Source organism: Kitasatospora sp. NPDC023120, assembly GCF_055560835.1.
This window is the reverse complement of record NZ_JBVHHY010000036.1, coordinates 1-57671: the sequence shown is the minus strand read 5'-3', so window position 1 is coordinate 57671 and position 57671 is coordinate 1. Positions and strand designations below refer to the sequence as shown.

Genomic DNA, 57671 nt, shown 5'->3' with positions numbered 1-57671 from the left:
TGCGTTCCTGTCGTGATCCGAAGTCGACGAGTACCGCGATGTCGCCGTCACCTTCGACGCCGATGACCCGACCGAGGCCGTACCCGTCATGGGTGACCCGGTCGCCGAGGGTGAAGTGCTTGGGCGGCGCTTCCACCCGGGGCTTGAAGGGGCTGGTGGGCAGGGGGCGGCGACCTGCTGCAAATTTCGTCATTCCGGCCAGTATGGCGCCTGGAACCGCGTTCGCGGGACTCCCCAGCGCATACGAGCTCGGGCCTGACCGGAATGCCGCGCCCGGCGTCCAGTGCGGCCCCTTGAACGGCGCCGGTGGGCGGATGGTGCGCCGCCTTCGCGGGGCTGTCCACCGCGAGGGCAGGCGTTCCCCACCACAGGAACCGCCTTCCCCCGGAAGCCGTCGGTCCCGACGGCGGGCGGCTGGGTACTCAAGAGGCTTGCTCTCCAGGCGTGTTCACGGTCCTCCCGGCCCGGACCGGCCGCTCGGAGCGAAGGCTCCCGCAGAACCGGGGGTGAAACATCCTGCCGCAGCGGGCTGCGGCCTGCTACAGTCGTCTTAGTTGCAGTAGTGGTTCCCATGAACTTTGTGTGCGCCTGCTGATGTATTGCGGGCGCATTTTTTGTTCCCCGGCTTTTCCCCGGCGGGCGCTCCATGCGGTGACTCGAAGCGCGCGCTGTGCGTGCTTCGGACAGTCCCTTGAAGGAGATTTTTAATGGCTAATGGCACTGTGAAGTGGTTCAACTCGGAGAAGGGCTTCGGCTTCATCGAGCAGGAGGGTGGCGGCCCGGACGTCTTCGCCCACTACTCGAACATCAACGCCAACGGCTTCCGTGAGCTGCTCGAGGGCCAGAAGGTCGAGTTCGACGTCACGCAGGGCCAGAAGGGCCCGCAGGCCGAGAACATTCGCCCGCTGTAGTTCTTCTGCCACGCACCCGCCTGGCAGCGAGGGGCCCGCACCGCGCACAAGTGCCCGGTGCGGGCCCCTCGGTCATCGCGCCACGGCGCACCCCTCCGGCCGTTCGGGCCCCTGGCTCCGCCACCGGCGGCCATCCCCACGCGAGACGCACAGCGCCGCGTCCGGATCGGCGCCCCGCCGTGACAGCTCACGGTTCGAGGTTCTTCGCTCTCGCCCTCCGTGGCGAGCGCCGATCGTAGATGACGTGCCGAACGGTTTCACCGTCCACGCTCCGCCCGTCACACTTCTGGCCCGTTCCCTTGCGGTCTCCGCTCGGCGCCCCGCGCCATGGAGCCTTCCTCGTGACGTGCCACCCCGAGGAAGGTCTTCCGTATGGCCCGCTCCAGTCGCTCCTCCTACCACGACACCGACTTCCGCTCCGCGGCCGGCTCCCGCTCCGGTGGCGGCTCCTTCTACGGCGACCGGCCCGCCGGAGGCCGACGCCCCTCCGGCCGGAGTGCCCCTCGGGGCGCCTCCGCGCAGGGCGAGTTCGCGATGCCGGTGAGCATCACCCCGGCACTGCCGGCCGTCGAGTCCTTCGACGAGCTGGACATGCCGAAGGCGCTGCTGTCGGTGCTGACCCGCCAGGGCGTCACCGCGCCGTTCCCGATCCAGGCTGCAACGCTGCCGAACTCGCTGGCCGGCCGTGACCTCCTCGGACGGGGCCGGACCGGCTCCGGCAAGACCATCGCGTTCGGCCTCGCCGTGCTGGCGCGCACCGCCGGGCAGCGGGCCGAGCCACGTCACCCGCTGGCCGTGGTGCTGGTCCCCACCCGCGAGCTCGCGCAGCAGGTCACCGAGGCACTCACCCCCTACGCCCACGCGGTGCGCCTGCGGATGGCGACCGTGGTGGGCGGGACGTCGATGAGTCGCCAGGCATGGATGCTGAACCGCGGGGCGGAGGTCGTGGTGGCCACCCCGGGCCGGCTGAAAGACCTGATCCAGCGCGGTGACTGCCGGCTGGACCGGGTCGGTATCACGGTGCTCGACGAGGCCGACCAGATGGCCGACATGGGCTTCCTGCCCCACGTCACCGAGCTCCTCGACCAGGTCGCCGAAGGCGGCCAGACCATGCTGTTCTCCGCCACCCTGGACCGCAACGTCGACCGCCTGGTGCGGCGCTTCCTCAAGGACCCGGTCACCCACTCGGTGGACCCGTCCGCGGGAGCGGTCAGCACCATGGAGCACCACGTGCTGCACGTGCAGAACTTCGACAAGAACGCCACGATCGCCCACATCGCGTCCCGCGACGGCAGGGTGATCATGTTCATCGACACCAAGCACGGCGCGGACCGCCTGGCGGAGGACCTGCTCGCAAATGGCGTGAAGGCCGCGGCCCTGCACGGCGGCAAGTCCCAGCCGCAGCGCACCCGCACCCTGGAGCAGTTTCGCACCGGCGAGGTGACCGCGTTGATCGCGACCAACGTCGCCGCCCGCGGCATCCACGTCGACGGGCTCGACCTGGTCGTCAACGTGGACCCGCCGGGCGACCACAAGGACTACCTCCACCGGGGCGGCCGCACCGCCCGGGCCGGCGAGTCCGGCACCGTCGTCACGCTGGTGCTGCCCAACCAGCGTCGCGGGATGGCCCGCATGATGACAACGGCCGCCATCACCCCCGTCACCACCAGGGTCAGCGCCGGCGACGAGGACCTGGCCCGCATCACCGGCGCCCGCGTGCCCACGGGCATCCCCACCGTGATCCCCGACCCCGTCGTCGAGCGGCCGCGCCGCAGCCCGTCCACGAGTCGCGGCCGCCGCCCCGCCTACGCCGTCGGCGACACCCGAGCCGCCACCGGCCGCGACGACCAGGGCTCCTCCGGCCGCCGCCGGACGCCCAGGCGCGCCGCCCGCGTCGCGTAGCACCGCCGGGCCCGGCTCGCGGCGCGGACCGGGCCCGCACAGTTCGCCTGGTCGGCCACACCGCTCCAGAAGCCCTGCCTGGCAGCCCGCAAGGACTACGTGCGGGAGACGGTGTTCTGGGACGCAGGGACCGCCCGGCTGCTGCCCCGGCTGGTCAAGGGACGCACCCGCGGCCCGGTGTTCGTCACCACCGCCGCCCGGGCCCGGGGAGGTGCTCTCCGCCCGCGGCGTGTGGAGGCCGGAACCGTCAGGTCGCCGGCCGCCTGCTCGTCGAGGCCGACCCCGGGGTCTGCCGGATCGCACTCGACCCGGCAGACGGCGAAACCCTCTCAGGTTGATCATCTCGCCAGGCGATTACGGGAGTTGGTGGTTCGAAGCGGCCCGCAGCGCCGGTCGCCTGGGGGGGGCAGCGTCCGCCGTCGCGTCCTCTCCGACCGCTGCGCGGCCCCTGTGCGTGATTCTGTGGCTGCGAAGGTGGCGGTGTCTCACCACCTTTCGGCCGCAGGCCTTTCCGCGGGTGGGTCGGTACGTGTGCTTCGCGATCTGCGCGAGATCGTCCTCCTGGGCATGGAGCCTGCCGATCGCGTGGGCAACACGTTTCGCCCGTCGATTTGTCGCGCGCGGGGCCGGTGGGCCCGGGTCGGGTAGGGGGCGCCTCGGCTGTGGTGCCCGCGGTGGGCGGTCGGGTCCATTGCCGTCGCGGCCGCGGCTTCGCCGCGAGGTAGCGCTGGGTGGATGTGGCATGTACGCTGCGTGTCGCTGGTTGAGCACCATGCGGGCCCGGTTGCCGCTCCGTGGGGGGAGTCGCGTCCGGGCCCGGCCGCCGGCCAGAGGCCCGGTTGGACTCGTGGGGGAGTCTCAGCCGGGCCCGTCGGCAGGGTGATGGTGGGATGCCCGTCCTGGCGTGGATTCAGACAGGGGTGGACCGGCGTGCCTGCGCAGCAGCGCCGAGCGGTCGTCCTCGCCGACCGTACCGAGGCCGGCCGGGTCACCTCGCCTCGATCTGCTCGCTCGCCGGTTCACGACGCCGGTGAACCACCGCGCGCCCGGTCGCGTCTCGCGTGCGTCGTCAGAGGGACAGGACGCGGACGGCGTTCTCCTTGAGGATCAGGGGGCGGACGTCATTGTGGCTCTGCTCGTGGGGCTGACCGGCGCGGCCGTCAGTCGACTGGCGCTGACCCGCTCCCGCCCCGTCGGCTGACCGCAGCGAATGGGACAGCACCCTGGGAGAGTCCCCGGGTTGTCGAACCCGCGAATTCTTCGACTCGCCTGCGGACGCCGGTCGCCGGCCACCTCCCAGACTTACGCGTCCAAGCCGTCCCCTCGGCCTGTGGCCCATGTCACATACGGTTCCTGTCAGCAATCGGGGAGCTGTTCCGCTCAATCACCAGGAACCAGCGAATCGACGGGAGCAACTCATGAAGCACCGCATCATCGTCCTCGGCGCCGGCTATGCCGGGGCCTACACGGCCGGGAACCTGGCCCGTCGGCTGTCCCCGGCGGACGTCGAGATCACCGTGGTCAACGCTGTACCGGACTTCGTCGAGCGGATGCGCCTGCACCAGTTGGCGGCCGGCCGAGACATCGAGGCTCCGAAGCTTGCCGGCGTGTTCGCGGGCACGGGGATCCGACTGCGCGTGGCCCGGGTCACCGCCGTCGACCCCGAGCGCCGGGTCGTCGCCGTGGCCGATGTCGACGGCGGCGCCGAGCTCGGCTACGACACGCTGGTCTACGCGCTCGGCAGCCACGGCGACGTCGACGGCGTCCCCGGCGCGGCCGAGCATGCCTTCGACGTCGCCGCCCGGCCCTCGGCGCTGCGGCTGCGCGAGCGCTTGGACAGCCTGGACAGGCGAGGTGGCGGGGGGAGTGTGGTGGTCGTCGGCGAGGGGCTGACCGGCATCGAGACCGCCACCGAGATCGCCGAATCCCGCCCCGAGCTGTCGGTGACGCTCATCGCCCGCCGTGAATTGGGCGCCCGGCTCTCCGCAGGGGCCCGCGGCCGCCTGCGCCGGGCCTGCGACCGGCTGGGCGTCACCGTCCTGGAGCGCACCGTGGTCGAGGCCGTCGAAGCGACGCGGGTGCTGTGCGCCGACGGCGCCGTCCTGGCGTCCGACGCGACCGTGTGGACGGCCGGGTTCGCGGTCGACCCCATCGCCGCCGCCGGCGGGCTGGAGGTCACCGGGGACGGTCGGATCGTCGTCGACCGCACCATGCGGTCGGTGTCACACCTGAACGTCTACGCCATCGGCGACAGCGCCCACGCCATCGGTGACAACGGCCGGCCGCTGCCGATGTCCTGCGCCACGGCCGCCTGCACCAGCCAGCAGGCCATCCCCGCGATCGTGGGATGCCTGACCGGCCGCAAGATCGCGAAAACCAAGCTGGTCTACACGTACAACCACATCAGCCTCGGGCAGCGGGACGCGATCTGGCAGGGGGTCGACCACGAAGGACAGCCGAAGCCGAAGCACATGGGCGGCCGGAAGTCCGCGCGGCTCAAGGTGCGTCTCGTCGCGCTCTCCCGGTGGGCGACCTCGCACCCGACCCTCGGCATGCCCAAGCGCAGGCACCGCCTGGCCGCCGTGCCGGACGCGACCGCCGAAAACGCCGTCACGTCCGGCACGATGACGGTCGCGTAGCCGCCTAGGGTGATCCACGTGGACAGCACCGCCACTGATCGCTTCGACACCAGCCGGTTCGAGGCCGGCCGCAACCGGCTGGCCTCGCTGGCGTACCGTCTCCTCGGCTCAGCCGCCGACGCCGAGGACGCCGTGCAGGATGCGTTCGTCCACTGGCAGGCCGCCGACCGGAAGTTGATCAAGGTGCCGGAGGCGTGGCTGACCAAGGTCGTCACCAACCTGTGCCTGGACCGGCTCCGCTCGGCGCAGGCCCGCCGTGAACGCGCCGTCGGCGCCTGGCTGCCCGAACCGCTCCTCGACGGCGACCCCATGCTCGGCCCTGCCGACACCTTCGAGCAGCGCGAATCCGTCTCCCTGGCCGTGCTGACCCTCATGGAGCGCCTGTCACCGCCCGAGCGGGCCGTCTACGTCCTGCGCGAAGCGTTCTCCTACAGCCACGCCGAGATCGCCGAGATCCTCGACATCACCGAATCCGCGAGCCAGCAGCACCTCCACCGGGCCCGGCTCCGCATCACCACCGCGCGCCGCGGCGGCGGCGAAGCCGACCCGGCCTCCGCCCGCAGGATCGTCGAGGAGTTCCTCGCCGCCGCCTCGTCCGGCCGCACCGAACGGCTGGTGGCACTGCTCACCGACGACGCGACCGCGATCTCCGACGGCGCTGGCCTGACCGAGAAGCTGCTGCAGTACGACACCGCGCAGCGCATCGCCGCCATCGCACGGGCCGGCTTCAAACCCACAGCCGCGAAGCGGCGACTCGCCGGCGGCACGTCCGCCGTCCACTACGCGCTCGTCAACGGCGCCCCCGCCATCCTGTTCGTGCCCGGCGACCAGGTGGTCGGCGCCGTGACGTTCGACATCACGGGCGGCAGGATCGCGACCGTGCGCGGCATCGCCGCCCCCAGCCGCCTAGCCCGCCTCAACGACGCCTGGCGGCAGCACGAACCGGACACGCCGCTCATCTCCCAGTGGTGACCCGACGCCGACCGCGGCCAGGCTTCGACCGAACGTCATCGCAACCGGTGAACGCCGCGAGCGTGCAAGCGCGTCAGGCTGGTGCCGCATCGGCAGTGTCCGTCCTGCCGGGGAGGAGGGCTGTCCTCCGGTCGACCGACCGTAGCGCCGAGCCTGCACCCGTGAAGTGATCTGCGCCACATGCTGTCACGGTCGTCGACAGCGCGGTGTCTTGAGGCCGAACTTCCCTGGAGACGGAGGAAATGCCATGGCTGACAGCACCGACGTGGTCGTGATCGGGGCGGCGGGTACGCTCGGCGCCGTCGCCATGATGCTCGTCGGCAATCCCCTGTCAGGAACGTCGACCGCCCCCGAGATGCTGCCCGGCTGGTCCGGCATGCTCGGTCAGCTGCTGCCGTCCGGGGCGGGTGTCCAGTTGCTGCGCTCCACCGCCTTCTTCGACGGCGCCGGCACCACCCGCTCCGTCATCGTTCTCGTGACCTGGCTCATGCTCGGCGCAGTCCTGTGTCTGGCCGGCGGCCTGCGGGTGCGCCGTGCCGCGAACGCTCACACGCCACCGCTCGGCGGGTCCTGGCAGCTGCCGGGAGGCGAGTGGAATTGAATGCGCTGCTCAGGGGCGCGTGGCGATGATCGCCTCGGTATCGGTGACGCCGATCTCGCGGATCGCCTGGAGATCGCGATCTCCGGCCGTGGCGCGTTCCGCCGCTTCAAAGACGTGCTGGCGCACCGTGACGACGAGCTGCGCCGGTTCCACCTGTTCACCGAGGAACGGCGGCGCGGCCGGGCGCGGGCCTGGCTCGCCCAGAACGGCTACCGCCCGATGGCCCGCCCGTGACCGCGCAGCCGCGCTGTGGGGAGGAGACGATCGGAGGCTCCGGAAAGCGCGGAGCATTCCACAATTGGAGCGTGAGTGAGGTTCCCCCGAGGTGCGGAAGGTTGCCGGGCAGGGCCTGATTGGTCGTGAGAAGGGAGCCTCTGCCATGGCTGCACCGATGAAGTATCCGCCCGAGTTGCGGCAGGGAGCTGTTGCCGCGTACCGGGCTGCCGATCCGAAGCCCGTGATCCGTCAGATGGCCCGGGACCTGGGCGTGCACCACGAGGCCCTGCGCAACTGGTGCGTCGCGTCCCGCAGAACTTCACGCCGATCGGTGGGTTCTGCTGGGGCATCAGTCGGCTTCTCCGGGGACGATGCGGCGCGAGCCCGGCCAAGCCTGGACGTCGGGGACGCTGTAGATGGTGATGCGGGAGGTCGGACGGACGAACGGCGGGCCCTGCATGGGCTTGCAGCGTGTCCTAGGTGGTGAGTTGGAGGAGCCGCTTGAAGCAGGTGAGTGCAGCGGCGAGGCCGAGGACGTCCGATGCCTTTGCGCGCGATGCGCGGTTCGGCGGGTCGAGAAGGGTGATCGGGTCGGTTCGGTCAGAGCCGGCCCAGTGCTTCCGCCGGCTTTCTGGGGCGGATGTCGGTCCAGTGCTCCTCGATGTAGTCGACGCAGGACTGCCGGGTGTCCTCGGGGTGGGTGATCCGCCAGCCTGCGGGCACCTCCATGAAGGAGGGCCACAGCGAGTGCTGGTTCTCGCTGTTGACCAGGACCAGGAAGCGGACGTCGGGGTCGTCGAAGGGGTTCTGCACGGCGGGGGGTTCCTTTCGGCCCGGGGCGCGGTGGGTTCAGGGGGCACCGCCGACCCGTCTCGGAGAAGAACTGACGCCAGCCTGCCGCCTGTCGGGGCCGACCGCCACGCCTTTAAGCCGGGGCGAAACAACGCAGGCAGGTCGGGGTGCGGTCGGTCGGGGAGGCGGCCGGAGCCTACTTCGGGAGAGATGTCCAGGGGCAGTTTTCTGCACCTGAAGACTGCAGTCCACTCTCCTGTCCCGCCATACCGGCGGGGCTAGGGTCGAGCTGATCATGACTAGAACGCACAGGAACCGCAGGCGTCGAAGGCGGCGGCGGGCATCCGGGAAATCCGGAACTGGCCGATCCCTTTGTGGCCGAAATATGCTCCGGTTCTGATGGTGTTGGAGGTGACCGAAGTCAACTGCGGTACCCAGTTGGTCGGTTGACCGATCCTGTGGCGGCATGGAACCATGTACTTGTCAACTGGTAGACGAATCAAGTCTTCACCCTTGGGTTACTCGAATGTGAAGACCGGGTGGACATCGGTAGCCCCTCTGGCGTTGGAGCAGGGGGGCTGTTTCGGGATGGGGCGACCTGCTGGAATCCCGCTATCTCTCATCACCTATGGCTGTGACCTGTTGTTGCCTTCGCCATGCGTGTGACATATGGTGCGAAGGTGCTTTGAGGGTCGCATGCGACCTGTCAGAGCGCGTGATTGTTTCTGCTATGCAGCAGAAAGGTTAATTCGCAGAAGGTCTCGGCAAAGCGCGAACTTTTCATTTGTTGGACACGGGGGTGGGAGTGTGACGCGCCTTATTCTATCGCCTGCGAGTCTCGCCAAGACGCGAATCATGGATGAGCCAGAGGAGTTGGTGGAAGCGCTCCTCGCGCTGGAATTGCTGGGCGCCGGCAGAGGTGGTCCGGAATTCGCGCCCTGGCGGGCGCATGCCGTTGCCGCACCCGGCTCCCGTGCTCTGTCCAAACTGGCGTCGACGCTGCGTCCCCTCCCGGACATCTACGACCTCGTCCGGCGTGTGGACGGCCTGGATGGCGTCGCCGGGCGCAGACCGAACGGTTCCGCCGCGCGCATCGCCAGGGAGGTCGGCGAGTTCTCGCGGCACGCGGTCGCCCCGTACTGGCAGCGCATCGGCGGTCGGCTCGCCATCGACCGAGCGGCCCGCGGCCAGATCATGCTCAGCGGCGGCATGGACAAGGTGCTCAGCACCCTGCACCCCACCGTCCACTGGGCGTCGCCCGTCCTCGAGGTTCCCGGTCCGGACGGCGAACTGAGGCTCGGCGACAACGGGTTGCTCCTGGCGCCCTCGCTGTTCCTCCACTCGCGGCCCCCCGTGCTCCTGCACGATCTGTCCGGGGTCGGCATGCCGGTGCTCGTCTACCCGATCCCGGTCAAGCAGAAGTGGATGGCGGCCATGTGGAGCGACGGTCCGGCCCAGGGCAACGCGCTCGGCGCGCTGCTGGGCCGGACCCGGGCGGAGGTGCTGCGGGCCCTCACGGACAGTTGCAGCACGACGGAGCTGGGCGCCCGGGTGGGCATCTCCGTGGCGGCCGCCAGTCAGCATGCGACCATCCTGCGGAGCGCCGGGTTGGTGACCACCCTCAGGTCGTTCAACACCGTGACGCACACTCTCACCCCGCTGGGCAACGCCCTCCTCCACGAGGAGCTCATCGCCTGAGCGGTGCGCCGACGGGCGTGGCGCGGCTGCGCCCGTCGGCGTGTACGGGGTCGGCTGGGGAGTGGGCCGGCCCCGGCTGCCCTGCGGGGCTACGCCAGGCTGAGCGTCACGTTGATGCAGACGCCCACCACCACGATGGCCAGCAAAACCCAGGGCCACAGCGGACGTTCTTTTTGGGGCTGCCATCCAGACATCGCGTTTCCTGTTCGCCGTGAGGGGTGGAAGGAAGGGGTGTGGCGGTTGGTCTCCCGCCGCACAGCGAGGCTAGCCCTCGGGGAGCGGCGCCCGCAGTCAGGTTCCCTGCCGTCTCGGGGTGCAGTTCTCTGCACCCCGACGCCCGTCCGGCCGGGCGTGGCAGGTCCGGCCGGCGGCCGTCCGCCGGCCCCGGCCAACTCCTCGAACATCATTCGACCAGCGCTATTCGGCCCCTGTGAAAAGACGTAGCGAGGCCCGCCGGGGTGATCTTAGATAAAGAAGTGTGCTCAGGGTGACGGGGAGTTCCCCCGAGCATTCACGGACAAGTCAGCATGCCGGTTCCCGCATGGTGGGCCGGCATTTCCTCAGATCACCGTTGTCGCCGAGGCGAAAACTGAACGGCCGCGCTGGCGGTAATGGGGGAAGGTCTAAATGGTGGTCACCAAAACTGCAGAAACCCGCCGGATTTCCGTCTTCGACACCACGCTCCGCGACGGCGAGCAGGCTCCTGGAAACGCCATGACGGCGGAGCAGAAGCTCGACGTGGCGCTGGCGATCCAGAGCCTTGGCGTCGACGTCATCGAGACCGGGTTCCCGGCGGCCTCGCCGACGGACTTCAAGGCGACCCGGATGATGTCCGAGCAGCTGAGGAAGGAGGTCCGGCTCGCCTCGTTCTGCCGCTCGGTACCCGGCGACGTGGAGACGGCGGTCGAGGCCGGCGGCACCGAGCGGCACCAGATCCAGCTCCTGGTCACCGGGAGCGACCTGCACCTGGAGCACAAGCGCGGCATCACCAGGGAGCAGGCGTACTCCGAGGTCCGCGCCGCCATCAAGGCCGCCAAGGAGCTCGGCGTCACCGACATCTCGGTCGGCGTCGAGGACGCCAGCCGGGGCGAGCACGACCTGCTGCGCGGCTACTGCGAGATCGTCATGGAATCGGGCGCCTCGACGATCGCGCTCGGCGAGACCTCCGGTTGCATGGTGCCCGCCGAGTTCGGCGACCTCACCCACGCCGTACGCCAGTGGGTCCCCGCCGGCACCGTGCTGTCCGTCCACTGCCACGACGACTTCGGCCTCGCCGTCGCCAACACCCTCGCGGGCCTCGAAGCCGGTGCCGACGAGATGCAGGTGACGCTCGGCGGGATCGGCGAGCGCGCGGGCAACGCCGCCCTGGAGGAGCTCGCCGCCGTTCTGCTGTACAAGGCGGAGCACTACGGTTTCACCACCACGATCAGGACCGAGCGGCTGCACGCGGCCTACCAGGTGCTGACCCGGGCCATCTCGATGGAGACGCCGCGGAACAAGGCGATCTTCGGTCAGTACTCCTTCGCCACCCAGGCGGGGATCCACCAGGCCGGCATGCTGGCGCGCCCGGAGACGTACGAGTACCTGGAGCCCACCCGGGTGGGTCGGGAGCGCTCGCTGCTCGTCGGCCGTCACTCCGGCCGCGGCATCCTGGCGCACCTGCTGGAGCAGCTCGACGTGCCCGCCACCCCCGAGCTGCTGGACGAGCTGTACCACGACTACATCGCCAGCCGCACCGGCGGCGAGTGCGACGAACTGGACGTGGTCCGCGCCAGCCTGGCCGAGCGGTTCGCCCAGTCGACCGGGGCCGCCGCGTGACGACCCCGGCCACCCTCGCCGAGAAGCTGTGGGACAGTCATGTCGTGCACCGGGCGGACGGCGAGCCCGACCTGCTCTTCATCGACCTGCACCTGACCCACGAGGCCACCTCCCCGCAGGCCTTCGACGGCCTGCGGCTGGCGGGACGCACCGTGCGGCACCCGGAGCTGACCGTGGCGCTGGAGGACCACAACGTCCCCACCGACTCCATGGTCATCGAGGACCCGGTCAGCCGCCTCCAGATCGACACCCTGCGGCGCAACTGCGAGACCTACGGCGTGGAGCTCTACCAGCTCGGCCACCGCCGCCAGGGCATCGTGCACGTGGTCGGCCCGCAGCTCGGGCTCGTGCAGCCGGGCATGGCGATCGTCTGCGGGGACAGCCACACCTCCACGCACGGCGCCTTCGGGGCGCTCGCATTCGGCATCGGCACCAGCGACGTCGAGCACGTCCTGGCCACCCAGTGCCTGGCCATCAGCCGGCCCAGGACCATGGTGGTGGAGTTCACCGGCGAGCTGCCCGCGGGTGTGGGCGCCAAGGACCTCATCCTGGCGCTGATCGCGCGGATCGGCGCCAACGGTGCCCAGGGGCACGTCATCGAGTACCGCGGTGCCGCGGTCCGGGCGCTGTCCATGGAAGCCCGGATGACGCTGTGCAACATGAGCATCGAGGCGGGCGCCCGGGCCGGCCTGGTCGCTCCCGACGAGACCACCTTCGCCTACCTCAGGGAGCGCCCGCACGCGCCGAAGGGCGCCGACTGGGACGCGGCCGTGGCCCACTGGCGGACGCTGCGCACCGACGAAGGCGCCTCCTTCGACAAGACCGTCGAACTGGACGTGTCGGGCCTGAGCCCGCTGGTGACCTGGGGCACCAACCCCAGCCAGGCGGTGCCGCTGAGCGCACGCGTGCCGGCCCCCGAGTCCTTCGCCGACGGGGCCGAGCGGGCGGCGGCCGAGCGGGCCCTGGAGTACATGGACCTCAAGCCGGGCACGCCGCTGCGCGACGTCCCCGTCGACGTGGTCTTCCTCGGGTCCTGCACCAACGGCCGGATCGAGGACCTGCGGGCCGCCGCCGGGGTGCTGCGCGGCCGCAAGGTGGCCGGCTCCACCCGGCTGCTCGTCGTCCCCGGCTCCGTGCAGGTGCGCGAACAGGCCGAACAGGAAGGCCTGGACAAGGTGTTCCTCGACGCGGGCGCCGAGTGGCGGCTGCCGGGCTGCTCGATGTGCCTGGGCATGAACACCGACCGTCTCACCGGGCCGCAGCGCTCGGCTTCCACCTCCAACCGCAACTACGAGGGTCGGCAGGGCGCCACCGCCCGTACCCACCTGGTGTCGCCGGTGGTCGCCGCCGCGACCGCGGTGGCCGGCCGTCTGTCGGCTCCCGCCGACCTGGGATGAGAGAGGCCCATGCAACCCCTGATCACGCACACCGGGCGGGCGGTGGCCCTGCGCCGCGATGACGTCGACACCGACCAGATCGTCCCGGCCGAGTACTGCAAGCGCGTCGTCAAGAGCGGCTACGCGGACGCGCTGTTCGCCCGATGGCGACAGGAGCCCGACTTCGTCCTCGACCGCCCGGCGCACTCCGGCGCGAGCGTCCTGCTGGCCGGTCGCAACTTCGGCATCGGCAGCTCGCGGGAGCACGCGGTGTGGGCCCTGAAGGACGGCGGCTTCGTCGCGGTCGTGGCCTCCGGCTTCGGAGACATCTTCCGGCGCAACGCGATGAACAACGGGCTGATCCCGGTCGACCAGCCCGTGGAGGTGGTCCAGGAGCTGATGTCCGAGGCCGAGCGGGACCCGTCTTTCACGGTCACCGTCGACCTCCAGGAGCTGCGGCTGCGCGCCGGCGACCGCAGCTGGGACTTCGAGGCCGAGCAGCGGGCCCGCGAACTGCTGCTGCAGGGCCTGGACACCATCGAGCTGACCCTGCGGCGCGGCGACCTGATCGACGCGTACGAACGGCGCCGCCCGTCCTGGCTGCCGACCGTGCCCCGTGGCTCGGGGGCCGAGCTCGCCGCAGGGGCGGCAGGGTGACCGCCGCTCCTGCCCCGTCCCCCACCACGGCACGCCACCCGCTCGGCGCGGAGCGCGTGCGTCAGATGCCCGATGGCGGCCTGGTCGGGCTACTTCTGGCGGCCGGCAGCGAGGGCGTGGTGAACCTCGCGGCCGGCACCCCGGGGTGGCCCGTCACCCCGCCCGAGCTGGTCAAGCACGCCGTCCACGCCCTCCAGGAGGGCGTCAATCAGTACGAGGACCCGGCCGGGAACGCTCGGCTGCGCGAGTGGATCGCGTGCTCCCTGCCGGGCCACCCCGACCCCGTCACCGAGCTGACGGTCACCGCGGGCGCCAGTGAGGCGCTCGGGGTGGCCCTGCTGGCCTGCGTCGACCCCGGCGACGAGGTCGTCGTCCTCGAGCCGTTCTACGAGAACTTCCTCAGCGCCATCGCGCTGGCCGGAGGCGTACCGCGGTTCGTGTCGGCCGACGGCCCGGACTGGGCCGTCGACCCGGGCGCGCTGGCCGCCGCCTTCGGCCCGCGGACCCGGGCGATAGTCATCAACAGCCCGGCCAACCCGACCGGGCGGTTGCTGACCGCCGAGGAACTGGGCCTGATCGCCGAACTGTGCGAGAAGTGGGACGTGGTCGCCGTCTCCGACGAGGTCTACGCCCCGTACGTCTACGACGGCGAGCCGCACCGCTCGGCCGCCGAGGTGCCCGGTCTGGCCGACCGGAGCATCGTGCTGGGCAGCTTCTCCAAGAGCCACGCCGTCAGCGGGTGGCGGCTGGGCTACCTGCGGGCCCCCGAGCCCTGGACCCGGCTGCTGCGGCAGGTGCACATCGCCACCACCGGCGGCGCCGCGGCGCCCCTGCAGTACGCCGTCGCCCACGGCGGGCCCGCCCTGCAGGACGGCTGGGACCCGGCCGAGTCGATGCGGCCGCTGCGCGACCGCGCCGTCCGGATGCTCACCGAGGCGGGTTTCGACTGCGCCGCGCCCCGCGGCGGCGTTTACGTGATGGCCGGGACCCACGGCCTCACCGAGGAGCCGAGCCCCCGGTTCGTCCGCGACCTGGTCGAGCGGACCGGGGTGCTGCTGTGCCCGGCCACCCCGTTCTTCGCCGACCCGGGGCGCGGCGACCGGTACGTCCGCGTGGCCTTCAACCGCCCCGAGTCCACCCTGCTCGAAGCCCACCGGCGCCTGACCGCCCGACCCTAGGACGATCCCGTGCAGAAGATCATCGTGATACCCGGCGACGGCATCGGTCCCGAGGTGACCGAGGAGGCCGTCACCACCCTCCAAGCCCTCGGTGCCGACCTGGAGTTCACCTTCCTCGACCGGATCAACGCCGACCGCTACCTGCGGGAGGGGGTGTCGCTCACCGACGACGAGCTGGAGCTGGTCCGGGCCTGCGGCACGGTGCTGTTCGGCGCCGTCGGCGACCCGCGGGTGACCACCCCGGACTACGCCCGCGGGGTGTTGCTCAGGCTCCGTACGGAGCTGGACCTGTTCGTCAACTACCGTCCGGCGGTACTGCTGGACGACCGGCTCAGCCCGCTGCGCGACGAGTCCCGCCGCGGCATCGACTGCGTGGTGGTGCGCGAGAACACCGAGGGCCTCTATAGCGGGGTCGGCGGCAGCCTGCGCGCCGGCACCGCCGACGAGGTCGCCGTCGACCAGGAGATGAGCACCCACCTGGGGGTGTCGCGGGTCGTCGAGTACGCCTACGGCATCGCCCGCCGGGCGGTGTGCATGGTCGACAAGTCCAACGCGGTGCCGTTCGGCGGCCGGTTGTGGCAACGGGTGTGGCGGTCGGCCAAGGAGCGCCACCCCGAGGTGGCCTCCTCCCACCTGTACGTGGACGCCGCGGCGATGAAGCTGGTCAACGACCCGACGTCGTTCGACGTGATCGTCGCCAACAACACCTACGGCGACATCCTCAGCGACCTCACGGCCGAACTCGCCGGCGGCTTGGGCACCGCGGCCTCGGCGAACATCAACCCGCAGACCGGGGTGGGCCTCTACGAGCCGGTGCACGGCAGCGCTCCCGACATCGTCGGCACGGGGCTGGCCAACCCCGCGGGCGCCGTGCTGAGCGCTGCGCTGCTGCTGCGCGACCGCGGGCTGAAGAGCGAGGCCGAGGCCCTGGAGCGGGCGGTGCGCCGGACCATCGCGGAGCACCGCTGCACCCCGGACCTCGGCGGCAGCTTGACCACCCGTCAGGCGGGCGAGGCCATCCGGGCGGCGCTGGACTGATGTCCGGCGCCGTGCGGGCCCGCCCCGACGGACCGAAGGCAAACGGTTAGATCCGGAATCAGGAGGAACGCGTTCCCATGACCGCATCGATCACCTTGGACACCGAGCCGCGGCTCGGCGGGCTGGTGTGCGGGGTGTCCAGCCCGGGCCGTCCAGCGCTGACCGAACTCGGCGCCCAGCACGGCCCGTTGATCCGCGAAAGGGTCGTCGAGCACGGTGCCGCCCTACTGGGCGGGTACCAGTGGGCCGACTGGGACGACCTGGACGCCTTCGTGAAGCACATCGTCGGCACGCCGCTGGACTACACCGAGCGCTCCTCGCCGCGGACCGAGTTGCACCCCGGGGTGTTCACGGCGACGGACCACCCGCCGACCGAGGAGATCTTCCTCCACACCGAGCAGTCGTACAACCTCACGGTGCCGCGCTACCTGTTCTTCTTCTGCCAGCAGGGCGCCCCGGAGGGCGGTGCGAACCGGCTCGCCGACTGCCGGGCCATCCACGACTCGCTGCCCCGCGACCTCGTGGAGCGGTTCGACCGGGAGGGCTACCTCCTGGTGCGCAACTTCCTGCCCGGGCTCGGCCTCACCTGGCAGCAGGCGTTCGGCACCGAGGACCCGGACCGGGTCCGCCGCTACTGCGCGGACAACGGCATCGAGGTGGAGTGGCTGGCCGAGGACCACGTCCAGACCCGGCAGGTGCGCTGGGCGGTGGCCACCCACCCGGAGACCGGCCGGAAGACGTGGTTCAACCACATGACGTTCTTCCACTCCAGCTCGCTGAACAAGGACCTGGCCGAGCTGCTGCTGGAGGAGTACGGGCCCTACGGCATCCCGACCAACACCTTCCACGCGGACGGTACGGAGATCTCCCAGGACGTCATCGAGGCCCTGCACGCCGGCTACCGCGACCACCAGCTCGACGTGACCTGCCGCACCGGCGACGTGCTGATCGTGGACAACCTGAGCGTGGCGCACGGCCGGGCCCCGTTCGTGCCGCCTCGCCGGCTGTTCGTGAGCATGGCTGACGCGCTGTCCTGGTCGCGGCTGCGCCCGGGGGAGCGGACCCCGCTGCCCGGTGGCGGTGTGGCGGGGCACACGGGGTGAGTGAGCGGACCGAGCCGGGCACGGTGCGGAACGGAGGGCGGGCGGAGGAGATTCCGCCCGCCCGTCCGTTGAGCCGCAACCGCGAGTACAACCTGCTGTGGAGCAGCAACGTGGTCTCGCAACTGGGCTCCCAGGCGACGCTGTTCGCCTACCCGCTGCTGGTGATCGCCATGACGGGGTCGGTGTTCCAGGCCTCGCTGGTGGAGTTCGCCGTCGCCGCCGCCCGGATGGTGGCGGGGCTGCCGGCCGGCGCGCTGGCGGACCGGCTGCCGCGCAAGCGGGTGCTGTTGGCGTCCGAGGCCGCACGGGCCCTGGCGCTGGGGGTCCTGGCCGTCGCCATCGCGGCCGACTGGGCGCCGCTCGCCCTGATCCTGGGGGTGGCGGTGGTCGAGGGCGTGAGTACCGCGCTGTTCAACGCCGCCGACCAGGCACTGCTGCCGCTGGTCGTGCCCGCGGCCCAGCTGCCGTCCGCGGTGGCCCGCAACACCGCGCGCTACTACGTCGCCACGATCACGGGGCCCGGCCTCGGCGGCGTGCTGTACAACGCGATGCGCGTGCTGCCGTTCGCCGCCCAGGCGATGGCCTCGCTGGCCGCGTTCGGCACCCTGCTGTTCCTGCGGGCTCCTCAAGAGCGCAAGCGACTGCCCGCCGCCGACTCGGGCGGCCTGCTCCGGGACACGCTGGCGGGCCTGCGCTGGTTGTGCGGTCACCGCCTGCTCAGGGTCACGGTGGGGCTCACCATGGGCTTCAACGCGGTCTTCAGCGGGCTGCTGCTGGCGGTCATCGGCATGGCGCAGCAGGCGGGCGCCGGGGCGCAGGTCGGGGCGATCGGGGCGCTGATGGGCGCCGGGGGAGTCCTGGGCGCCCTCGCCGCGCCCCGGCTGCGGCTGAGACTGGCGCCGTACACCGCGGTTCTGTTGCTGACCTGGGGCGCGAGCGCGCTGGTGCCGCTGCTGGCGGTGCTGCCCGCCGGGTACTGCTACGGCGTGGTGCTCGGCGCCACGGCCTTCCTGGCGCCGACCGCGACCGCGATCATTGCCACGCACCAGATGCTGATCACGCCGGACTCGATGCGCGGCAGGCTTGCCGGCGCGATCGGGGTGAGCCTCGGAGCGGCCTCCGCCCTGGGCACGATCGCGGCCGGGGCGCTGCTGGAGTTCTCCGGGGCGGTGGCCACGGTGGCGGCGGCCACGGCGGTCCTGGTGCTGCTCGCCCTCCTGGCCACGTTCAGCGGCGCCGTCCGTATGCCGGCCGAGCCCGGCGAACCGGGGGCGGACACCTGATGGCGGCCGGTCCCGCGGTCGCGGGACCGGTCCTCGCTCACCTTCCCGGGACGACCGACGACGGCTCAGTCGGTCTGGGTGTCGATGGAGTTGAGGTAGGTGAGGACGGCGCGCACCCGCCGGTGCCCGCCGTCCGCGGCCGGCAGGCCGAGCTTGGTGAAGATGTTCCCGATGTGCTTGTTCACCGAGGTCTCCGCGATGAACAGCAGCTTCGCGATGGCGCCGTTGCCGTGCCCCTCGGCCATCAGGGAGAGCACCTCCCGCTCGCGCGAACTGAGCGCGTCGAGCGGGTCGTTGCGCACCCGGCGCACCATCAGCTGGGAGATCACCTCGGGGTCCATGGCGACCCCGCCGCCGGCGACCCGGTCCAGGGCCTCCAGGAACTCCTCCACCCGGCTCACGCGGTCCTTGAGGAGGTACCCCACGCCGGAGGCGCCGTGGACCAGCAGCTGGGCGGCGTAGGCGTGCTCGACGTACTGGGACAGCACCAGGACCGGCAGGTCCGGCAGCTTCTCCCGGGCGGTGACCGCGCTGCGCAGTCCCTCGTCCCGGTAGGTCGGAGGCAGCCGTACGTCCAGCACGGCGATGTCCGGACGGTGCTCGAGGAGTGCGGGCAGCAGGTCGTCGCCGTGCTCCACCGTCGCGCAGACCTCGTGGCCCACGCTGGTCAGCAACAGCGACATGCCCTCCCGCAGCAGGGCGTTGTCCTCGGCGATCACGATCCGCACGGAAGCTCCACTCGAAGTACTGTCGGTCCTCCGGGCGGGCTGTGCAGCTCGGTGACGCCGTCGAAGGCCGCGACGCGGCGCTTGATGCCGCGGATCCCGCTGCCGGAGCCGGTCGTCGCCCCGCCCCGCCCGTCGTCCCAGACGGAGATGTGAATCCTGCTCTCGGTGGTCCGCAGCTGCACCTGGCTGCTCTCGGCCTCACTGTGCTTGGCGACGTTCGTCAGGGCCTCGGAGATGACGAAGTACGCCGCGGCCTCCACGGCGGCGGGCGCCCGCGCCCCCTTGGCCCCGTACTCCAGGTCCAGTTTGGTCGGGATCTGGCAGGCCGCCACCAGCGAGCGGGTGGCCTCGGCCAGGCCGTGGTCGGCGAGGACCGGCGGATAGATGGACCGGACGGCGGTGCGCAGTGACTGTACCGCCTGTTCGGTCAGCTCCCGCGCCTGGTCGATCATCTCGGGAAGCTTCTCCGGGTCGTCTCCGAGTACCCGCTTCATCAGGGCCAGCCGCAGCGAGACCGACACCAGCCCGGCCTGCGCTCCGTCGTGCAAGTCGCGTTCGATGCGCCGGAGTTCGGCGGCGTGTGCTTCCAGTGCCTCGGCGCGCGTTATGGTCAGCTCCTCGACGCGCTTGGCGAGGGAGGTCCGGCGCTTGCGCGGCTTGAGCAGCGCCCGGGTCATCATGGCGTGCAGCTGGGCGCACCAGGGCAGCAGGATGCCGGCGAGCGCGCCGTAGACCAGGCCGGCGAGGCTGGCCCCCAGGGCCGCTCCCCAGGAGTCGATGTCCCAGACGATCAGCTGCGCGGGCCTGGGCACCACCTGCCACCACAGCGGAATGGTCAGCCAGCTGGCCGATCCCGCGCACAGCCCGATGGCCAGGGCGGCGCCGATCGTGCCCAGCAGGGCGTGCGCCAGCAGCCACAGCAGATCGGTGTAGGTGGCCTTGTCGGTGAGCATCACCTGGGCGCGGACCAGGATCTTCCCCTCGGCCTCGCGGTAGGAGGTCGGGATCTCGCAGCCCAGCCACTGACCCGCACGTCGGCGGTGGGCGTCGGCCACCTTGCGGAGCCGGGCCAGGGAGAGCGGCACCAGGCTCAGGCCGGGGCCCACCAGGCTCAGCGCGAAGACCATGATCAGAGCGTATAAGCCGATGAATGCTACGAGCGCGCTGCCACCGACGGCCATGAGGTAGGTCAGGGACCCGCCGAAACGCTGCACGAACTCCTGCCGGGTGGCCGCCCGGGGCAGCCCGCGGCCAAGCGGCCGCTGGGGATCGCCGTCCATTTCCGCTCAGCCCCCCAAGTACCGATTTCCCCCACACGCTATCACTACCGGGTGATCACCGGACGTGACCGGGACGCGGGCAGGGGGGCAGTCAACTGCACCTTTTGAACTCCAGCAAACGTCATGGTTCCGCCGGATCCGGACGCCTAGCGTGGAGCGCGTATGTCGTAAGAGGCGGAAGGGAGACGCGCTGTGGAGCACGGCGAGGTCACTAGGCGGCAGTTCGACGGCGCAACCCCTGGGACCGTGGCCGGAGACGGCTCCGGTGGGTCGGGTTCCCGAGGCCGCTGGGCGGTGGAGTTGCGGACGGTCGGCAAGACGTACGGTCGGGGAGCCGGGGAAGTCGCCGCACTTCGCGAACTCACCATCACCTTCGAACGTGGCTCGTTCACGGCCGTCATGGGCCCGTCGGGCGCCGGCAAGAGCACCTTCCTGCACTGCGCGGCGGGGCTGGACCGGCCGACCTCCGGATCGGTGTGGCTGGGCGGTACGGACCTGGCGACGCTGGACGAGGCGCAGCTGACGATGCTGCGCCGGGAGCGGGTCGGCTTCATCTTCCAGGCGTACAACCTGCTGGGCTCCCTGACGGTGGCGGAGAACATCACGCTGCCGCTGCTGCTCGCCGGCCGTTCGGCCGACCCGGGCTGGCTGGAACAGGTGGCCCGGCGGGTGGGCCTGTCCGACCGGCTGGGGCACCGGCCGGCGCAGCTCTCCGGAGGCCAGCAGCAGCGGGTGGCGATCGCTCGGGCGCTGATCACCAAGCCCGAGGTGATCTTCGCGGACGAGCCGACCGGTGCGCTCGACAGTCGGACTGGGCGTCAGGTCCTCGCACTGCTGCGGGAGATCGTGGACCGTGACGGCAACACCGTCGTGATGGTGACCCACGACCCGATCGCCGCCTCCTTCGCGCAGCGCGTGGTCTTCCTGGCGGACGGGGCCTTCGCCGAGTCGATGGAGGCCCCGACCGCCGAGCGCGTGGCCGCCCGGATGACCCGCCTCGAGGAGTGGTGAGCCGGTGGAGTTCAAGCTCGTCCTGATGACGCTGCGGGAACGCAAGGCGGGGCTGGTCGGTGCGTTCGTGGCTCTGCTCGGCGCGTCGATGCTGATCACCGCGTTCGGCGTCCTGCTGCAGTCGGGCCTCGGCTCGGGGGTCGCCACCCAGCGCTATGCCGGCGCCCCGGTGGTGGTCGGCGGCAAGCAGTCGTTCAAGGTCACCGACGGCAAGACCAAGCAGAAGTCGCTGTCCCAGCCCGCACCGGTGAACAGCGACGTGACCGACAAGGTGGCGTCGGTCGAGGGCGTGCAGCGGGCGGTGCCGGACGTCGGCTTCCCGGCCCAGGTGGTGGACGGGGACGGCGGGCTGGACGACGGCGGCGGCGAGCAGCCCTCGACCGGCCACGGCTGGTCCGGTTCCGTTCTCGGTCCCTTCACGCTGGAGCAGGGTCGGGCGCCCCAGCAGGCGGGCGAGGTGGTGCTGGACGCGGACCTGGCCAAGCGCGTGAAGATGTCCCCCGGGCAGCGGGTGAAGCTGGCGACCACGCAGGAGGCGCGCGAGTACACGGTCACCGGGGTGGCCTCGCTGAAGGGCGCGGCCGGGCCGCTGCGCTCGGCGGCGGTCTTCTTCAGCGACGCCGAGGCCACGACGCTGTACGGCCACCCGGGCCGGATCGACGCGGTCGGGGTGCTGCCCACCCCGGGCACCGACCCGGACAAGCTGGCCGACCGGATCGACAAGAAGCTGGCCGGATCCGGTGCCGAGACCTACCTGGGCGAGGACCGCAGCCAGGTGGAGTTCCACGACGTGGCCTCGGCCCAGTCCAACCTGGTCGAACTGGCGGGCTCGCTCGGTGCGACGGTCGTGCTGATCGCGATGATCGTGGTGGCCAGCACCCTCGCCCTCAACGTGCACCAGCGCCGCCGTGAGCTGGCCCTGTTGCGGGCCGTCGCGGCCACCCCGCGCCAGGTGTACAAGATGATGGCGGCCGAGGTCCTGATCGTGTCGCTGGTGGCGTCGGTGATCGGGTGCCTGCCGGGTGTCCTGGTGGCCAAGGTCCTGATGAGCGCACTGAGCCTGATCGGCATGGTGCCCGATGACTTCGCGTTCTCCTACGGCCCGGTCCCGATGCTGGTCGCCGTCGTCGCGTCGGTGATCGCCGCCGAGGTGGCCGCGATCGGGGTCGCCCGCAAGGCCGTGGCGATCCGTCCGGTGGAGGCCATGGGCGAGGCCCAGATCGAGACGGCGAAGCTGGGGCGCGCCCGGGCCTTCTTCGGCGTGCTGCTGTTCCTGCTCGGCGTCGCGGCCTCGCTGCTGCCGCTGTTCTTCGGCAGTGTCTTCGCGGTGGCCGGCGCGGGCACCGGCGGTCTCGTCATGATCATCGCGGTCCTGATGCTGGCCCCGCCGGTGGTGAGCCTGGCGAGCCGGCTGATGGCCGGCCCGGTCCGCAGCCGCACCGGGCCGCACGGCCGTCTCGCGGTGGCCAACACCCGGGCCAACGCCCGCCGACTGGCGGCCGGCATCGGGCCGCTGACGCTGGCGATCGGGTTCGCCCTGGTGCAGCTGTGCATTCCGACCACGACCGCGGCGGCGGCCCAGGACCAGGCCGAGGCCGGCATCGTGGCCGACTTCACGCTGCAGGGCGGGCCCGGTGGGCCGCCGCTTGGTGTGGTCAAGGACGCCGCGTCGGTGCCGGGGGTGGCTGCGGCCACGGGGGTGGTGAGGGTCCAGCTGCACGGCTCCCGGAAGGTGCTGGACTCGCCGGAGATCTTCAAGTACCAGGCCCAGGGCGTCACTCCCGACGGAGTGGGCCGGACCATGGACCTGGGGGTCACCGAGGGCGACCTGACGAACCTGCGTGGCGACGTCGTGGCCATCAGCGGCGGCGCGGCCAGCACCCTCGGCGCGCACGTGGGCGGCCACGTCAAGCTGAACCTCCCGGACGGGGCCGAGATCAGGCCCACCGTGGTCGCGGTCTACGACCGGGGTCTGGGCTTCGGCGATGTGACGCTGCCCCAGGAGACCGTGCTGGCGCACAGCTCCCGCCAGCTGGAGGACGTGGTGTTCGTCAAGACCGCCGCGGGCGCCGACAAGGGGCAGGTCGCCAAGGCGCTGCGCGGCCTGGCCGGCCGGTACCCGGGCCTCAAGGTGCTGGACGAGGGCGGCCTGTCGGCCGCGCAGCAGGAGCAGGCGACGTCCTCGGTGCTGACCAGCGCGCTGCCGCTGGCGCTGGTCTTCGGCTACCTCGCCATCTCGGTGGCCAACACGCTCGTCCTGGCGACACTGGGCCGGGTGCGGGAGTTCTCGCTGCTGCGGCTGGTGGGGGCGCCGCGGGAGCAGGTGGTGCGGATGATGCGGGTGGAGGCCGGGATGGTGGTGGCCATCGCGGTGGCGGTGGGCACCGTGGTGCCGCTGCTGCCACTCGCCACCGTGAGCCTGGGGCTGACCGGGTCGCCAGTGCCGCATTTCCCGGTGCTGATGTACCTGGGAATCGTCGCCGTGACCGCGCTCATCGGGCTGAGCGCGATCCTGGTGCCCACCCGGTTCGCCCTGCGGACCGGCCCGGTGGAGGGCATCGGTCTGCGCGAATAGCGGTCCGTCGAAACGGCTCCGGCCCGTGGTGCGCCCGCTCGCACCACGGGCTTTTCGCGTGTGACCGGCCCCACATCGAATCCCTGCGTCCCGGTGCCGTTGGAATGCCAACCAGCGTTTTTCACAGTTGACTTAATGACGCTGACCGGCGGAAAACGACCATGCTAGCCTTCGAGTAACAAGTCGATCTTCCCTAGCCGTGGTCCATGGCGAACCCATGGAATTTCCGGCTATTCCGGGCTGTCTGCTGCCGGTCGCAGAAAACAGAGTAGAGGGGGTTCCTGGTGTCACCCGGACTTGTCGCCCAATTCCGTCGAATGGCTGTCGAATTCGGGGTGCCGCACGCCCAGCTCGCGCTGCTCGACGGCACCGACGTGCGGACGGCCCACGTCGGCGGACGGGAGATCGCGGAGCTCCGCTTCCCCTTCGCCTCCGTCACCAAGCTCTTCACCGCCACCGTGGCGATGCAGCTCGTCCGCGACGGCGACCTCGAGCTGGACGCCCCGCTCGGGCAGTACGGCGAGGAGTTCGCGACCGCGCCCAACGGCCTGGGGGCGACGGTGACCCTGAGGCACCTGCTGAGCCACACCAGCGGCCTGGTCTGCGACCTGGACGGCGGCGACCCGAGCCCGCGAGGCTTCGCGGCCGCCGCCGGGAAGCCGGATCTGCTGTTCCCGGCGGGCAGCGCCTGCTCCTACTCGAACGCGGGCTTCGCGCTCGTCGGCCGGCTGATCGAGTCCGCGGCCGGCCTGGCCTGGCGCGAGGCGGTGGACACCTTCCTGCTGCGGCCGCTCGGCATCACCCCCGCCCACCTGCCCGGGTCGGGGCCGGACGGCTCCGGCCCGGCCATCGCCTCCGGCCACGCCGGCGCCGGGGCGGGCGCCGTCCCCGTCGACTTCAGGGTCCCCACGGCGCTGGCCCCCGCGGCGGCGCTGGCCGGCACCGCCGAGGACCTGGTGGCCTTCGCCCGGCTGCACACCGAGGTGCGCGACGGCGCGCACGACGCCCTGCTCGACGAGGGCGGCGTCACGGAGATGCGGCGCCCGGCGCCGGGCGCCGAACCGTACGGGCTCGCCGACGGCTTCGGCCTGGGCTGGGCCCGGTACGGACCGGCGGGCCGATCCTGGCTCGGCCTGGACGCGATGGGCGCGGGCACCACCTGCAACCTCCGGGTGCAGCCGCAGGACGGCACCGTCGTGGCCCTGGTCACCGACTCCGTCGCGGGGCTGGCCCTGTGGCGCGAGCTCACCGAGTGGCTGCGCGTCCAGGGCCGGGACATCGGCACACCGCCGGCCGGGAACCTCGAGGAGCGCCCGGGCCCCGCGGCCGCCGCCGACCTGGCCGGCACCTGGGCCAACGGCAGCATGGTCTACCGGATCACCGGCGGCGCTGGCTCGCCGGTCCACCTCGACGACGACAGCGGTGCGCGCTACCGGCTCGACCTCGACGACCGCGGCCGCTTCTCCGCCCACCGCACCGATGCCCCCGAAGCCCCGTACGCGGGCCGCTTCCTGCCCCATCCGGAAATCGGGCAGGGCCTGATCATGCAGTTCGCCGGGCGCGTGCTGCGCCCGGAGGCGCCGTATGCGGAGCGATTCGGGAATTCCTCCGTAACCGGCCGCTGAAAAATCCGAACCACCGCTGTCCCCCTCTCGGACGACTTATTCGCTGGAGTATGGAAGTGACAGGAACGAACGGCACCCGGTCGGTTTCTCCGGAAGCGGCCGCCGAGCACGGCGGATTGTCACCGGTCCAGCGGCGGCTGTGGTTCTTGAACCGGCTCCAGGAATCCGGCGCCGGAGAGACCCTCGCCCACGCGACCCGACTGACCGGTCTCCTCGACCCGACCGCGCTCAGGGACGCGCTGGGCGACCTGCTGGCCCGTCACGACCTGCTGCGCACCGTCCATGCCGAGCAGGACGGCCACTGCCGCCCCGAACTCCGCCCCGCGCCCGAGCCGTTCGCGGGCCTGGCCGTCCGCCCCTGCGATCCGGACCGGCTCGACCGGGAGCTCGCGCGGGTGGCGGCCCTCCCCTTCGACCTGACCCGGGACATCCCGCTGCGCGCCGAAGTCTTCGGGCTCGCCCCCGACGAGCACGTACTCCTGCTGGTGCTGCACCGCGTCGCCGGAGACGAGGCGTCCTGGCAGCCCCTGCTGGGCGACCTGGCCGGCGCGTACGCCGCCCGCGCCCGCGGCGAGCACCCGGCGGACGGCGGCCGGCCCGAGCAGTACGCCCGGTCGGCGGCGCGCCAGGCCGACGCCCTCGGCACCATGGAGCGCCCTTCCCCGGCCGCTGTCACCGAACTGGAGTTCTGGCGCGGGGCCCTGGCCGGAGCGCCCGAACAGCTCCAGCTCCCGGCCGACCGCACCCGCCCAGCCGTCGCCGGCTACCTCAGCGCGCGACTGCGGCTGCGCCTGGACGCCCGGCGCCACCGGGCCGTGGAGGCACTGGCCGCCCACGCCGGCACCGAGGTCTTCGCCGTGCTGCACGCCGCGCTCGCCGCCGTCCTGCGCCGCTTCGGCGCGGGGGACGACCTGCCGCTGGGCACCACCCTCAGCCTCCGCGGCGGCGACGAGGCGGCCGTGGTGGGCCCGTTGGAGAACACCGTGGTGCTGCGCACCGCCGTGCCGGAGCGGGCGACCTTCACGGAGCTGGTGCGCTCCTGCGCGGCCACCGCCGCCACCGCCCGCGCACACGGCACACTGCCCTTCCCGTGGCTGGTCGAGTCGGTGCGGCCGGACCGGGCACTGAACCGGCACCCGCTGTGCCAGGTCGTCCTCGACCTCGCCCGGCCGGTGCCCGCGCCGGACGCCTTCGGCGACCTGGCGGCACGTACCCGGGAGGTGCCCGCCGACCGCTCGCCCTACGACCTCCACCTGCGGGCCGTGCCGGAGCACCAGGACGGCGCCCCGCGCGGCATGGACCTCCTGGTCGACTACAGCCGGGAGCTGTTCGACGAGCCGACTGTGCACCGCCTGGCCGAGGCCGTCATGAGGCTGCTGGACGAGGCCGCCGACTCCCCCGAACTGGCGCTCGACACCTTCGACGTCCTGGACGGTGCGGAGCGGGAGCGTGTGCTGACCCGGTGGAACGCCACCGCGCGGCCGGTGCCGGACGACACGGTCGCCGACCTCTTCGAGGCGCGGGTGCGCGGTTGCCCGCAGGCGCCGGCCGTGGTGCACGCGGGCCGGACCACCGACTACGCGCAGCTGGACGCGCGCGCCAATCGCATCGCCCGGGCCCTGGCCGACCGCGGTGCGGCCCCCGGTGGCTTCGTCGCCGTCGTACTCCCGCGCTGCACCGACCTGGTGGCGACCCTGCTCGCGGTCGCCAAGACCGGCGCGGCGTACCTGCCGATCGACCCCGAGTACCCGGCCGAGCGCATCGCCTACGCGCTGTCCGACACCGGGCCGGTCACCGTCGTCACCGACCGCCGCACCGCCGCCCGGCTGTCCACCGGGGCCCGGCTCATGGTGCTGGACGAGCCGGACACCGTCCGAGAGCTGGCGGCGCTGCCCGACACGGCGCCGGTCGAGCCGGCCCGCCGCACCGTGCCGGGCGCCGACCAGGCCGCGTACGTCATCTACACCTCCGGCTCGACCGGCAAGCCCAAGGGCGTGGTCGTCGGCCGCCGGGCGCTGGCCAACTTCCTGTCCTCGATGGCCGAACTGCTGCCGCTCACCCCCGCCGACGTGTGGACGGCCGTCACCACCGTCGCCTTCGACATCGCCGCCCTGGAGCTGTACCTGCCGCTGACCAGCGGGGCCACCGTGGTGCTGGCCGACCGGGAGACCACCCGTGACCCCCAGGCCCTGGCGGAGCTGATCACCACCACCGGTACCACGATCATGCAGGCCACCCCCGGCCTGTGGCAGGCGCTGTGCGAGCAGCGGCCCGAGGCCGTGCGCGGACTGCGGATGGCCGTCGGCGGCGAGGCACTGCCCGCGGCCCTCGCCCGGACCATGCGGGAGCTGGGCTCCGAGGCCGTCAACCTCTACGGACCGACCGAGACCACCATCTGGTCCACCTGCGCCCGGCTCGACGGCCGACCCGGAGCCCCAGCCATCGGCAGGCCCGTCGGCAACACCCGCGCGTACGTCCTGGACGCCGCGCTGCGGCCGGTGCCCACCGGAGTGGTCGGCGAGCTGTACCTCGGCGGGGCCGGCGTCGCCCACGGCTACCAGGGCCGCCCCGGCCTCACCGCCGAGCGCTTCGTCGCCGACCCCTTCTCCGACCGGCCGGGCGCGCGGCTGTACCGCACCGGCGACCTGGCCCGCTGGGCCGCCGACGGCAACCTGGAGTTCCTCGGCCGCAGCGACCACCAGGTCAAGGTCCGCGGCTTCCGCATCGAACTCGGCGAGATCGAGGCGGTCCTGGAACAGCACCCCGACGTCGCCCAGGCGGTCGTGGTGGACCGGGAGCTGCGCCCGGGCGACATACGGCTGCTGGCCTACACCGTCGCGGCCGCCGGCCGGCAGCCGGACCCCGGCCGACTGCGGGAGCACGTGGCGTCCGTCCTGCCCGACTACATGACCCCGGCCGCGGTCGTGCCCCTGGCGGAGCTGCCGCTGACCCCCAACGGCAAGGCCGACCGGGCCGCGCTGCCGCTGCCGGTCCTGGAACCGGCAGCCACCCGGCGCGCGCCCCGGGTGGCCCGCGAGGAGCAGCTGCACGCCCTGTTCTGCGAAGTGCTGGGCGTCGACCGGATCGGCATCGACGACGGCTTCTTCGACCTGGGCGGGCACTCGCTGCTCGCGACCCGGTTGGTCAGCCGGATCCGGGCCGTCCTGGACAGCGAGGTGTCCGTCCGCACCCTGTTCGAGGCCCCGACGGTGGCCGCGCTCGCCCAGCGCCTCGACGGCTCCCACACCGGCCCCGGCCTGCCACGGGCCGTCCGCAACGGGCCGCTGCCGATGTCGTACGGCCAGCAACGGCTGTGGTTCCTGCACGAGTACGAGCCCGGCGGCATCGAGTACAACTCGCCGCTGGCGTTGCGGCTGACCGGCGAACTGGAGCCGGAGGCCGCCGAGGCGGCGCTGCGGACGCTGGTCGCCCGCCACGAGGCGCTGCGCACCACCTTCGAGGTCGTCGACGGGCAGGGCCGGCAGCTGGTGCACGACACCGCGCCGGTGCCGCTGCGATACCTGGACTGGTCCGCGCGCCCGGCGTCCGGGCACGAAGCGGAACTGGACCGGCTGCTGCGCGAGTACGCGGCGCTGCCGTTCGACCTGCGCCGGGGGCCGCTGCTGCGCGTGGTGCTGGTGCGCCTGTCCGAGCGGGAGCACGTCCTGCTGCTGGACATGCACCACATCATCACCGACGGCTGGTCAAAGGACGTGCTGGCGCGGGAGTTCTGCGCCCTCTACGAGGAGACCGTGACCGGCACCGCGGCGGTACTGGAGCCGCTGCCCGTGCAGTACGCGGACTACGCCGCGTGGCAGCGCGTCGAGGAACGGCGGCGCAGCGGCGCCGGGCCGCGCGAGGACCTGGAGTACTGGCGGCGCAAGCTCGCCGGACTCGGCCCGCTGGAGCTGCCGACCGACCGGCCCCGCCCACCGGTGCGCACCACCTCGGGTGACCAGCACGTTTTCGTCGTCCCCGCCGAACTGTCCGATCGGCTCGGCGAGTTGTGCCGGGACCAGCAGACCACGCTGTTCGCCACGCTGGTGGCGGCGGTCCAGCTGCTGTTGTCCCGCTACAGCCGCCAGCGGGACGTGGCCGTCGGCACGATCGTCTCCGGGCGCGACCGCGTCGAGTTGGAGAACGTCCTGGGCTACTTCGTCAACACCCTGGTCCTGCGCGGCGAGGTCCGCCCGGAGGCGACGGTCGGGGAGTTCCTGGCCGAGACCCGGCGCACCGTGTTGGAGGCGCTGACGCACCAGGAGCTGCCCTTCGACCGCCTGGTCGAGGAGCTGCAGCCGGAGCGGGACCCGAGCCGCACCCCGCTGTTCCAGGCGGGGGTGACGCTCCACCGGGTGCAGACCGTCGAGTCGCCCCGCCTGCGGGCCGAGGAGCTCCGCCTCCCCCGGATCAGCGCGATGTTCGACCTGGGCTTCGAGTTCGAGGACCGGGACGGCGAGCTGTCCTGCCGGGTGGAGTACAACACCGACCTGTTCGACCGCTCCACCGTCGAGCGGATGTCCGGGCACGTGCTGGTGCTGCTGGCGCAGCTCTGCTCCGGCACCCACCGCACGCTGGACGGGCTGCCGCTGATGACGGAGCGGGAACGGGCACTGGTCACCGGGCAGTGGAGCAGCCCCGCCCCGCGCACCGGCCGTGCCGACCACCCGAACGTGTCCGCGCTCCTCGCCGAACAGGCGGCCCTGCGGCCGCAGGCACTCGCGGTGGTGTCCGCCGACCGGCGCCTCACCTTCGCCGAGCTGCACGCCTGGGCCGACGCGCTCGCGCACCGGCTGGTGGCGTGCGGGGTACGCCCGGGCGAGGTGGTCGCCGTACACGCCGGCCGCGGCCCCGGCATGACCGTCGGTCAGCTCGCCGTCCTCAAGGCGGGCGCCGCCGTGCTGCCGCTGGACCCGGCACTGCCCGCCGACCGGACCGACTACGTCCTGCGCGACGCCGACGTGCGCGTCGTGGTCACCGAGCGGTCGCCGGCCGACGGCCCGGTGCCGGACCAGGGCCACGTGTTGTCCGTGGAAGACGCCGAGGGGCAGGCCGTGGACGGCCCGCCCGCCGTCGTGACCGGTCCGGACGACCTGGCCTACGTGTTCTACACCTCGGGCTCCACCGGCCGGCCCAAGGGCGTGCAGATCGAGCACGGCGGCATCCTCAACCTCCTGCAGTGGTACCGCGACCACTACCGGGTGGGTCCGGCGGACCGCGCCTCGCAGCTGGTGTCGCCGGGCTTCGACCCGACCGTGCTGGAGCAGTGGGGCAACCTCGGCGCCGGGGCGAGCCTGTGGTTCGTCCCCGACGCGCAGCTTGACGACCCCTACCTGCTCACCGAGTGGATGACGGCCAACCGCATCACGCTCGCCGTGGTGCCGGCGCCGCGGCTGGACTCCGTACTGGACCAGCCCGGCGTCTACCGGGGCGAGCTGCGCTACCTGCTCACCGGCGCCGACGTGGTCCGCCGCAGGCTGCCCGCGGACGCCCCCTTCACGCTGGTCAACCACTACGGCCCGACCGAGACCACGGTGCTGACCACGGCGGCCGTGCTGCGCGAGCGCGGGGACGCCTCCGACCAGCGGCTGCCGTCCATCGGCTCGGCCATCACCGGGACCCGCACCTACGTCCTCGACGAGCACCGCCGGCCGGTGCCGGTCGGCGTGCCCGGCGAGCTGTACGTCGGCGGCCGGGGCCTGGCCCGCGGCTACCTCAACCGCCCGGAGCTGACCGCCGAGCGTTTCGTCCCCGACCCCTTCGACCCGGAGGGCCGGCTGTACCGCACGGGCGACCTCGTACGGTGGCTGCCCGACGGCGAACTGGACTTCCTGGGGCGGCTGGACAACCAGGTCAAGGTCCGCGGCTACCGCATCGAACTGGGCGAGGTGGAGACCGCCCTGCTGCGGCTGCCCGGCGTGGCCAGGGCCGCGGTGGTCGCCGATCCGGGCGGGGCCGGCTCCGCCGTGCTGACGGGGTACGTGGTACCCGAGAGCGGCGGCGAACCCGACCCGGAGGAGCTGCGCCAGTGGCTCGGCGCCGACCTGCCCGAGTACATGGTCCCGCCGCACATCCTGGTGCTGGCCGCCTTCCCGGAAACCACCAGCGGCAAGATCGACCGCAACGCCCTGCCGAGGCCGGAGGCCAGGCCGCAGGGCCGGCGCGGCTACACCGCGCCCCGCAACGCGGTCGAGCGGGCTCTGACCCGCATCTGGGAGCAGGTCCTGGAGACCGATCGGATCGGCGTCGCCGACGACCTGGCCGCCCTGGGCGCCAGCTCCGTCGCCACCCTGCAGACCGTCTCCCGCATCCGCGAGGACTTCGGCGTCACCGTCTCGGTGCGCGAGGTCTTCACCGCCCGGACCGTCTCCGAACTGGCCGGCGTGGTCCGTGCCAGGGCCCGCGAACAACTGCGCCGCCCCGAGCCGGACACCACCACCCGCACCAGCGCACGAGGGGAATGACATGCCCGAACAGACCGCCGGCGCACCCGAGCCCGACGACCTCGACCTCCTGGACGACGCCGCCCTCGACGCGTTACTGGAGCAGCGGCTGAACGACCGGACCGGACCGGATCCGGAAGCAGACACCATCCGCCCCGTCGACGAGGGCCGGCCCGCCCCGCTGTCGTTCGGCCAGGAACGGCTGTGGTTCCTGGACCGGTACGAGTCCGGGGGCGTCGAGTACAACTCCGCCGTCGGGCTGCGCCTGCGCGGAGAGTTGGACCGCAGGGCGCTCGCCGCCGCGCTGGGACAGCTCGTCGACCGCCACGAGCCGCTGCGCACCGCCTTCGCCGTCATCGGGGACAGGCCGCACCAGGTCGTCCGCCCCGCCGCCCCGGTGGACCTGGCCGTACAGGACCTCAGCGGCCTGCCCGAGCCGGCCCGGCAGGAGCGGGTGGACGAGCTGCTGCGGGCCGAACTGAGCCGCCCCTTCGACCTCGCCGAGGGCCGACTGCTCCGGGCCGTGCTGCTGCGCCTGGGCGCCGTCGAGCACGTCCTGCTGCTCGACATGCACCACATCGCCTCCGACGGCTGGTCCAAGGGCGTGATCGCCCGCGAGCTGGGCGAGCTCTACGGGGCCGCACGGGAGGGCCGCGAGCACCGGCTGCCCCCGCTGCCGGTGCGCTACCGCGACTTCGCCGCCTGGCAGCGCGAGCGCCTGACCGACGCCCGGCAGGAGTCCGAGCTGTCCTACTGGAAGGACGCGCTGGCCGGAGTGGAGCCGCTGGAGCTGCCCACCGACCGGCCCCGGCCCGCCGTGCGCACCACCAACGGGGCACTGGCCCGCTTCGTCGTCCCGGCCGAGGTGGCCCGGGAGCTGGCCGAGCTGGGGAAGCGGCACGGCGGCACGCTCTTCTCGGTGCTGGTGGCCGCCTCGCAGGTGCTGCTGTCTCGCTACTCCCGGCAGCGGGACATCGCGGTGGGCACCGTGACCGTGGGACGGGACCGCAGCGAACTGGAGCCGCTGGTCGGATTCTTCGTCAACACCCTGGTGCTGCGCTCGGACGTGGACGCCGACCTGCCGTTCACCGACTTCCTCGGACGGGTCGTGGGCACCGTGTGGGACGCCCTGGCCCACCAGGACCTCCCCTTCGACCGGCTGGTGGACGCGCTGCGCGTCGAGCGGGACCCGAGCCGCACCCCGCTGGTGCAGGCCGCGGTCGTCCTGCAGAACACCCCCGCCGGCGAGATCTCACTGCCGGGGCTGGAGGTGACGGAGTTCCGCCCGGCATCGGTGTCCTCGGTCTTCGACCTGACGCTGGAGTTCACCGAGACCGCCTCCGGCGAACTGGCCGGCACCGTCGAGTACAACACCGACCTGTTCGACGCCGACACCATGGACCGCCTCACCGGCCACCTGGGCGTACTGCTCGCGGGCATCGCGGCCGACCCGCACCGCCCGGCGGGCGACCTCCCGCTCTTGACCGCCGGCGAACTGCGCACCCTCACCCGCGAGTGGGGCGACAACCGCGTCCCGTACCCGGCCGACGCCACCGTGCCGGACCTGGTCGCCGAGCGGGCCCGGCGCGATCCGGACGCGATCGCGATCGGCGGTGGGACGGGCGGGCTCAGCTACCGCGAGCTGGAGGAGCGCGCCAACCGGCTCGCCCACCACCTGATCGCCCGGGGCGCCCGGCCCGGCGGCTACGTCGCGGTCTGCCTGCCCCGCGGAGCCGACTTCTACCAGGCCCTGCTGGCCGTGCTCAAGGCCGGCTGCGCCTACGTGCCGCTGGACCCGGACCACCCGGCCGAGCGGCTGGCGTACATCCTCGACGACACCCGGGCGCCGCTCTGCCTGACCGACCGTACCCTGGTCGGCCGGATACCCGCCGACCACACCCGGACGGTCCTGCTGGACGAGGAGGCCGAGGCGATCGCCGCCCGCCCGCAGGACGCCCCGCGGGTCGCGGCCGGCCCGAGCGACGCGGCCTACGTGCTGTACACCTCCGGCTCCACCGGCACGCCCAAGGGCGTCGTCGTCGAGCACCGCTCGATCGTCCGGCTGGTCAGCTCCGCCGACTACGCGCCGCTGCGCCCGGACGACGTGGTCGCCCAGGCCGCGGACGTCACCTTCGACGCCGCCACCTTCGAGATCTGGGGCGCCCTGACCGCCGGGGCCGAGCTGGTGCCGCTGGACCGCGAGACCCTGCTGGACGCACGGGCGCTGAGTGCGGCCATCGACCGGCTGGGCATCACCACCATGTGGCTGACCGCCGGGGTGTTCGACCAGGTGGCGGCCGTCGACCCGGCCGCCTTCGGCCGGCTGCGGAACCTGCTCTTCGGCGGCGACGCCGTCAACCCGCGACGGGCGGCCGAGGTCCTCGCGGCCGCGCCGCCGCAGCGCCTGGTCAACGGCTACGGCCCCACCGAGACCACCACCTTCGCGACCTGGCACCACGTCCGCGAGGCCGACGGGACCACCCCGATCCCGATCGGCCGGCCCATCGTCAACACCTCGGTGTACGTGCTGGACGAGCGCCGCGCGCCCGTGCCCGCCGGGGTCCCCGGCGAGCTGTACATCGGCGGCCCGGGCGTGGCCCGCGGCTATCTCAACCTGCCCGAGCTGTCCGGGGAACGCTTCACCGCCGACCCCTTCTCCGACACCCCGGAAGCCCGGATGTACCGCACCGGCGACCTGGTGCGCTGGCGGGGCGACGGCACCCTGGAGTTCCTCGGCCGCACCGACCAGCAGGTCAAGGTGCGCGGCTACCGCATAGAACCGGGCGAGATCGAGTCCGTCCTGGAACAGCACCCGCTGGTCGCCGCCGCCGTGGTGACGGTGCGCCAGGACGGTGAGCGCAAGCAACTGGTCGGCTACGTGCGGCAGTCCGGCGACGAGCCGGTCGAGTCGGCCGGCCTGCGCGCCTTCGCCGAGGCCCGGCTGCCCGGCTACCTGGTGCCCTCCGCCTTCGTGGTGCTCGACCGGTTCCCACTCACCGCCAGCGGCAAGCTGGACCGGCGCGCACTGCCCGCACCTGCCGAGCAGCACACGCCCGGCGGTGACCACACCGCCCCCGAGGGCGAGGCCGAACAGGCGCTGGCGCAGGTGTGGTCCGAGGTCCTCGGCCTCGAGCGGGTGGGTACCCGCGACAACTTCTTCGACCTCGGCGGCGACTCCATCCTCAGCATCCAGGTCGTCGCCAGGGCCCGGCAGGCCGGCTGGGAGCTGACCTCCAAGGACGTCTTCGCCCGGCAGACCGTGGCCGAACTGGCGCGGGCGGCCGTCCGGGTCACCGCCGGAGCCGACACCGGGGCGGTCACCGGGGAGGCCCCGCTGACCCCCGTCCAGCGGTGGTTCCTCGCCCACCACACCCGCGCCCCGCACCACTTCAACCAGTCCGTGCTGCTCACCCTCGCCCCGGACACCGACGAGCGGGCGCTCGCGGAGGCGCTGCGCGGCGTGGTCGCCCACCACGACGCGCTGCGGATGCGCTTCCCCGGCCGGGGCGCCGAGCTGCGCCAGGTCAACCTGCCCGTGGGGGAGGGGATCGCCCTGGAGCGGGTCGACCTGAGCGGGCTCGACGCCGCGCAGCGGCAGCACACCACCGCCGCGCTGGCCGAGCGGGCCCAGGCCGGGCTCGACCTCGACGAGGGCCCGCTGCTGCGCGCCCTGCTGTTCGCCGGGGCGCCCGGTGAGCCGGACCGGCTGTTCCTGACCGTCCATCACCTGGTCGTCGACGGGGTGTCCTGGCGGATCCTGCTGGAGGACCTGGAGCGGGCCTTCGCCCGGACGGCGGCCGGCCGGCCGGTGGACCTGGGTGCCAAGACCACCTCCTTCCTCGACTGGGCCCGCCGCCTGGACGAGCACACCGCGGCGGGCGGCTTCGACGACGAGCTGGACCACTGGCGGGAGCTGGCCGCCCGGCCGACCGCGCCGCTGCCGGTCGACCGCGACGGCGGGAACACCATGGCATCGGTGCGCCGGGTGCGTGCCGTGCTGGACGCCGAAGCCACCGACGCCCTGCTGCACCGGGTGCCGGCGGTCTACCGCACCCAGGTCAACGACATCCTGCTCACCGCGCTCGGCCAGACCCTGTGCGCCTGGACCGGGGACGAGCGGGTGATGGTCGACCTGGAGGGCCACGGCCGCGAGGAGATCCTCGACGGGGTGGACGTCTCGCGCACCACCGGGTGGTTCACGTCGATCTTCCCCGTCCTGCTGACCGTCCCGCGCGGCGACGGGGCGGGCGAGCTGATCAAGTCCACCAAGGAAGGCCTGCGGGCGGTTCCGAGGCGCGGTGTCGGCTACGGAGCGCTGCGCCACCTGGCCGGCGGCCGTGCCGCCCTGCCCGAGTGCTCGCCCGCCGTCAGCTTCAACTACCTGGGGCAGTGGCGGGACGCCGGCGGCGACGGACTGTACACGGACGTCGAGTTCGACTTCGGCCGGGACCACAGCCCGCTGGAGACCCGCCCGCACCTGCTCGACATCGTCGGCGAAGTCCGCGGCGGGAAGCTGGAGTTCACGCTCTACTACGCGCAGGACGTGCACCACGAAACGACCGTGCGGGCGGTGGCCGACGGCCTGGTCGGCGCGGTGCGCGGCCTGGTCGAGCACTGCCTGCAGCCGGACACCGGCGGCGCCACCCCGTCCGACTTCCCGCTGGCCGGCCTCGACCAGGCCGCAGTGGACCGCCTGGCCGGCACCGGCGGCCAGGTGGCGGACATCTACCCGCTCACCCCGATGCAGACCGGCATGCTCTTCCACGCGCTCACCGAGCCGGACGGCGCCTACCTCGACCACGTCTCCTTCCTCCTGGACGGCGCCGGCGACGCCGACGCGCTGGCCACGGCCTGGCAGCGGGTCGCCGAGGCGACCCCGGCACTGCGCACCCACCTGGTGTGGGAGGGCGTCGAACGCCCGCTGCAGATCGTCCGGCGCGACGCCCGGCCGAGCGTGCGAACCCTGGACTGGCGCGACCGCACGGCAGACGAACGGGTCGTGCTGCTCGGCGAGTTGATGGCCCAGGAGCGGCGGTCCGGGATGGACCTGTCGGTCGGCCCGCTGACCCGGGTGGTGCTGGCCCGGGAGAGCGACAGCGCCGTCCGCGTCGTGTGGACCTTCCACCACATCGTCCTCGACGGCTGGAGCACCTCCCGGATCCTCGGCGACCTCTTCGCCTGCTACCGAGCCCTCGTCGACGGGGAGGCGCCGGCGCGGGCCGTCCCGGGCCGGCCCCCGTTCCGCGACTACGTCCAGTGGCTCGGCCGCCAGGACGGTGCCCGGGCCCGGGAGCACTGGCGCCGGACACTGGCCGGGCTGCACTCGCCCACCCCGCTCCCGTACGACCGCCACCCGGTGCCGGGCCACCAGTCCGAGGCCGCCGAGCGGGTCCGCGTGGAGCTCGAGCCGGGGCACTGCGCCGCGCTCACCGAGCGCGCCCGCGGCCACCGGCTCACCCTCAACACCCTGGTCCAGGGCGCCTGGGCGCTGCTGCTGTCCCGCTACAGCGGCGAGCGGGACATCTGCTTCGGGGCCACCGTCTCCGGCCGTCCGGCCGACCTGCCGGGCGTGGGGGAGATGGTCGGCAACTTCCTCAACACCCTGCCGGTGCGGACCCTGGTGGCCGAGGACGACCACCTGTCGGCCTGGCTGCGGCGGCTGCAGGAGGAGCAGGTCGAGTCCCGCGACTACGAGTACGCGCCGCTGACCGAGGTCCACGCCGCCTCCGAACTTCCGCGCGGCACCCGCTTGTTCGACAGCATCGTGGTCTTCGAGAACTACCCGGGCAACGAGGGGGCGGCGGCCGCGCACGGGCTGGCGGTCACCGGCGTCACGGCGGTGGACACCACCAGCTACCCGCTGGACCTGACCGCCTACCTCGACGGGGACCGGCTCGCCCTCCAACTCGCCTACGACCCCGCCCTGTTCGACCATGCCCGGGTGGCCCGGATGGCCGAGCACCTGGCGGCGCTGCTGCGCGGCATGGCGGACGGGCTGGACCGGACCGTGGCGGAGCTGCCCATGCTCACCGCGCAGGAGCGGGCCCTGCTACTCGGCGACTGGAGCGGGTCCCCCATCCCCTTCGACGAGGGCTGCCTGCACGAGCTGATCGCCCGGCACGCCCGGCTCACCCCGGACGCCGAGGCGGTGGTCTACGGCCAGGCCTCGCTCACGTACGCCGAACTGGACGAGATGGCCGACCGGTTGGCCCAGGAGCTGGCCGCGCGCGGCGTGCGCCCGGACTCGGTGGTCGCCATCTGCGTGGAGCGCGGGCTGCACATGGTGGTGGCCCTGCTGGGCGTGCTCAAGGCCGGTGGCGCCTACCTGCCGCTGGACCCCGCGCACCCCGCCGATCGGCTGGCGTACGTCCTCGCCGACAGCGCCGCCGAACTGGTGCTCACCCAGTCCGCGGTGGCCGGCCGACTGCCCGACGGCGTGCCGGCGCTGCGGCTGGACGAGGAGTGGCCGCGGATCTCCGGGCTTCCCGCGCGGACTCCGGCCTCCGGCGTCACCCCCGGCCACCTCGCCTACGTGATCTACACCTCCGGCTCCACCGGACGGCCCAAGGGCGTCATGGTCGAGCACCGTAGCGTCGCCTACGCCGCCGAGGCGTGGAAGCAGCTGTACCGGCTCGCGGACGTACCGCCGGCCCGCCAGCTCAACGTGGCCAGCATGTCCTTCGACGTGTTCGTCTCCGACCTGGCGCACGTGCTGTGCCACGGCGGTACGTTGGTCATCGCGAGCACCGAGGCCACCACCGACCCGGGGCAGCTGCTGGACCTGATGCACACGGCCCGGGTGACCCATCTGGAGACCGTGCCCTCGCTGGCCAACGCGGTGGTCGAGGAGGCCGAGCGGCGGGGCACCGGACTGCCGCCGCTGCGCGTGCTCGCCGTCGGCTCCGACAACTGGCGGACGCAGGACTGCCGCCGGCTCCTCGCGCAGACCGCCGCGGACACCCTGGTGCTCAACTCCTACGGCGTCACCGAGGCCACCGTGGAGTCCTGCGCGTACCCCGTCCGGGCGGACCGGGTACCGGATGGCGCCGGAGTGCCGGTCGGTCGGGCGATCCCCGGGGCGCGCACCTACGTGCTCGACGAGACGCGCCGGCCCGTCCCGGTCGGCGTCGTCGGCGAGCTGTACCTCGGCGGCCCCGGCGTGGCCCGGGGCTACCTGAACCGGCCCGAGCTGACCGAGGAGCGGTTCCTGCCCGACCCGTTCTCCGCCGAGCCCGGCGCCCGGCTCTACCGCACCGGGGACCTGGTCCGTCGACGGGCCGACGGCGACATCGAGTTCGCCGGGCGGGCCGACGATCAGGTCAAGATCCGGGGCTTCCGGATCGAACTGGGCGAGGTCGAGGCCGCCATGCGGCGCCACCCCGCAGTGGCCGACGCCGTGGTCGCCGCACGGACCGACGGCGACGGCCCGGCCCGCCTGGTCGGCTACGCCGTGCCCGCGCCGGGGCGGCCGTTCGCCGCCGTGGAGCTGCGCGCCCACCTGGAGGAGACGCTGCCGCGGTACATGGTGCCCGCGGTGTTCGTCGAGATGGCCGCGCTGCCGCTGAACGCGAACGGCAAGGTCGACCGCCGCGCCCTGCCCGCGCCGGACCCGGAGACGGCGCGCGGCACCGGACACGTGGCGCCCCGCAACCGGGTCGAGCAGGCCCTGGCCGAGGTCTGGGCCCAGGTCCTGCGCGTCGACCGGGTCGGGGTCGAGGACAACTTCTTCGACCTCGGCGGCGACTCCATCTTGAGCATCCAAGTCGTGACCCGAGCACGGCAGAAGGGGATTACGTTGTCGTCCAAGGACTTGTTCGCCCACCAGACGGTCGCCGAGTTGGCGTTCGCGACAACTGCCGCCGAGACGGCGCAGGGGGCCGCCGACACCCGGCGTGCCGAGCCGGTCGTGGGCCGGGTGCCGCTGACCCCGATCCAGCGCACCTTCTTCGACAGCCATTCGGCCGCACCGCACCACTCCACCATGTCGGTGCTCGTCACACTGTCCGAGGCGCCGGACGTCGCCGCGCTGCGCCGCGCCCTCGACGCCCTGCTGGACCACCACGACCAGCTGCGGGCCCGCTACACCAGCTCGTACGGGCGATGGCAGCAGGAGGTCACCCCGGCGGGCGCCGAATGGCCGCTGGAGGAGGTGGACCTGTCCGGCCGGGACGCCCCCGAGGAGGCCGTGCACGCGGCCGCCTCCCGTGCCCAGGCCGGCTTCGACCTCGCCGCCGGCCGTCCGGTCGCCGCGGTCCTGTTCCACCACGGTCCGGGCCGCGCTCCGCAGCTCTTCCTGACCGCCCACCACCTGGTCGTCGACGCGGTGTCCTGGCAGCTGCTGCTCGGCGACCTGGAGACCGCCTACGCGCAGGCGGCGGCGGGCCGGACGGTCGACCTGGGCGAGCGGACCACGTCGTTCCGCGACTGGGCGCTGCGGTTGTCCGAGCACACCGCGGCGGGCGGCTTCGACGACGAGCTGGACCACTGGGTGGCCACCGGCCGCCGGGCCGAGCCGGACCTGCCGGTCGACCACCCGGGCGAGGCGACGATCGCCTCGGCGGGCGAGGTGCGGGTGTCCGTGGGCGAGGAGGACACCCGGGCGCTGCTGCACGACGTCCCGGCGACCTACCGCACCCAGGTCAACGACGTCCTGCTCACCGCGCTCGGCACCGCGTTGGCCGACTGGACCGGCCGCGGGAGCGTGCTGTTCGACCTGGAAGGCCACGGCCGCGAGGACCTCTTCGACGACGTCGACACCAGCCGCACCGCCGGCTGGTTCACCAGCGCCTTCCCGGTGGCGCTCACCCCGTCCGGCGAGGACTGGGGCGAGCGGCTGAAGGAGGTCAAGGAGCAGCTGCGCGCGGTGCCGCGACGCGGCGTCGGCTACGGCGCGCTGCGCCACCTGAGCCCGGCCGGCTCGCCCGCCGAGATCCTCGCCGAGTCCCCGCGGGCCCAGGTGTGCTTCAACTACCTGGGCCAGGCGAACGAGTCGGCGGACGGCGGCGACCTGGTCCGCGACGTCCGTCTGGGCTTCGGCACCGAGCAGGCGCCCGAGGAGACGCTGGAGTACCTCCTGGACGTCGTCGCCCAGGTCCGGGCCGGCCGGCTGGAGATCTCCCTGTTCCACTCCACGGCCGTGCACGACACCGCGACCGTCGAGCGGTTCGGCGAGCGGCTGGTGGACGCCCTGCGCGGCATCGTCGCGCACTGCGCCGAGGCCGGCGCCGGCGGCGCCACGCCGTCGGACTTCCCGCTGGCGCGGGTGGACCAGCAGACGCTGGACCGGCTCGCCGAGCACGGCGGGCGGATCGACGACCTCTACCCGCTCACGCCCATGCAGGCCGGGCTGCTGTTCCACAGCCTCACCGAGCCCGGCGAGAGCATCTACCTGGGCCACCTGTCGTTCGTCCTGGACGGCGTCGACGACCTCGACGCGCTCGCCGAGGCCTGGCAGCTGCTGACCGACCGCAACCCGATCCTGCGCACCGCCGTCGTCTGGGAGAACGTGGACGACCCGCTGCAGGTGGTGCACCACGGCGTACGGATGCCGGTGGAGATCCTCGACTGGACCGGGCTCGGCGAGGCCGAGCGCGCCGGGCGCTTCGAACGGCTCCTGGACGAGGAACGGGCCCGCAGCATGGACCTGACCGTCGCGCCGCTGTCCCGGGTCACCCTGATCGCCGAGACGCGGCGCAGTGTCCGGATCGTGTGGACCTCGCACCACGTGCTGCTGGACGGCTGGAGCAGCGCGGACCTGCTGGCCGAGCTGCTGGAGCACTACCTGCGGGTGCGTGGCCTCAAGCAGGGCCCGCTGCCGGCCCGTCGGCCGTTCCGCGACTACGTGGCCTGGCTGGACCGCCAGGACCCGCGGGCCGCCGAGCGGCACTGGCGCGGCGTGCTGGAGGGCCACACCGAGCCGACCCCGCTGCCGGTCGACCACGACCTGCCGGGCACCGAATGGACCGGCTCGCGGGCCCGGATCTCCTTCCAGCTCCCCCAGGAGACCTCCGACCTGCTCGGTGAGCTGGTCAAGCGGCACCGGCTCACCGTCAACACGCTCGCGCAGGGCGCGTGGGCGCTGCTGCTGTCCCGCTACTCGGGGCGGACCGACGTGTGCTTCGGCTCGGCGGTGTCCGGGCGGCCCGCCGACCTGCCCGGCGTCGAGTCGATCGCCGGCATCTTCATCAACAACATCCCGGTGCGCACCCGGGTGGACGGCGAGCGGCGGCTGCTCGACTGGCTGGCCGAGCTGCAGCAGGAGCAGACCGAGTCACGCAGCCACGAGTTCGTGTCGCTGTCGCAGATCCGGGGCTGGGCGCAGGTCCAGGCCGGCACCAGCCTGTACGACAGCTACATCGTCGTCGAGAACTACCCGTACGAGGGCGAGATGGGCGCCGACTACGGGGTGAGCCTGCGCGACCCCCAGGCGATGGAGTTCACCAACTTCCCGATGGTGCTGGCCGTGTTCCCGGCCGGGCGGCTGGCCTTCCGGCTCGCCTACGACCCGGTGCTGTTCGAGCCGGAGACCGCCGAGCGCGTCCTGGCCGACCTGCGCGCCCTGCTGGAGGAGATCGCCCACGCGCCGGAGCGCACGGTCGCCCAGCTCGGCGAGCTCAGCGCCGAGCACCGGCGGGAGGTGCTCACCGCCCACCAGGGCCCGCGGATCACCTTCGACGACCGCCCGGTGCACCTGCAGTTCGCCGAGCAGGCGGCACGCACCCCGCAGGCCGTCGCCGCGGTGGACCGGAACGGTCGGCTCACCTTCGCCGAACTCGACGCCGCCGCCAACCGCCTGGCGCACCACCTGGCCGAGCGGGGAGTCGGCGCCGGGGCCCCGGTGGCGGTGCTCCTGGAGCGCGGCACGGACCTGGTCACGGCGCTGCTGGCGGTGCTCAAGGCCGGCGGCATCTACACCCCGGTCGACCCGGGGGCGCCCGCCGAGCGCCTCGCCCTGCTGCTGGAGGACACCGAGGCCCCCGTCGTGGTGACCCACGGCAGTCTGCGCGAGCGGCTGCCGCAGGGCCGGGCCGCGGTGGTGAGCCTGGACGAGGAGCGGGAGCGGATCGCCGCCCGGCCCGCCACCGCGCCGGTGACCACCGTCTCCCCGGACGACCCGGCGTACATCATCCACACCTCCGGTTCGACCGGGCGCCCCAAGGGCGTGGTGGTCGAGCACAGGAGCCTGGCCAACCTGTTCGACAGCCACCGCCGTACCGTCTTCGGCCCGGTCAGGGCGAGCGCGGACGGCCGGGCGGTGCGGGTCGCGCACCTGGCCCCGGCGTCCTTCGACGCCTCGTGGAACCCGGTGCTGTGGATGGCCGACGGCAACGAGCTGCACATCGTCGACGACACCACCCGCCGGGACGCCCAGGCGCTGGCCGACCACCTGGTCGATGAGGGCATCGAGTTCCTGCAGACCACGCCGTCCTACTTCCAGCAGCTGGTCGACACCGGCCTGCTGGACCGGTCGAGCCTGCGCGGCCTGGCCCTGGGCGGCGAGTCGATCGGCCAGGGGCTGTGGGACCTGCTGCGAGCCCGGCCGGGGCTGATGAGCTTCAACTTCTACGGCCCGACCGAGTGCACGGTGGACGCCGTGACCACCCGGCTGGCCGACAGCGAACGCCCGGTGCTGGGCCGCCCGGTGCAGAACACCCGGGCGTACGTCCTGGACAAGGACCTCGGCGTGCTGCCGGTCGGCGCCCCCGGCGAGCTGTGCCTGGCCGGTGCCGGGCTGGCCAGGGAGTACCTCCACCAGCCGGAGCTGACCGAGCGCTCCTTCGTCCGGGCCCCCTTCGGCTCCGGCGAGCGCCTCTACCGCACCGGCGACCGGGTGCGCCGCCTGCCTGACGGGACGCTGGAGTTCCTGGGCCGCCTGGACCACCAGATCAAGCTGCGCGGCTACCGCATCGAGCCGGGCGAGATCGAGCACGCGCTGACCGGCCACCCGGACGTCGAGGAGGCGGTGGTCGCGGTCCTCGGTGAGGGTGAGGTCGAGCGCCTGGCCGGATACGTCCGGGTGGCCGACCCGGCGGCCTTCGACGCCGAGGCGGTGAGCGCCCACCTCGCCGAGCGGCTGCCGGACTACATGGTGCCGCCGGTGCTGGTGCCGGTGGCGCAGTACCCGCTCAACTCCAACGGCAAGGTGGACCGCAAGGCCCTGCTGGAGACCGGGGTGCCGCAGGCCGCGGGCTCCGAGTACGTGGAACCGCGCACCGACACCGAGAAGGCCCTGGCGAAGATCTGGGCCGACGTCCTGGAGGTGGAGCGGGTCGGCGCCCACGACGACTTCTTCGCCCTCGGCGGGCACTCCATCCTCAGCCTGAAGACGCTCTCCCAGATCAAGCGGGCCTTCGGCGTCCGGCCCAGCTTCCGGGAACTGCTCGAGACCCCGACGCTGGCCGCCTTCGCCGAGCTGATCGAGGAGGCGCTGCTGCGGGAGCTGGAGCGCACCGCCACCGAGGGAACCACAGCGGACGGCACTGCCGGCCCGGAACGGAAGGCCTGAGACGTGTCCACATCGCGCGAGGACAGGATCGCCGCGCTGCCGGCGCACCTGCGCGAACAACTGCTGCGCCGCCTGGCCGGATCCGACGGCCCGGCGGAGGAGCCGGGCATCCCGACGGTGTCGCGCAGCGGGCCGCTGCCGATGTCGTTCTCACAGCAACGCCTGTGGTTCCTCAGTGAGTTGGAACCGGACTCGGTCGGCTACAACTCCTCCTTCGGGCTGCGGCTGACCGGTGAGCTCGACGCCGGGGTGCTGCGCTCCGCCCTCATCGGCGTGGTGCGGCGGCACGAGGCCCTGCGCACCACCTTCGACTCGGTCGGCGGAACGCCGGTGCAGATCCCGCGCGAGGAGTTCGACGTCCCCTTCGAGCAGGTCGACCTGACCGGACTCGACGGCGCGGACCGGCAGGCGGAGCTGGACCGCGCGGTGGCGCGGGACCTGGTCCGGCCCTTCGACCTGCGCACCGGTCCGCTGCTGCGGGCCCTGCTGGTCCGGTTGGCGGAGCGGGAGCACGTCCTCGTCCTGACGCTGCACCACATCAACCACGACGGGTGGTCGCTGAGCATCGTCACCCGGGAGATCGGCGAGCTGTACCGGGCCGAACGAGAGGGCCTGGCCGCCGACCTGGCGCCGGTGCCGCTGCAGTACGCCGACTTCGCGGTGTGGCAGCGCGAACAGTGCTCGCCGGACGCGCTGGCACCGTCGCTGGACTACTGGAAGGAGCAGCTGGCCGGCCTGTCGCCACTGGAGCTGCCGACCGACCGGCCCCGGCCGGCCGTGCGAACCTCGGCCGGGGACGTGGCGTCCGTCGCCGTACCGGCCGGGGTGGCCGACGGGCTGCGCGCCCTGTCCCGGCGGTGCGGGGCCACGCTGTTCATGACGCTGACCGCGGCCACCCAGGTGCTGCTGGCCCGTTGGACGGGGCAGCGTGACGTCGCCGTCGGCACGCCGGTGGCCGGGCGCGGGCACCCCGGCCTGGAGGAGGTGGTCGGCTTCTTCCTGAACACCCTGGTGCTGCGGGCCCGGCTGGAACCCGGCCAGTCGTTCACCGAGCTGCTGGCGGGCACCCGTGAATCCGTGCTGGAGGCCTTCCAGCACGAGAACGTGCCCTTCGAACAGGTGGTGGACGCGGTCCGGCCCGAGCGTGACGCGGGCCGGATGCCGCTGGCGCAAGTCCTGATCGTCCTGCAGAACGCCCCGGAGGCGCAGCTGGAGCTCAGCGGGCTGGGCGTCGAGCAGTACCGGCTCCCCCAGGCGAGCACCGGCTTCGACCTCGTCCTCGGCTTCGAGGAGCGGCCCGACGGCTCGCTGGGCGTGGACGTCGAGTACAGCGGCGATCTGTTCGACGCCGCCACCGTGCGGCGGCTGTGCGGGCACCTGGTGACACTGCTCGGCTCGATCGTGGCCGCACCCGACCTGCCCTGGGCCGAGCTGGCACTGCTGACCGAGGACGAGCACCGGCGGCTGACCGGCGAGTGGGCCCGCACCCCCGCGCCGGACATCGACGACATCGGCGTGCACGAGCTGATCGCCCGGCGCGCGGCCGAGCACCCCGAGGCGGTCGCCGTGGAGTGCGGCGAGCAGCGGCTGACGTACGGCGAACTGGAGCGCAGGTCCGGCGAGTTGGCCCGGCACCTGACCGGCCTGGGAGTGGCGCCCGGTTCGGTGGTGGGCATCTGCCTCGACCGCGGCCCGAACCTGGTGGTGGCCACCCTGGCCGTGCTGCGGACGGGTTCCGCCTTCCTCCCGCTGAACGCCGCCTTCCCGCCCGCCCGGCGGGCGCTGATGCTGTCGGAGACGGCGGCGCCGGTCGTGCTGACCCAGCGCTCGCTGCTGGGCGACTTCGCGGACCAGGCCACCCGCGCCGTCGCCGTGGACGCGCCGTGGACCGTCGACGGCACCGTCGCGCCCGCCGTCGACGAACCACGAGTGGGGTCGGAGGCACTGGCGTACGTCATCTACACCTCCGGCTCCACCGGCACCCCCAAGGGCGTGCTGCTCCGTCACCGCGGGCTGGTCAACATGGTCACGACCACCGCCCGACGGTTCGGGCTCGGGGTGGGCGGCAGAGTGCTCCAGCTGTCCTCGCCCAGCTTCGACGGCGCGGTGTGGGAGACCTTCGTCGCGCTGACCTCCGGCGCCACACTGTGCCTGCCCGAGAGCGGAGCCGACGCGATCGGACCCGAGCTGGTCATCGGCCTTGCGAAGGGTGAGCCGGTGCTGCTGAGCCTGCCACCCGCGGCCCTCGCGGCCCTGGAGCCCACCGACCTCGCCGCCGGCTCGACCGTGCTCGCGGTCGGCGACCGCTGTCCCGTCGAGCTGGCCCGTGCCTGGTCGGTCCGGCACCGCTTCGTCAACGGCTACGGGCCCACCGAGGCCACCGTCGGCGCGGCGCTGTTCGAGGGCGAGATCCCCGCGGACGCGGCCCGGCTGCCCATCGGCAAGCCGATCGCCGGCGTGGAGGTCTACGTCCTGGACGAGGAGCTGCGGCCGGTGCCGGTGGGAGTGACCGGCGAACTGTTCATCGGCGGACGCGGCGTGGCCCGGGGCTACCTCGGCCGCCCCGAGCTGACCGGGCAGCGCTTCGTCCGCCACCCCTTCAGCGACGACCCGCAGGCGCGGCTGTACCGCACCGGCGACCTGGGCGCCTGGCTCCCCGGCGGGGAGCTCGACTTCCGGGGGCGCACCGACGACCAGGTGAAGATCCGCGGCTTCCGGATCGAGCTGGGCGAGATCGAGACCGCCCTGGCCCGACTGCCCGGGGTGGACCAGGCGTGCGTCCTGGCGCTGGACCACGGCGGGCGCAAGCAGCTGGTCGGCTATCTGGTCCCGGTCGCGGGGGAGGAGCTCGACGCCGATCGGGTGCACGAAGAACTGACCGAGCTGCTACCGGAGTTCATGGTCCCGTCGGCCCTCGCCGTGCTGGACCGGATGCCGCTGACGGCGCACGGCAAGGTGGACCGGCGCGCGCTGGCCGAGCGGCCGGTGACGGCTCGGCGCGAGCACGTGGCGCCGCGCACCGGAAGGGAGGAGGCGCTGGCGGAGATCTTCCGCACCGTCCTCGGCGTGGAGCGGATCGGCGTGCACGACGCCTTCTTCGACCTCGGCGGCGACTCCATCCTGTCCACCCAGGTGGTCTCCCGAGCCCGGCAGGCCGGGCTGGAGCTGACGGTCAAGGAGCTCTTCCAGCTCAGGACCGTGGCCCGGCTCGCCGAGGTGGTGCGCACCGCCGACACCGCCGGGGCACGGCGGGACGAGCGGCCGGACACCGGGCCGGTACCGCTGACCCCCGTACAGCAATGGTTCTTCGACACCCACACCGCCAACCCGCACCACTTCAACCAGTCCGTCCTGCTCGAACTCGCGCAGGGCACCGACACCGACGCCCTGCGGGATGCGCTGGGGGCCGTCGTCGACCGCCACGACGCGCTGCGGCTGCGCTTCGCCCGCACCGCCGGCCAGTGGCGGCAGGAGACCATCGAACCCGACCCGAGCCACTGGCACTTCGCCCGGCTGGACCTGTCCGCCACCTCGGACGAGGAGCTGCCCGGCCGGGTGGACGAGGCGGTGCTCGCCGCCCAGACCGGGCTGTCCATCACCGAGGGGCCACTGCTGCGCGCGGTGCTGTTCGACCTGGGCGCGGGCCGGGCACCGCAGCTCTTCCTGACCGTGCACCACCTCGCCGTGGACGGCGTCTCCTGGCGCGTGCTGCTGGACGACCTGCGGATCGGGTACGGGCAGCTGTCGGCCGGCAAGGAGGCCGACCTCGGCCCGCGCAGCACCTCCTTCGGCCGCTGGGCACGCCGCCTGGCGGAGTTCACGGCGGCGGGCGGCTTCGACGACCAGGCCGACCACTGGCGGACCACCACGGCGGACGCGCCCCCGGTCCCGGATCCGGGCCGGGTCGAGGACGCCCGGGCCGTCCAGGAGCGGCTGAACGCAGAGGAGACCGACGCGTTGCTGCGCAGGGTCCCCGGGGTGCATCGCGCGCGGATCAACGAGGTGCTGCTGGCCGCGCTCGGACGGGCGCTGACCGCCTGGACCGGCCGGCCGCGCACCCTGATCGAGCTGGAGGGCCACGGCCGGGAGGACATCCTGGAGGGTGTCGACCTGTCCCGGACGGTCGGGTGGTTCACCGCCGCCCACCCGGTGGCCCTGGCCGTACCGGCCGACGCGCCGATGTCCGCGGCGGTCCGCACGGTCAAGCGGCAGCTGCGCGCGGTCCCACAGCAGGGCATCGGCTACGGCGCGCTGCGCCACCTCGCCGCCGACCGGCCCGACCGCCCTCAGCTGGAGCCGGTGCGGGCGCTGGTCGGCTTCAACTACCTGGGGCAGTGGGACTCCGCGCTCGCCGGCGACGAGCTCGTGGTGCGCCACGTCCCGCACGGCGGCGCGGAGCACGAGCCCGCGGAGCGGCGGGCGTACCCGCTGGACGTGGTGGGCTCGGTGCAGGACGGGCGGATGGAGTTCAGCTGCACCTACCCCGCCGACCGGTTCACCGAGGAGTCCGTCGCCGAGCTGCTGACGGGGATGCTGGACGGTTTGCGCGAGCTCGTTCGCGACACCCCCTGAACGCCTCCCCGCGCGGCCCCCTTCGCACCGCACACCATCGTCCGTCACACCTCCCGAGGAGAGACATGACGCACCAAGCGCAGTCCGCCGCCCCCGTCCGCGAGGCCCGTCGGCGCCGCTACCTCATGTGCCGTCCCACGCACTTCGAGGTCACCTACCGCATCAACCCGTGGATGGACCCGGCCAAGCCGGTGGACACCGACCTGGCCGTCACCCAGTGGGAGAAGCTGCGGGCGCTCTACCTGGAACTCGGCCACGAGGTGGAGCTGATAGAGCCGCTTCCGGGGTACCCGGACATGGTCTACGCGGCCAACGGCGCCACGGTGGTCGACGGCAAGGTCCTGGGCGCCCGCTTCCGCAACGTCGAGCGGTCCGCCGAGGGGCCGGCCTACCTGGACTGGTTCCGGGACAACGGCTTCGCCGAACTGCACGACCCCGAGCACATCAACGAGGGCGAGGGTGACTTCCTGGTGACCGGAGGCCTGATCCTGGCCGGCACCGGGTTCCGCAGCGCGCCCCGGTCACACGCCGAGGCCCAGGAGTTCTTCGGCTGCCCCGTCATCAGCCTGGAGCTGATCGACGAGCGCTACTACCACCTGGACACCGCGCTGGCCGTGCTGTCCGAGAACGAGGTGATGTACAACCCGCAGGCGTTCTCGCCCGGCAGCCGCGCCGTGCTGGAGCGGCTGTACCCCGACGCGGTGCTGGCCACTCCGGAGGACGCGGCGGTGTTCGGGCTCAACGCGGTCAGTGACGGACGGCACGTGGTGCTGCCCGAGGCGGCCACCGGCCTCGCGCGACAACTGCGCGAGCGCGGCTTCGAGCCGATCGGAATGGACCTGAGCGAGCTCCTCAAGGGCGGCGGCAGCGTCAAGTGCTGCACCCTGGAGGTGCGCGAGCCCGCTGCCTGACGTCACGGCGGTGAGGGCGCGGGAACGGACCCGGCCGCGCCCTCCCCGTCCCCTGCGCCTTCACCTTCCCTGACTGGAGACCCTTCGTGACCGAGCCGAACGCCACTTCCGTCCCCTCAGCACCCTTCACCGGCGGCCGGGTGGTGACCGCCCCCGTGAGCCCCGAGCCCTTCCTGCTGCGCATCGAGGCCGTCGAGCCGGGGGTGCGCCTGGACCGGTGGATCGGTGCCAACCACGCGCGCCTCACCGACGAACTCCACCGCCACGGCTGCCTGTTGTTCCGCGGCTTCACGGTCGACAGCCCCGAGGAGTTCGGCAGCGCCGCCCGGGCGTACTCGCCCGACCTGCTCGACTACCTGGAGCGGGCCGCGCCGCGCACCGAGATCGCCGACAAGGTCTTCACGTCCACCGAGCTGGCCGCCGACCGGTGGATCGACTTCCACCACGAGATGTCCTACTCCCACAACTGGCCGAGCAGGCTGTACTTCTACGGCGACCGCCCGTCCGCGCACGGCGGCGCCACCCCCGTGGCCAGTGAGCGGGCCGTCTTCCCGAAGATCCCGCAGGAGATCCGCGAGCGCTTCCAGCGCCACGGGGTCGCCTATGTGCGCAACTACAGCCCCGGGCTGGACATCCCCTGGCAGGACGTCTTCCAGACCACCGACCGGGCGGAGGTGGAGGCCTACTGCCGGGCCTCGCACACCGAGTTCACCTGGGTCGGCGACGACGGGCTGCGTACCCGTTCGGTTCGTCAGGCCGTGGCCCGCCATCCGCACACCGGCGAAACGGTGTGGTTCAACCACGCCCACATGTGGCACATCTCCACCCTCCCGGACGAGGTGGCGGAGTACCTCCTGGACGAGTACGGCCCGGAGGGCGTGCCCCGCAACGCCTTCTACGGGGACGGCGCCCCCATCGAGGACGAGGCCGTGGAGCTGATCGGCAAGCTCTACCAGGAAGCCGCGGTGTCGCTGCCCTGGCAGCGCGGGGATGTCCTGGTGGTCGACAACTTCCTGGCCACCCACGCCCGGGAGCCGTTCGCCGGTGACCGTCGCATCCTGGTGGCCATGTCCGACCTCCACGTGAGCCAGGGCATCTGAAGCCGTGTACGGCGGGCGGGCACCCGGTGGTGCAGTGCACTGCACCCGCTTCTGGGCGCCCGCACCCATGCGTCGCACGGCCCCCGCGAGGGACGATGGAGCCGTCCGAAGAAGCGGGGCAGTGGAGACGGTGAGGCCGATCCGCTGCAAGCGAGCCGCCGGTAGAGGAGCCGCAGTGGTGGAAACGTTGGCAGCAGGAGGGAGCACGGCCCGAGCGCGTCGACGGCCGGGCCGACGGGGGGCGCTCTGCGTGGCCGCAGCCTGCCTGCTCTCCCTCGGAGTGACCGCGTGCAAGGTCGACACCCAGACGAAGGCGGACCGGATCGAGGTGTGCTCCAAGGTTCTGGGGCTGACCCTGTTCAACCCCTTTCCCGACGACGCCGAGAAGGCCCGCAAGGACGTGCGCGAGCGTGCGGACAAGCTGGACGAGCTGGCCAAGACGGCGCCGGATGACGACCTGCGCAAGGCCATCGATTCCACCGCGCGGGGCCTGCGCGAGGCGTCGCCCAAGGACAACGGGGCCCGTACCGTGCTCGACTACCTGGCCGAACAGAACAACCGGCTCACGGAGTTGCGGAAGACCTGCACGGATTCCAAGAAGTACTGACCGTCCACGGGCCGCCTACTGGCTGTCGAAACGCGGACCACGAGCCCGGGTGGCGCGGGCCGAGCGAAACGCTCACCGCGCACCCGCTGGAACGCCGGGGTTGGCACATCCCCCGTATGCCGGCCCCGGCCCCGGCCGGACAGTGCGCCTCAAGACGATCCCCCGGGTCTTGAGGCGCACTCTCCCTCCACCTCGACGCCGGGCGGGCGGACAAGCAGACCTGCTTGCCCGCCCGCCCGGCGTCGAGCTTTAGCTGCGGTTCAAGTGGACGGGGTAGTGAGGAAATTGCGCTCGATCGGCTCGGTGAGTAGGGTTTCGCCGAATTCCCGGCCCGCGCACCCTCCATCCGTTCTGCGCCTCCCGGGCCGGGCCTGAGCGCTCTTCATTCGTCGGGGTCGAGTCCTGTGCCGAGCCCTGCGGCGACAAGGAATGCAGATGTATCTGGTGCACGTCTCGCTGGCTGCTCCGGCTGTTCCGTACGACCCGGTCGATCCGGTGGGGATACGTGGCGCGGTGCTGCGGGCGGTGCCGGCGGCCGCGCATGTGACGGCCCGGCTGGACCGGTGTCCGCCGGTCCTGGTGGTGTTCGTGGTGGGGGCCGACGCGGAGCACGCCGAGGTCGCCGTCGCCCAAGGCTGTCTGCGGTTGACCATGCCGGGGGAGGTTCTTGACGGATGGTCAATCCTAGGCAGTGAGGAGATGATCGTGCGGCAGTACTTCGATCGACTGCTGGACTGACCCCGCTCTTGGCCGAATGCTGCCGTTGCACGGTCCTGCAGGCCGGGACGGGTGACTGGGGGCGGTCCGGCGCGGAACCATGGCCGGGAGAGAACCGCGGAGCACCGTCCGCGGGTTGCCCGAGACACCTGGGAATCCATGGACCGCAGTCGCAGCACAGGCACGTATGACCTGCTAGTGGTGGGGGGAGGCCCGAAGGCCGCAAGTCTGGCGGCGAAGGCGCACTGTCTCAATCGGTTGAAAATCGCCGAGGTGCGCATTGTGGTGGTCGAATCGGCGGAGATTGCCGCTTCCTGGAGCGGCCGCCACGGAAATACCACCGGCAGTGAATTCCTCGGCACCAGGCCGGAGAAGGACGTCGGATTTCCGTACCGCAGTTCACGGCTTTTCGGGGCCGCCGGGGCGGAAGTGGACGCCATGATGGCCGGCACCTTCTCCTGGCAGCGCTTCCTGGTGTCCCGGGGCGAGTTCAGCCGCTGGGTCGACACCGGCGGGCCGGCCCCCACCCACCGGGTGTTCGCCGAGTACCTGGAGTGGGTGTTCCAGCAGGCCACCGAGGGCGTCGAGGTGGTCCGCGGCCGGGTGACCGGCCTGCACCGGGGGCCGGAGCGGTGGACCGTCGACCACCTGGACGCGGAGGGCCGTTCACGGTCGCTCGAGGCGTACGGCGTGGTGCTCACCGGGCCGGGCGAGTCGCGTCCCCTGCCCTGTGACGAGGACGCCGCGGACCGGGTGATCCCCGCGTCGGTGGACCGTTCGACCGTTCGTCCGCGGCTCGGCGGTGGTCGTGAAGTGCTGCTGGTCGGAGCGGGGGAGAGCGCGGCGAGCTTCGCGACCTACCTGCTCGGCACGCTGGGTGACGCCGTGTCGGCGGTCACCATCGTCTCGCCGACCCCGCCGTACAGCCGGGCCGAGTCCTACCTGGAGAATGGGGTCTACTCGGAGCCCGAGGCCGCCGGGTGGCGCGAGCTGCCGGAGTCGCTGCGCGAGGAGTTCATCCGGCGCACCGACCGCGGGGTGCTCTCGCCCGGCATGCTGGCCGGCCTGGCCGGCGACCCGCGGCTGGGCTTCGAGACCGGCCGGGTGGAGTACATCGGCTCCGGGGCGGACGGCCGGCTCGGCGCCGAGCTGGACGGACCGGCCGGCCGCCGCCGGATCGACTGCGACCTGGTGGTGAACTGCATCGGCAGCTCGCCGCTGGCCCAGCTGCGCCTGCTGCTCTCCGCGACCACCGCTTGGGAGCTGGCGGCCGACGCCGGGGTGGACCTCGGCGACCAGCGCTCCGTGATGCGCGCCGTGGCCGCCGACCTGGCCGTGGAGGCCCCCGGGCCCCGGCTGCACGTCCCCGCCCTGGCCGGGCTCGCCCAGGGACCAGGCTTCGCCAACCTCAGCTGCCTCGGTGCGCTCTCCGACCGCATCCTGCACAGCTACGCGTCCGGTGGCCCCCGGGCGAACGGCGAGCAGCGGACGACGACCGGCACGACCGGTGCGGACGGCGTGAGCGCCGCGAGCGACCGGGCCCCCGCGGAGCTCGGCGTCCCCGCCTGAGCCGACCGGCGGCCCCGGGCCCGCCGACCGACCTACGACCACTCGAGGAGAACCATGCCCACCGCCGACCCGTCGGCCACCGTCCTGTTCGCACCGAGCAACCCCACCCCCAACGGAGACCTGCACGTCGGCCACCTGGCCGGCCCGTTCGTGGCGGCCGACGTGGCCCGCCGCTCGCTCGAGTTCCACGGCGGGCAGGGTCGGCTGCTGCTCGGTACCGCCTGGATGAACACCCACGTGATGTTCGCCGCCGAGCGGGCCGGCGTGCCGTACCTGGAGTACGCGGACCTGCTCAGCGAGCGGATCTGGGAGACCTTCCGGTCGGCCGCCGTCGAGCCGGACGTGGCGCTGCGGCCCGCCCAGGCGGACCGGGTCAACGCGGTGGTGCTGGAGATGCTCCGGCGGGCCCGGGAGTCGGGCGCGGTGCAGCCGCGCACCCGGCCCGCGCACTACTGCACGGCTTGCGCGGACTGGCGCTTCCAGGGCTACGTGAGCGGGATCTGCCCGCACTGCGGTACGGAGGGCGCGGCGGGGATCGACTGCGAGGCCTGCGCGCTGCACCACGACGACTCCGAACTGGTCGGCGGCACCTGTTCGGTGTGCGGCGGCGAGACCGAACTGCGGCCGCTGCAGCGGCTCTACCTGCTGCTGGAGCCGTTGCACGAGGAGCTGACCGGCTGGCTCGCCGGGGCGCACCTGTCGCCGGCCGCCCGCCGGTACGCCGACCTGGTGCTGTCCCGGGAGCTGCCCGAGGTGCCGGTCAGCTACGTGTCGGCGCTGGGCATCCCGCTCCCGGAGCGGCTCGATGACCTGACGGAAGGTCAGAGCATCTACCCGTGCTTCGAGTTGGCCGGGCGCTACCAGGTGATGGTGGAGCGGGCCCGGGAGGCGGGGGCCGCCCCGGAGGGTTCGCCCTCGGCGATGTTCTTCGGCTTCGACAACGCCTTCGAGCGGCTGTTCATCCTGCCGGCCGTGCTGCTGGCCGCCGGAACGGGTGTCGCACCGCTGCCGAGCTACCTGGACATGTCGTACTTCTACCGGCTGGACGGGGCCAAGTTCTCGACCTCCCGCAACCACCTGGTGTGGGCCCGGGACCTGGTGGCGCGCAGCTGCGCCGACGAGGCCCGGCTGTACACCTCGCTGACCCGCCCGGAGACCGGCGAGACCGACTTCACGATGGAGGAGTTCCTCGCCTCGCCCGCCCACGGGCTGGCCGGACGGCTGCTGGCCTGGGCCGAGGAGCTCGGCGCCACGGCACCGGAAGCCGGCGGTGGGACGGGGCAGTTCGGCCAGGGGCCGGCCGCGCTGGCGGCGGGCTGCGCCACCTGGGCCCAGGACCTGTGGCGGGCCTACCGGCTGGAGTCCTTCTCCTGCCGCTCGGCGGCCCACGCGCTGCTGCGGCTGGTCCGGGACGGGCAGGAGGCGCTGACCCTGGCCGCCGCCGCGCCGGAGCGGGAGGCCGGCGAGTACCGGGCCCTGGCGCTCCAGGTGCTGCGGACGGTCGCGGTGGCCGGCCTGCCCTTCCTGCCGGAGACCTGCGCGGCGCTCCGGCAGCGGCTCGGCCTGGCGGCGGAGGGCGTGCGCTGGGACGGCACGCTGCTGACCGCGGCCGATGCGGCCGCCGCGGCCGGCGACAGCCGGACGGACGGCCCCGGCGCGGCCCGGACGGCGGTCGCCGTATGAGGTACGCGGTGGTCGGCTGCGGGCCGATGGGGGCCGCGGCCGCCCTGCGACTCGCCGCGACCGACCCGGACGCCGACCTGGTCCTGGCCGACCGCGACCCGGAGCGGGTCGAGGAGGTGGCAGCCCGGCTGCGGGCCGGCACCGGGGCCTCGGTCCGGACGCTGGTCGGCGACACCGGCGACGCGGAGTTCCAGCGGACGGTGGGCGGCGCGGACGCCGTGGCGGTCGCCCTGCCCTGGGTCGCGGCCCGGCCGCTGCTGGACCGGCTGGTGGCCTCCGGGACCGCCGCCACCGGCATCGGCCGTCCGCCGGACGACGGGCTCACCGGGCTCGACGAGGCGGCCCGCCGGGGCCGGACCCGGCTGATCCTGCCGGTCGGCCTGGAGCCCGGCCTGACCGAGATCCTGGCCCGCCGCGCCGCCGCCAGGCTCCGTACCTGCGAGCAGCTGCGGATCTGGTGCGGCGGCATCCCGCTCAACCCCCGCCCGCCGCTCAACCACCTCGCCCTGTACGGGGACCGGCTGACCATCACGCCCCGGGCGACCTGGAGCGTGCGCGGCGGCTCGCTGGTGCAGGTGCCGCGGTTCGGCGGCGTGGAGTCGGTGCGGGTGGCCGGCCTCGGCACCCTGGAGGCCTACGACGACGGGATGCTGCCGAGCCTGGTCGACGACCCGGTGCTGGGGCGCGTCCCCGAGGTGAGCCAGAAGACGCTGCGCTGGCCCGGCTACGCGCAGAAGGTCCGGGCCTTCGCCGAGTGCGGACTGCTCGACGAGCAGCCGCGCACGGTGCACGACTCGCAGGTGGCACCGCGGGCGGTCCTCGACGACGTGCTCGCCGAGCACGTCCGCCGCCGGGACGGGGACGTGGACGTGACGCTGCTGCACATCCGCGCCACCGGCGGCGGCGACGAGGACTTCGAGACGGCCACCACCACCGTGGTGGACCGGCTGGACACCGACGGCCTCACCTCGATGGCCCGGCTCACCGGCTTCACCCTGGCCGCCTGCGTCCGGCTGCTCGCGGCCGGACTGCCAGCCGAGTACGGCCTGCACCCCGCAGGAGGTGTTCGCCGGCCGGTACGGCGACGAGCTGCTGGCGGAGCTGCGAGCGGCCGGCGTGCAGGTCACCGAGCGGGTCACCGCCGGCCCGCGGCCGGCCGAGGAGGACCTGCACCACTTCGCCCTGGCCGACCCGGCCCGGAGCAACCCGGCCGACCCGGCCCGGAGCAACCCGCGCAAGCCGGGCGACCCGGCCCCGAACCACCCCGAACCAAACCATTCCAAGCCGAACCACCCCGATCCGATGGAGACCAACGCATGAGCGTGACCGAGGAGTTCACCGCCCTGCTGCCCGAGGCGGAGTTCAAGCTGCGCCCCTCGGGCGCCCACCTCGCGGTGCTGGAGCTGCCCGACAGCCCCGAGCCGGTGGCACCGTTCACCTTCGCGCACATCCACGTCCCGCCGGGCGTGACCACGGCCGCGGACTGCCACCCGGAGCGGGAGGTCTGGTTCGTGCGCAGCGGCTCCGGGGTGCTGTCGGTGGACGGCGTTCCGCGCCGGGTGTCGGCCGGTGAGCACTTCTTCTACGACAGCGAGCACACCCACCAGCTGCACAACGACGGCGAGAAGCCGATCGAGGTGGTCTCGGTGTGGTGGCTGCCCTGATCTCGGCGGCCCGCGCCGTGAGGTGACGCGCCGACGGGCGGCATGGTGTTGCCAGGGCAACACCATGCCGCCCGTTTGTGCAGACAGCGGGGTGTCCGAGCGGCCAGTCTGGTGATCACAGCCCGGGGCGCGGCGGACGGCCGGCCCGGGCACACGCTCTCCGGTCCCATCACTCGCAGGAGTTCCACCATGCAGAAGATCGCCCGCCCGGCCCTCGTCGCCCTGCTCGCCGTCCTGTGCTCGGTGCTGGGTTCTTCCGTCGCGACCGCCGCCGACGCCCCGTCGGCACAGCCGACGGCCGCGACGAGCACCGTCACCCCGCAGTCGGGCGACAGCATGGGCTGGGACTGACCTCCGGCGAAGCGCACGGCAGGAAGACGCACGACGCACGACAGAGAAGCGGGGGGGGGGGGGGGGGGCGGGGCGGGCCCCCCCCGCGGGGGGGGGGGGGGGGGGGGTGGGTTGGGGTCTAAGACGGCCGGGGCCGGGGGGGGGAGGGG

The 57671-nt window shown here is 72.9% G+C and carries 32 protein-coding genes and 1 pseudogene (1 of these 33 running past the window's edge); 29 read left to right on the top strand and 4 right to left on the bottom strand.

Annotated elements, in window-relative coordinates; all coding sequences use genetic code 11:
- Window positions 1–193, bottom strand: partial view of a hypothetical protein gene (locus tag ACZ3TI_RS35830; RefSeq protein WP_465733838.1) — the 5' portion only. 35 nt of this gene lie to the left of the window's left edge; only the first 193 of its 228 coding nucleotides appear in the window; it begins with the start codon at window positions 191–193; the stop codon falls past the left edge of the window.
- A 514-nt stretch (window positions 194–707) separates the two neighbouring features.
- Between ACZ3TI_RS35830 and ACZ3TI_RS35825 the strand changes: the two genes are divergently transcribed.
- From ACZ3TI_RS35825 to ACZ3TI_RS35795, 7 genes and pseudogenes are all read left to right on the top strand, one after another.
- On the top strand, window positions 708–911 hold the full coding sequence (locus tag ACZ3TI_RS35825) for a cold-shock protein (protein ID WP_045694210.1): 204 nt from the start codon (window positions 708–710) through the stop codon (window positions 909–911).
- Between the two features lie 372 nt (window positions 912–1283).
- A complete protein-coding gene (locus ACZ3TI_RS35820; RefSeq protein ID WP_465733836.1) occupies window positions 1284–2813 on the top strand; it encodes a DEAD/DEAH box helicase in 1530 nt (509 codons plus the stop codon).
- Between the two features lie 1418 nt (window positions 2814–4231).
- Entirely contained in the window at window positions 4232–5452 is a 1221-nt protein-coding gene (locus ACZ3TI_RS35815; RefSeq protein ID WP_465733834.1) for an NAD(P)/FAD-dependent oxidoreductase, read from the top strand.
- An 18-nt stretch (window positions 5453–5470) separates the two neighbouring features.
- Window positions 5471–6424, top strand: coding sequence for a sigma-70 family RNA polymerase sigma factor (locus ACZ3TI_RS35810; protein ID WP_465733832.1), 954 nt, complete (start codon window positions 5471–5473; stop codon window positions 6422–6424).
- A 247-nt stretch (window positions 6425–6671) separates the two neighbouring features.
- Complete coding sequence (locus tag ACZ3TI_RS35805; RefSeq protein ID WP_465733830.1) at window positions 6672–7025, top strand: hypothetical protein; 354 nt, start codon at window positions 6672–6674, stop codon at window positions 7023–7025.
- A gap of 72 nt (window positions 7026–7097) precedes the next feature.
- A complete protein-coding gene (locus tag ACZ3TI_RS35800; RefSeq protein WP_465733850.1) occupies window positions 7098–7259 on the top strand; it encodes a UPF0158 family protein in 162 nt (53 codons plus the stop codon).
- A gap of 145 nt (window positions 7260–7404) precedes the next feature.
- Window positions 7405–7530, top strand: a pseudogene (locus tag ACZ3TI_RS35795) (transposase); the annotation flags it as partial.
- Between the two features lie 311 nt (window positions 7531–7841).
- Here the strand turns inward: ACZ3TI_RS35795 and ACZ3TI_RS35790 are convergent.
- Window positions 7842–8054, bottom strand: coding sequence for an MbtH family protein (locus ACZ3TI_RS35790; protein WP_465733828.1), 213 nt, complete (start codon window positions 8052–8054; stop codon window positions 7842–7844).
- 834 nt (window positions 8055–8888) lie between these two features.
- Here ACZ3TI_RS35790 and ACZ3TI_RS35785 point away from each other — a divergent pair.
- The 8 genes from ACZ3TI_RS35785 (at window position 8889) to ACZ3TI_RS35750 (ending at window position 18184) form a co-directional block, all read left to right on the top strand.
- Window positions 8889–9731 carry an ArsR/SmtB family transcription factor gene (locus ACZ3TI_RS35785; protein WP_465733826.1) on the top strand — a complete coding sequence of 281 codons (843 nt, stop codon included), beginning with the start codon at window positions 8889–8891 and terminating at the stop codon, window positions 9729–9731.
- A gap of 627 nt (window positions 9732–10358) precedes the next feature.
- Window positions 10359–11549: a LeuA family protein gene (locus ACZ3TI_RS35780; protein ID WP_465733824.1), complete on the top strand. Its 1191-nt coding sequence runs from the start codon at window positions 10359–10361 to the stop codon at window positions 11547–11549.
- Window positions 11546–12946 carry a 3-isopropylmalate dehydratase large subunit gene (leuC, locus tag ACZ3TI_RS35775; protein ID WP_465733822.1) on the top strand — a complete coding sequence of 467 codons (1401 nt, stop codon included), beginning with the start codon at window positions 11546–11548 and terminating at the stop codon, window positions 12944–12946. The genes ACZ3TI_RS35780 and leuC overlap by 4 nt, the downstream gene beginning before the upstream one ends.
- 9 nt (window positions 12947–12955) lie before the next feature.
- A complete protein-coding gene (leuD, locus tag ACZ3TI_RS35770; protein WP_465733820.1) occupies window positions 12956–13582 on the top strand; it encodes a 3-isopropylmalate dehydratase small subunit in 627 nt (208 codons plus the stop codon).
- Window positions 13579–14760, top strand: a complete 1182-nt coding sequence (locus ACZ3TI_RS35765; RefSeq protein WP_465733818.1) for a pyridoxal phosphate-dependent aminotransferase — start codon at window positions 13579–13581, stop codon at window positions 14758–14760. The genes leuD and ACZ3TI_RS35765 overlap by 4 nt, the downstream gene beginning before the upstream one ends.
- A gap of 9 nt (window positions 14761–14769) precedes the next feature.
- Window positions 14770–15798, top strand: coding sequence for an isocitrate/isopropylmalate dehydrogenase family protein (locus ACZ3TI_RS35760; protein ID WP_465733816.1), 1029 nt, complete (start codon window positions 14770–14772; stop codon window positions 15796–15798).
- 77 nt (window positions 15799–15875) lie between these two features.
- A complete protein-coding gene (locus ACZ3TI_RS35755; RefSeq protein WP_465733814.1) occupies window positions 15876–16901 on the top strand; it encodes a TauD/TfdA family dioxygenase in 1026 nt (341 codons plus the stop codon).
- A complete protein-coding gene (locus tag ACZ3TI_RS35750; protein ID WP_465733812.1) occupies window positions 16898–18184 on the top strand; it encodes an MFS transporter in 1287 nt (428 codons plus the stop codon). Before ACZ3TI_RS35755 ends, ACZ3TI_RS35750 begins: the two co-directional genes overlap by 4 nt.
- A gap of 65 nt (window positions 18185–18249) precedes the next feature.
- Here the strand turns inward: ACZ3TI_RS35750 and ACZ3TI_RS35745 are convergent, their stop codons facing one another.
- Both ACZ3TI_RS35745 and ACZ3TI_RS35740 read right to left on the bottom strand, forming a co-directional pair.
- Window positions 18250–18912, bottom strand: coding sequence for a response regulator transcription factor (locus tag ACZ3TI_RS35745; RefSeq protein ID WP_465733810.1), 663 nt, complete (start codon window positions 18910–18912; stop codon window positions 18250–18252).
- Window positions 18900–20192 (bottom strand): sensor histidine kinase, encoded by a 1293-nt coding sequence (locus ACZ3TI_RS35740; RefSeq protein WP_465733808.1) that lies wholly within the window; start codon window positions 20190–20192, stop codon window positions 18900–18902. Before ACZ3TI_RS35740 ends, ACZ3TI_RS35745 begins: the two co-directional genes overlap by 13 nt.
- A 300-nt stretch (window positions 20193–20492) precedes the next feature.
- Here ACZ3TI_RS35740 and ACZ3TI_RS35735 point away from each other — a divergent pair, with 300 nt between their 5' ends.
- The 14 genes from ACZ3TI_RS35735 to ACZ3TI_RS35670 all read left to right on the top strand — a co-directional run bounded on the left by ACZ3TI_RS35735 (window position 20493) and on the right by ACZ3TI_RS35670 (window position 57522).
- On the top strand, window positions 20493–21203 hold the full coding sequence (locus ACZ3TI_RS35735) for an ABC transporter ATP-binding protein (protein ID WP_465733848.1): 711 nt from the start codon (window positions 20493–20495) through the stop codon (window positions 21201–21203).
- A gap of 4 nt (window positions 21204–21207) precedes the next feature.
- Window positions 21208–23778 carry an FtsX-like permease family protein gene (locus ACZ3TI_RS35730; RefSeq protein WP_465733806.1) on the top strand — a complete coding sequence of 857 codons (2571 nt, stop codon included), beginning with the start codon at window positions 21208–21210 and terminating at the stop codon, window positions 23776–23778.
- 317 nt (window positions 23779–24095) lie between these two features.
- Window positions 24096–25403, top strand: coding sequence for a serine hydrolase domain-containing protein (locus ACZ3TI_RS35725; protein ID WP_465733804.1), 1308 nt, complete (start codon window positions 24096–24098; stop codon window positions 25401–25403).
- Between the two features lie 50 nt (window positions 25404–25453).
- Window positions 25454–31864, top strand: coding sequence for an amino acid adenylation domain-containing protein (locus ACZ3TI_RS35720; protein ID WP_465733802.1), 6411 nt, complete (start codon window positions 25454–25456; stop codon window positions 31862–31864).
- 1 nt (window position 31865) lies between these two features.
- Window positions 31866–44348: a non-ribosomal peptide synthetase gene (locus tag ACZ3TI_RS35715; protein ID WP_465733800.1), complete on the top strand. Its 12483-nt coding sequence runs from the start codon at window positions 31866–31868 to the stop codon at window positions 44346–44348.
- 3 nt (window positions 44349–44351) lie between these two features.
- Complete coding sequence (locus ACZ3TI_RS35710) at window positions 44352–48920, top strand: amino acid adenylation domain-containing protein (RefSeq protein WP_465733798.1); 4569 nt, start codon at window positions 44352–44354, stop codon at window positions 48918–48920.
- A gap of 65 nt (window positions 48921–48985) precedes the next feature.
- Entirely contained in the window at window positions 48986–49831 is an 846-nt protein-coding gene (ddaH, locus tag ACZ3TI_RS35705) for a dimethylargininase (protein WP_465733796.1), read from the top strand.
- Between the two features lie 86 nt (window positions 49832–49917).
- The gene (locus ACZ3TI_RS35700; RefSeq protein WP_465733794.1) at window positions 49918–50931 is read left to right on the top strand and encodes a TauD/TfdA family dioxygenase; all 1014 of its coding nucleotides are present in this window, start codon (window positions 49918–49920) and stop codon (window positions 50929–50931) included.
- A 250-nt stretch (window positions 50932–51181) separates the two neighbouring features.
- Window positions 51182–51538: a hypothetical protein gene (locus tag ACZ3TI_RS35695; protein ID WP_465733792.1), complete on the top strand. Its 357-nt coding sequence runs from the start codon at window positions 51182–51184 to the stop codon at window positions 51536–51538.
- Window positions 51539–51973: 435 nt separating this feature from the next.
- Window positions 51974–52276, top strand: coding sequence for a hypothetical protein (locus ACZ3TI_RS35690; protein ID WP_465733790.1), 303 nt, complete (start codon window positions 51974–51976; stop codon window positions 52274–52276).
- A 138-nt stretch (window positions 52277–52414) separates the two neighbouring features.
- Window positions 52415–53824, top strand: a complete 1410-nt coding sequence (locus tag ACZ3TI_RS35685) for a SidA/IucD/PvdA family monooxygenase (protein ID WP_465733788.1) — start codon at window positions 52415–52417, stop codon at window positions 53822–53824.
- 54 nt (window positions 53825–53878) lie between these two features.
- Window positions 53879–55507 (top strand): class I tRNA ligase family protein, encoded by a 1629-nt coding sequence (locus ACZ3TI_RS35680; protein ID WP_465733786.1) that lies wholly within the window; start codon window positions 53879–53881, stop codon window positions 55505–55507.
- Window positions 55504–57171 (top strand): saccharopine dehydrogenase C-terminal domain-containing protein, encoded by a 1668-nt coding sequence (locus ACZ3TI_RS35675; RefSeq protein WP_465733784.1) that lies wholly within the window; start codon window positions 55504–55506, stop codon window positions 57169–57171. Before ACZ3TI_RS35680 ends, ACZ3TI_RS35675 begins: the two co-directional genes overlap by 4 nt.
- A gap of 189 nt (window positions 57172–57360) precedes the next feature.
- Window positions 57361–57522: a hypothetical protein gene (locus ACZ3TI_RS35670; protein WP_465733782.1), complete on the top strand. Its 162-nt coding sequence runs from the start codon at window positions 57361–57363 to the stop codon at window positions 57520–57522.
- Window positions 57523–57671 lie beyond the last annotated feature (149 nt).

Excerpts from the sequence above, each read along its gene's own strand:
- ACZ3TI_RS35825 (WP_045694210.1), top strand. The coding sequence starts at position 708 with ATGGCTAATGGCACTGTGAAGTGGTTCAACTCGGAGAAGGGCTTCGGC.
- ACZ3TI_RS35820 (WP_465733836.1), top strand. The coding sequence starts at position 1,284 with ATGGCCCGCTCCAGTCGCTCCTCCTACCACGACACCGACTTCCGCTCC.
- ACZ3TI_RS35815 (WP_465733834.1), top strand. The coding sequence starts at position 4,232 with ATGAAGCACCGCATCATCGTCCTCGGCGCCGGCTATGCCGGGGCCTAC.
- ACZ3TI_RS35805 (WP_465733830.1), top strand. The coding sequence starts at position 6,672 with ATGGCTGACAGCACCGACGTGGTCGTGATCGGGGCGGCGGGTACGCTC.
- ACZ3TI_RS35785 (WP_465733826.1), top strand. The coding sequence starts at position 8,889 with ATGGATGAGCCAGAGGAGTTGGTGGAAGCGCTCCTCGCGCTGGAATTG.
- ACZ3TI_RS35780 (WP_465733824.1), top strand. The coding sequence starts at position 10,359 with ATGGTGGTCACCAAAACTGCAGAAACCCGCCGGATTTCCGTCTTCGAC.
- leuD (WP_465733820.1), top strand. The coding sequence starts at position 12,956 with ATGCAACCCCTGATCACGCACACCGGGCGGGCGGTGGCCCTGCGCCGC.
- ACZ3TI_RS35755 (WP_465733814.1), top strand. The coding sequence starts at position 15,876 with ATGACCGCATCGATCACCTTGGACACCGAGCCGCGGCTCGGCGGGCTG.
- ACZ3TI_RS35740 (WP_465733808.1), bottom strand. The coding sequence starts at position 20,192 with ATGGACGGCGATCCCCAGCGGCCGCTTGGCCGCGGGCTGCCCCGGGCG.
- ACZ3TI_RS35725 (WP_465733804.1), top strand. The coding sequence starts at position 24,096 with ATGGCTGTCGAATTCGGGGTGCCGCACGCCCAGCTCGCGCTGCTCGAC.
- ACZ3TI_RS35720 (WP_465733802.1), top strand. The coding sequence starts at position 25,454 with ATGGAAGTGACAGGAACGAACGGCACCCGGTCGGTTTCTCCGGAAGCG.
- ACZ3TI_RS35715 (WP_465733800.1), top strand. The coding sequence starts at position 31,866 with ATGCCCGAACAGACCGCCGGCGCACCCGAGCCCGACGACCTCGACCTC.
- ddaH (WP_465733796.1), top strand. The coding sequence starts at position 48,986 with ATGACGCACCAAGCGCAGTCCGCCGCCCCCGTCCGCGAGGCCCGTCGG.
- ACZ3TI_RS35690 (WP_465733790.1), top strand. The coding sequence starts at position 51,974 with ATGTATCTGGTGCACGTCTCGCTGGCTGCTCCGGCTGTTCCGTACGAC.
- ACZ3TI_RS35685 (WP_465733788.1), top strand. The coding sequence starts at position 52,415 with ATGGACCGCAGTCGCAGCACAGGCACGTATGACCTGCTAGTGGTGGGG.
- ACZ3TI_RS35680 (WP_465733786.1), top strand. The coding sequence starts at position 53,879 with ATGCCCACCGCCGACCCGTCGGCCACCGTCCTGTTCGCACCGAGCAAC.
- ACZ3TI_RS35675 (WP_465733784.1), top strand. The coding sequence starts at position 55,504 with ATGAGGTACGCGGTGGTCGGCTGCGGGCCGATGGGGGCCGCGGCCGCC.
- ACZ3TI_RS35670 (WP_465733782.1), top strand. The coding sequence starts at position 57,361 with ATGCAGAAGATCGCCCGCCCGGCCCTCGTCGCCCTGCTCGCCGTCCTG.